The following is a 54,344-nucleotide window of genomic DNA, read 5'->3' as shown; positions in this document are numbered from 1 at the left end:
CGGCTGTTGCATCTGCCAAAACCGGTACAACTGGAGGAGTGATGTCTTTTATAATTACATTTTGGTTTGCTGTTGAAATATTGCCGTTTCCGTCATCAAATGTCCATGTCACAACTGTTATTCCTTGTGTCGAAATTGGAAAAACTGTTGTGGTGGTCCCCGTAATTGTTCCCACGCATGCATCCATAGTTGTTGGTATTGGAAGTATCACTGAACATTCTCCTATAACATCTGCCAGAATAGGTACTACTGGAGGTGTTTCATCATTAATGATTACATTCTGATTTGACATAGAGATATTTCCATTTCCATCATCAAAAGCCCAAGTCACAATACTTGTTCCCGGAGTTGTAATTGGGAAAATAGTAGTTGTCGTTCCAGTAATTGGTCCTGCACAGTTATCAACAGTAGTTGGAGCAATTAATGTAACACTACAATCTCCCCTGACATCTGCCAAGACTGGTGCTGACGGTGCAATAGCATCATCAATAATAACATTTTGATTTGCAGTTGTTATATTTCCATTACCATCATCGAAAGTCCAAGTTATTACAGTTGTTCCTTGAGTTATTAGTGGGAATATTGTATTGGTTGTGCCGATAATAATCCCTGAACAATTATCTATTGCTGTCGGCGCCGAAAGAGTTATTTCACAATCTCCATATACATCTTCAAGAATTGGTGCTACAGGTGCTGACGTATCTTTTATTATAACATTTTGATTTGCTGTTACGACATTGTTAGTTCCGTTATCAAAAGTCCAAGTAACTACCGTTGTCCCTTGTGTTGTAATTGGAAAAACAGTATTTGTTGTTCCAATAATAGTTTTAGAACAATTATCCACCGTTGAAGGTGCGGTAAGTGTTACTTCGCATTCTCCATTTACATCATCCAATATTGGTATAATTGGCGGCGTAGTATCATTAATGATTACATTTTGATTAGTCGTTGATATATTACCGTTTCCATCATCAAAAGTCCATGTAACCACCGTTGTTCCCTGTTTTGTAATTGGAAAAATCGTTGTTGTGGTCCCGTAAATTGTTCCTGCGCAAGCATCAATTGCTGCAGGAATAGACGCTGTAGCAGAACATTGCTCTTGTATATCTGCTAAAACAGGTACAATAGGCGCTTCTGTATCTTTAATAATAACATTTTGATCCACAGTTACTATATTACCATTTCCGTCATCAAAACTCCAAGTAACTATTGTGGCTCCCTGAGCTGTGATTGGAAAAACTGTTGAAGTTGTCCCGGAAATGATTCCGGCACAATTGTCTATAGCTATTGGAATAGGTGGCGAAACAGAACATTCTGCTGTTATGTCGCTAAGTATCGGAACTGCCGGAGCAGTAACATCCTTAATAATGACATTTTGATTAGCTGTAGATATATTTCCGTTTCCGTCATCAAATGTCCATGTAACTATTGTTGTTCCCTGAGTCGTTATCGGAAAAACCGTGGTGGTGGTTCCTGTTATAATGTTGGAACAATTTACTGCAGTCGCTGGCGCAGTAAGCGTTGCTTCACATTCTGCAATTATATCGGGCAGGTCCGTCGGAACTTCTATTGTACTGTCTAAAATAACATTTTGATTGGCCGTTGATATGTTTCCATTTCCATCATCAAATATCCATGTAACTACTGTTGTTCCCTGAGTCGTTATCGGAAAAACTGTGGTAGTGGTTCCTAATACACTTCCTGCACAATTGTCTATAGCTGAAGGTGTCGCAGGCGAAGCGAAGCATTTCCCTAATATGTCTGCCAGAACTGGCGCTACAGGTGCTGTCGTGTCACTGATGGTTACATTTTGATTAGCCGTTACTATATTTCCGTTACCATCGTCAAAAGTCCAAGTTACAACTGTTGTTCCTTGTGCTGTTATTGGGAAAACCGTAGCTGTAGTCCCTACAATTGATCCAGCACAGTTATCTGTTGCGATTGGTGCTGTTAATGAAGCCGAACAGATTGCTGTAATATCTGGAAGAATTGGTAAAATTGGGTCAATATTATCCAAAATTATTACATTCTGATTTGCTGTAGCTATATTTCCATTACCGTCATCAAATGTCCAAGTCACTACAGTTGTTCCTTGCGCTGTTATTGGAAAAACAGTATTTGTGGTTCCTGTAATTGTTCCAGAGCAATTATCAGTAGCTGTTGGAGGTGTTAGAGAAACAGAACATTGCCCTTGTACATCAGCAAGGACAGGGACAGTTGGTAAAGTAATATCTTTAATGATAACATTCTGGCTTGCTGTTGCTATATTTCCATTACCATCATTAAAAGTCCAGGTCACCACCGTTGTTCCTTGTTTAGTTATTGGAAAAATTGTTGTTGTAGTTCCAGTAACTATTCCTGCACAATTATCCGTCGCAGTAGGTGCCTCCAATGACACGGAACATTCTTCATCAGTTACATCTGCAAGAACTGGTGCAACTGGAGCTATTGTATCATCAATAATAACATTTTGATTTGCTGTTTTTGTATAACCATTTCCGTAATCAAATGTCCAAGTAACTGCAGTGGTTCCCTGCGCAGTGATTGGGAAAGCTGTAGCAGTGGTTCCCGTGATAACGCCTGCGCACGGATCTGTAAGTGTCGGAGATGCAAGGGATACCGAACATTCGCTTTTGACATCTGCCAGAGCGGAAGGAAGCGTGGTCGGGTTTATTTTGATTATTGCAGTCGCAACATTTGAACAGGTTCCATTGCTGAATTCATAACTTACTGTATAAGTCCCGGGCACAGAAGCCGAAAGATCGATATCCCCTGTCAATTCGTCTATACTTAATCCTGGATCAGAACTGTACTTCCCGCTGGTAATCCCGGTTTCTACAGATGTGGCTGTTCCTCTGTTGCAGTAAGGCCCATTAGGATAACTTATTGCAGCTACAGGAAGCGGATTAATTGTTATCTCTGTGGTCACATTGTTCGAGCAATTGCCATCATTAAATGTATACGTAATAGTATGATCTCCTATCGTTGACGTTTCTAAATTTATTTCTCCAGTATTTACATCAACAACAAGATTAGCATCAGAACTATACGTTCCTCCTGCAGTACCTAATTGTTCGGGTAATACAGTTCCCGTCTGACAATATGGAGTATTTGTATAATTTATTGTAGCCTGCGGCAAATCGTTGACAATTACATCTACCGGAGTAATGGTGAAACACCCATTGCCATTGGTTCCTTTTATATAATAGGTATCTCTGACTGAAATTGCCGTAGGATCAGTAACAGGAATAGTAGCCTGCTCGTCTAAAAAATAGGTATATGTCAGTCCTGCCGAACTTCCAGCTGTAATTTCTGGTGCCGTAATATCAATTGTGTTTGGAAAACAAACTGCCGCTGGAGCCGTAGTTACAACTGTTGGCCTTGCATTTACATTAATTGTTAAAGCAGAAACAGTACTACTGTTACAAGGCGCCCCAAGTCTAACAGTGCAGGTGTAATTATTAGCACCAACAGTCAGATCTGAGTAATTAATCAAAGGATCTTTCTGTCCTTGATTGGATGCATTTATTCCGGGACCTGTCCACTGATAGGAAATTGCACCAAAAACATCAACATCTAAATGTACAGTCCCGGAAGTCTTATCACAGATTACTGCTGGGGTGTTCAATCCGTCAGCAGTGGCATCCGGAGCTGCTGCAACACCAATCTGAACTGATTGTGTAATAACATTCCCGCAGCCATCTTTTATCCTGAAATAATAAGTATTATCGGTAAGTCCGCTAAAGGTATTGTTGCTTTGGTAGGCTCCAAAAGTTGATCCGCCGTCTGTGCTTAACGCGTATTCCAAAACATTTCCCGGTGCGGGTGAATTGGAAGCAGCTGTAATAGTTAAAACTCCGTTTGTGGCTCCTGTTGCACAGACATAACCTCCTGTATTTGTTTTATCTACAATTATGGCGTTGTTTGCATCGTAAGTTATAGTTTGAGTTAAAACATTCACAGTTCCTCCTTTGATACGCAGTCCAAAAACATAGGTACCATAACTTAGCCCATTAAAAGGAAGTGACGCTGTAGTACTGGCCAAATCTCTAACCTGACCGACACTTGATGGCCCCGAAACAATTATAACCTGATAAGCTGTTGGATCATCGAAGTTACCATTCATAACATAATTAAACCCACCGCAGACAGGTGTTGTCGTATTACCAGATAAACTGGCTGTACGTCCCGGAACAATAACATTCAAAGAAGCTGCTCCACAATCTGTAGAAATTTGCAAAGTATAATTACCTTTAGGCCAATAGGGTTGAGGATCTGTTGGGTTAGGACTTGGCAACCTAGGAGTTCCACTTGATCCATTAGTAAAAGCACTTAATTGTGCACTGTATGCATACCCAACAGCTACTAATGGGTTGTTAGAGGCTGTTACTGTATAACTTAAAACATCAGTAGCTTGGTAAGGAGTTATCCCTACATATAATGACCCATAATCTAAATTATTTAAACTTGCTACACTTTGGGGGCTTTGTGAAACCGCAAATGCAGAGGTAGCACTAAAAGTCAATCGATTAGAAGCAGGTGTAAACAAACCTGTAGTATAACCTTCTCCATCTTTAAATGTGACATTATAAATCCCTCCTGGAGTTAGAGGTATGTTATAATTTTGTGCTGAAGCACTAGTGATAACAAAACTATGAGTATCTGCAGAATTAGATGCATTAGTCATAGTCACATCAACTGGTAAGCAATCTAAGCCTCCAACTATACTAGATCTTACAATTGCGTTTCCTGCACAATTTCTTACAGACAAACTAGAATAAACTGTATTATAATTTGTAACTATAAATTCTTTACTTTTACCACACATATCCATCAAAACTACTCGCATATTGGATATATCATTAGTTACATTATTTCTGTTTGCAATTATTGGCATAGTAGGATTTAAATTAGACAATAAAAATCCTTCTCCTCCAATATCAGCATAACCATCGCTATTCGTGTCTTGACCATACTCTTGTCCTTGAAACTTAATTTTCCATCTGAATAATGCTGCATCTGCAGCTGAAACAATTGTATTACTTGCTGTATAATAAAAACCTCTCTCTATATACAACCTAATTGCATCAGTACAAGAAAGCCCTGGCCTCATAGGATATGCAATAGTAGCAATTTTTATATCATCAATAGTTATTGTGGGATTTGCAATAGAAGTTGCTCCAGTAATAGTTTGTCCACAGCTATCAGTCACGCTTACAATATAATTATTTGCAGGCAGAGCTGTAAAAGTAAAAGTACGAGGAGTTATTGGTCCGCTATTTTGCAAAATTGTGGCAGGTGCTGACTGAGTTGCAATTTTGTATGTAAAAGGTGCCTTTCCGTTTGTAACTGTTGAAGTTAACACTCCTGTTCCTCCTACGCAATTTGCAACTTTTGTTGGAGTTGTAACTGTCATTGCAGTATAACCATCTGTGACAGTTATATTGGCACTTGAATAAACTGTTCCGCCAGATGTAGCTCTTGCATTTACAACATAAATACCAGAACTTAAACCTGTAAAAACAGGATTAGTAGAAAATTGTGTATTATCTCCCGGAACGGGAGAAACGACTACACCAGCCTTTAAAAGCTGATACTGTGGAGTTGCTCCTAATCCTGTGCTACTTGAAGTAATTATACCTTGGCTCTGACAGCCAGTATTACTTGGTGTACCAGTAACAGTCTGCGAAAAAACTTTGTTACTAATGAAAGGCAGGATGAGCAATGCAAGAATTAAAGTAATTTTTGTCCTCATATTTGTTTTTGTTAATTCGACAATAGCTCCTTAAAAAAATAATCTATTCTCCAGAAAAGATCAAATCACTTTTAAATAACAATTGTTCATTTATTTTCTAAAAAATAATACAGCGTAGGTTTTCTGTATTTCGGGGGGCAAAAGTATGGTAGACTTTTTTTTTAAATTTCCACTAAAAGCCTAAAAAATAACAGAATAGAGTATTTCTAATTATAAATACTCAATTTTAATCGATTTTAGTTAAACTTAATTATTCAAAAATTCCTCAAATTATAAAGGCTTGTAGAAGTAGCTTAATAAATATTTAAGATCAATTTATCAGCTAAAATTTTGATTTAGAAAAAAAGTATTTTTCTTGCGTATACGAGTTTATAACCATAAATATACTGAAATTCAACACATTAAAAACAAAAAAAGGCAAAAAAAAGCTTTAAAAATATAAAACGCCAGTAAAAAAATTTACTGGCGTTTTATATATAACAACACGTAAAGACTTACTGCCGTTTCTATTTACAAATCAATATTGCTATTTTTATTTCACTCGAATACTCCATTCAAAATCCATTTCAGAAACCTGAACACCTTCTTCGTTGGTTCCAATGGATTTCATCCAGAAAGTTTGTCCTTCACCAGTTTCTATAGTTCTTTGAATAGCTTCAGCAATCAAATGCCCGTCATTGCAGACAAATGTAATTCTTCCGGTTGCTTTTTTAGTGAAGTTTCCTTTGTTGTTGGCTACTAGCATTGATATTTTTCGTCCGCTTTCCTGGATCTGAGAAATAACCAAAGCTCCTGTTGTAAGCTCCGCCGCCATTGCCTGAACTGCAAAGTACATGGAATTAAACGGATTCTGATTGATCCATCTATGTTTTACCGTGACAATACAGCTGTCTTTGTCGATAGCTTTTACACGTACCCCGCAAAAGTATGCTGATGGTAATTTGAACAATACAAATTTGTTGAGTTTGGAAACTGAAACTGCCATGATATTTATTTTTTTATGTAAAAATACAAAAAAACTATGCACGCACAATAAATTATTAAACTATCAAAAGAATTTCAATAAACACGGCACTTCCGAATGATTTTCAGCAATTTAAACAAAATTTCCTATTCTAATATTTGTTAAATTTTTGTTAATAATTAGTACTATGCAAAACAAGATACTGTTTTTTAGACATATATTTGCATAAGAAATTACTATATACTTTTAATCATGGAAACAACAACACCACTCATCATGGAAAAAACATCAGAAAAGAATACAGCAACATTTACTCATCTGAGTACTTTGAGCCAATATATAATTCCGTTTGGGAACTATATTTTTCCGCTAATCATTTGGACAAATTATAAAGACAAGTCTGAATTTGCAGATCATCACGGAAAACAGGCTTTGAACTTTCAATTAAGCATTTTGCTTTATTCTTTGATTTTAGCGCTTATTGCAATACCGATTTTTATATCAGTAGTTTTACAAAATATTCCAATCGAAACATTTATGTACAACGAGAATCTTGTAATTAGAAATTTCAATTTCGAAGGACACATTGGAACCTTAAGTGTAGCCATAACAGCTGTTATACTTTTCGGATTATTAAAATTTGTTGAATTCTTTTTAGTAATCTATGCTTCTATAAAAGCTTCAAACGGAGAATTATACAAATATCCGATTACGATTCCTTTTATAAAGTGACATTAAAAATTAAAAGTTATAGTCGAAACATCAATCAAATCATATAAGTTTCGAAATCAATCATCAATCAAATCATCATCAATCAAAAAACGAATTGTTCAATCAAAAAAAAACAAAATGAAATTATGAACATTGAAAACACAAAAGCACAGATGCGCAAAGGTGTTCTTGAGTTTTGCATCTTATCGGTTCTAAAAGAAAAAGACGCATATACATCTGAGATATTAGACACTTTAAAAAACGCAAAATTACTAGTTGTAGAAGGAACCGTTTACCCGTTGTTAACTAGATTGAAAAATGACGGTTTACTAAATTATCGCTGGGAAGAATCGACCTCAGGGCCACCACGAAAATATTATGGATTAACCGAGATAGGACAAACATTTTTAAACGAACTTAGCGGTACTTGGACAGAATTATCCGACGCCGTAAATCTAATCACCAATCAAAATCAATAAGTCATGAACAAAACAGTAAATATTAACTTAGGCGGGATGTTTTTTCACATCGATGAAGATGCATACTTAAAATTGACACGCTACTTTGACGCTATAAAACGATCACTTAACAACTCATCTGGCCAAGATGAAATCATTAAAGACATCGAAATGCGTGTTTCTGAATTGTTGACAGAAAAACAAAAAAGCGAAAAACATGTTGTTGGACTGAAAGATGTTGACGAAGTGATTGCAGTGATGGGACAGCCGGAAGACTATCGAATTGAAGACGAAGAAAACGCAAGCCAATCTTTCAATAATTATACTACAAGAAAACACAAAAAATTATACCGTGATAAAGAAAATGGTATGATCGGAGGTGTGGCTACAGGTTTAGGACATTACTTCGGAATTGACGCTGTTTGGATTAAAATCGTATTCTTAATCTTTGTTTTCGCAGGTTTTGGAACAGGAATTTTAGCTTACTTCGTTCTTTGGATTGTAACTCCTGAAGCGGTAACAACTTCAGAAAAATTGGAAATGACTGGAGAACCTGTAACAATTTCGAACATTGAAAAAAAAGTTCGTGAAGAAATTGATTCACTTTCTGAGAAATTCAAAAATGCAGATTATGACAAAATGGGAAACCAAGTAAAGTCGGGAGCTGGGAGAATAAGTAGTTCATTTGGAGACTTTGTCATGACGGTTTTTAAAATCTTTGCTAAGTTCTTAGGAGTAATTCTAATTATATCAGGGATTTCTACCTTAATCATGTTATTGATTGGCGTATTTACTTTAGGGACTAATATTTTCATCGATTTCCCTTGGCAGAATTTTGTTGAAGCTGGAAACTTTACAGAATATCCTCTTTGGTCATTCGGATTGTTAATGTTCTTTGCTGTTGGAATTCCGTTTTTCTTCTTAACTCTTTTAGGATTTAAGCTGTTATCTCCAAACTTAAAATCAATCGGAAACATTACAAAATATACGCTTTTGGCTCTTTGGATTATTTCTATCGCAATTCTTACTAGTATCGGAATCAAACAGGCAACTGAAATTTCATATGATAATAAAGTAGTAGAGAAAAAAGTTCTGGCAATCAAACCTACTGATACTTTATACATTAAGTTCAAGTACAATGATTATTATACAAAAAGTTTGAACCACTATAGAGAGTTTGAATTCGTACAAGATTCTGCAAACAACGAATTGATTTATTCTAATGATGTACGTTTACACGTATTACATACAGACGAATCGGCTCCGTTTATGCAGATCGAAAAAAGTGCAAGAGGAAACTCTTTTACAAATGCTAAAAAAAGAGCAGAAAAAATTGCCTATAAGTTTCAAATTAGTGGAAATCATTTAATTTTGGATAATTATTTTCTGACAGATGTAAAAAACAAATTCAGAGGGCAAGAAGTTGACATTTACCTTTATTTACCAGAAGGACAATTAGTAAAACCAGATTCTTCTGTTAGGGATTACTATAACTCAGATGACAATTTCTTCGAATTAAATTACAATGGAGATTACAATTATAAAGTTATCGGGTCTAAAGTAAAATGTTTAAACTGCCCTGCTGACAAGGACAATGACAACAATAATGAAAATGATTATGAGAACGACTACGAAAATGACTATGAGAATAATACAGGTAGCACAAATGATACTATAAAAGAAGTTTCGGTTAAAATTAATGGAAAAGAAGTTTTAAACGGAAAAAAAGGAAAATTAACTATTGACAAAAACGGAGTTATAATCAAAACTAACTAAACCATGATAAAAATAATCATTCATATTACGAAATTTATAATTGCAACTGTTACAGCTTTATTGTTTGCCTCATGTAATTTTAACATGAATGCAATTGAAGGAAGCGGAAATGTTACCACAGAAAAAAGAACTGTTCAAGGAGAATTTAAAAATATCTCTGTAAGCAATGCCATCGATGTGGTTGTTGTACAGTCTGATGCTACAGAAATTACGGTTGAAGCTGATGACAATCTTCAAAAAGAAATTGTTACCAAAGTAGAAAATGGAACACTTATCATCGAATGCAAATACAACTCTTTCCGAAATATTACATCAAAAAAAGTAACTGTAAAAATGCCTGTTGTTCATAAGATAGAAGCTTCAAGCGCTTCAACTGTTGAAACTGACGGACTTGTTCAAGGTGAAGATATCACTTTAGAAGCTTCGAGCGCAGCATCAATGGATGTTAAAATCGAATCGGACAGAATCGCAGTAGATGCAGGAAGCGGAAGTTCTGTAGATATTGAAGGTAAAGCATTAAGTCTTACTACTTCGGTTTCTAGCGGAGGAAGTATTGATGCCGAAAAATTAATGGCAAATGATGTTCATGCAGATGCTTCTAGCGGTGGTACAGTTTCTGTTCGTCCAATCTTAAGTTTAAAAGCTGATGCTTCTAGCGGCGGAAATATTAATTACAGTGGTAATCCAAAAACGGTTGAAAAATCTTCAAGCTCTGGAGGAAACGTCAACAAAAGCTAAAAAAAGCAACTGTTAAATATAAACGAAATCATTCATCAAAAGTGGATGATTTTTTTATATTTGTCAAAATCAAATCTAGAATTAATGAAAAAAAGTACCGCCCTTCTCCTATTATTATTTGTTACGACTCTAACTTTTGCTCAAAAAAGAGAAAAAATTAAAGGTTCTAAAATTGTAACTACCTCAATAAAAGAAGTTGGAAGTTTTGACGCCCTTGAAGTCGATGATAATCTGGAAGTTTACCTAGAACAAGGAGAAAAAAACGAAATTAAAATTGAAGCCGATGACAACCTACACGATATTGTAGGGATGGATTTAAGAGAAAAAACACTTCGTTTATATACCAATAAAGAATCTACTATTTTTAAGAAACTATCTGTTAAGGTTACTTATACTAAATCATTGAATAAGGTAATCACTAAAAATGAAGCTATTGTTTATGCTATTCAAGAACTGCAATTGGATGACATTACAATGAATTGCGTTGATTTTTCCAAATTGTATTTGAATGTAAACTCAAAAAAATTCACTTTAATTGCAGATGATAAATCCAGAACAGAATTAAACTTAAAAGCTGAAGACGGAAATTTACAATTGAGTAAAAACTCTGGAGTTAAAACATTGGTTTCTGCAATAAAATTCAAATGCGATTTGTATCAAAAAGCAACAGCTGCAATTGAAGGAATTGCCGAAAAAGCTACTATCAGATTAGATAATAATTCTGTTTTTACAGGAACAAAATTTACTTTAAAAGATGCAAATGTTACAGCTGAAGGTTCGGCCGTTGCTACAATTTTAGCAGATACCACAATTGCAATAGCAGCGGGAGACAAATCTGAAATTTCATTATACGGCGATCCAAAAATAGAACTTACACGTTTTAGCGAAGAAGCAAAACTGATAAAAAAACCAGGCGCATCAAAACCAAAAGCAACGACATTGTAAACTTTGAAAACTTTTTAGGGTTTAAGATATAATGAAAAAGTCCCAATCATAAAGATTGGGACTTTTATTTTATAGTCTGTAAACTGTGACTGAGACTGTAGACTAAAAATTATTCTTTAGAAGCCAAATATCTTTCAGCATCCAATGCGGCCATACATCCTGTGCCTGCAGCAGTAATTGCCTGACGGTATACATGATCTGCAGCGTCTCCTGCTACGAACACACCTTCAACATTTGTTTTAGATGTACCTGGAGTATTTATAATATATCCAGTTTCGTCAAGAGTAATGTAATCTTTAAAAATATCTGTGTTTGGTTTGTGACCAATTGCCACGAAGAAACCAGTTGCAGGAATTTCGATTGTTTCGCCAGTTGTTTTGTTTAAAGCTTTAATGGCATGAACTACATTGTTATCTCCTAAAACTTCAACAGTATCGTGATTCATTAAAATCTCGATGTTTTCAGTTTTACGAACACGTTCTTCCATAATTTTAGAAGCTCTGAATTTATCGCTTCTCACTAACATCGTTACTTTTTTGCAAAGTTTAGATAAGTAATGCGCTTCTTCGCAAGCAGAATCTCCTGCTCCAACAATCACAACATCTTGGTTTCTGTAGAAGAATCCGTCGCAAACTGCACACGCAGAAACTCCACCACCCATATTTAAATAATGCTGTTCTGATGGCAATCCTAAATATTTAGCCGAAGCGCCTGTAGAAATAATTACAGTTTCACAGTGCAATTCGATTGTATCGTTAATCCAAACTTTATGAATATCTCCAGAAAAATCAACTTTTGTTGCCCAACCGTCACGAATATCAGCACCAAAACGTTTTGCTTGTTCCTGCAACTGAATCATCATTTCTGGTCCTGTAACTCCATCAACATAACCAGGAAAGTTTTCAACCTCGTTAGTTGTAGTCAATTGACCACCAGGCTGCATTCCTTGATATAACACTGGATTCATGTTAGCTCTGGCTGCATAAATTGCCGCAGTATAACCTGCAGGACCAGAACCTATAATAAGGCATTTAATTTTTTCGATTGTATTTGACATAGTAATAGTTTTTTTGAGTTGCAAATGTAAACTTTATTATAAAAAATAACCTCGAAAATAAATCTGAAATAGCTATCTTAAAATAAGTTTTATTTATTTTCCTTTTTTTCTTTTACAAATCAAATTTATTTATATCTTTGCATCCGCTTTCGGGCACTACAACAAAAATTACATCTTCGGGGTGTAGCGTAGCCCGGTTATCGCGCCTGCTTTGGGAGCAGGAGGCCGCAGGTTCGAATCCTGCCACCCCGACAAAAAAGTCTTTTCAATTTTGGAAAGACTTTTTTTTTGCAATAAACTGAAAATCTTTAACTCTGAACTTATATACACATATAGATATAAAATATCAATTTCCAGATTGTCTTTGAAGGCTTCATATTTTACAAATAAAAACTTAAATAAATTTGTAGGTTTTTTATTATTTTCACATCTTTAAACACTTAATGGCATAATTTAAAACCCTTATAGCAATTATGAATTTTGAAAAAATCTGGACTACAGAATTGAAAAATGGAATTTTTGGAGGATTAACACCAACACTAGACCCTTTTGATGAAACTACATTTTACATATCAGATGGTTGGGGTTCTTCATATCCATCAATGAAGTTAAGACAGCTGTGTTTTAAAGACGGAAAAGAATTAAATAGCTCACCAATAAAAAATTCTACCCGATGTTTACACTTCAACCCTGATAAAAAAAACATATTTGCTGTTTCTGACAATAAAATATTTCAAATTAATAGAACAGATTTATCAATAGTTAAAAAATTTGAAAAAGGTATCCAGAAATACAGTGATTATATCTCTTCAAATGATAAAGACTCTGTTTTATTAATGAATTTTAACGGTGAATACGTATTTATTTACAATTATATCGAAGAAAAGGGATTTAAAAAGAAACTAAAAACATGCCGAGGAATATTTAAAGAAAATAACGATATCTTTTTGATTTTTTGTCCAAAAATTGGAAGCGTCCAACAATTTGATTTAGCCTCAAACAAAACAAAAGAAATTCTAAAAACAGATTTATTTTATAATGCCTATAAAAGTAAATCAAATACATTTTATCTCCATTTAGGAAAACTAACCGAGGCTACACCAACTACCCACGAAAGAATTTCTCCAATAAATAAAATAAATATTTACTCAGACTTTAAGTTGCAAACAGAAATTGAATTAGATTTTAAATTCGAAAATTTCATTGTCTCTGAAAATGAAGAAAAGATATATTTTATAAACAACAATCAAATTTGGATTTATCTCCTGCCAAAAAAACAAATAATAGACCAGATTACATTAAACGAAAAAGTCAGAATAGCGCAAGTTTTTGATGAACAACAAGTATTTTTAAGTTACGAATATGACAAACCAAACATTCTTACTTGCTGGAGATTTACATAACATTTGCATAGAGCACAAAACCCTGAAAACCAATTAATTTTCAAGGTTTTTTCTTTAACCATATGCCTCTTGTTTATTTCTCCATTTTTATATAAACTGGATAAGATTCTTTACTTGGCAAAATAAATTCCTCATCAAAAGGTTGTATTCCTTCACTATTATTATATAATGCCACACGTTTTGCACCAGTTGCCGTGCTTCCTCCAATACTATTTACAACATTTTGAATATTCCCTGGACCAGCAAAACGAGTAATGCACATTTTCTCCAATTTTACATTTGGGTTATTAGGTATTTCAAAACCGTTTTTCTTATTCACATTTCCGTCAGTTCCTGTAAAAACAGCATAAGATCCCATTCCTATTGTATGATGTTCTTTTACAGTATTCGCAACTTTAAAGGCTGCATAGCCATCAACTTTTCCGCCTTGACTGCTCCAGCTTGCTTGATTTGGCGCATCATATGGAGGTTCGTTCTGAAAGAAAAATGTTCTGCCGCGTTCCCCAAGCCACAATACTTCATATTCCTGATAATGTTCAACAAATAATGCATAAAGCGTCACATCATTTCCAGCAACAATAAGTCCGTTTTTGCATCTGTCTCTTTTCCAACGCGCTTCGCCACCTTTTTGCGAACCGTGATCTGCACGCCATAACCAGAAATGATCTCCTACAACATTATTGCTATTAATCTGCATAGAAGCCTGAATCTGAATATTTTTTGACTGAACTCCGCCAACTCTACAAGTAATATCACTCAATAAAATAGGATCTGCACTGTGATCTGCATTTGCTCCTTCATTTCCAATTCTAACTTGATATGTGGTACTATTAAATGAATCCATTAAAAGTCCTGCAATAATAATTCCGTCTTTATCATCAGCATAAATACATCCCCAAGTGTTTTTTTCTGTAGGCTCTAGCGTTACAGAAGCAATACCAGCTCCCAAAAGTATAGCATCTTTTCTATTTACCTGAATCGGAGCATTCAAAGCATAGTGCCCTGGAGTAAAAAATATATTTTTACCAGCTTTCAACGCAGCATTAATCTCTGCATCGGTGTCTCCTTCTTTGGCAACGTACCAGCTCTCAATCAAATCTTGAACTTTACCTTCTCCCATATTTGCAGCTGACCAAGAAACTCCCACTCTATCTTTTTGCCATGCAGGAACAAACACTTTATATTCTCCATCATTATCAATAAAAAGAAAAGGTTTTTCTCTAATAATTGGCGTTGTCGAAATTGGAGAATTAGCTTCATTTGCCAGCGGAGGATTTACACATCCCTGCCAAACCATATTGTACGAACCTCCCATCGCTCCAGAACTCGATGGAAAAACTGTATTTCTAGTATACCATTGCTGCTGTCCTCCCCAATTTGGTCTCGAAGTTGTATAATGAGCATCGGCAATGAAACCGCCACTACCCCAAAAGTTGGTATCTCCAATATCAGAAATATATTTAGAAGTGCTTTCAATCAGCAATCTTCTTGCGCTTGTTGACTGAGAAACCGTCCACGAAAAATCGCGCATCACTTCTACATTTTCTACAGAGCGCCAAAATGTGCAAGTTGCATTTGCTCCACCCGAAAGGTGTGGTCTTGTAAAAATAGCTCCTAACTTAACATCCGACGGCACTTTACCCAAACCTCCAATATGAGAATAAAATCCTAACTCTATAGCATTTGCCTCTGCTGAAGATGCAGAACCCGATCCTCCAACATCATAAGTCTGCCCGTTCACATTTGGTTTAAAATAATAGGCCTGACGTTTTGTTGTCCACTCACCATTTGCACCGCCTAAACCAATTGCGCCAAAATGTGAATTAATCTCATTTCGCGCCATCTCAGCCCTTTCATGTTTTCTGTCGTAGAAATACATATTGTCTCCAAAAATCTGATTTTCGAGCGAAATAATAATCGTGATATCATTTCGAGTTACCTTATAATAGTTCTCATATTTATTAGCATTAGACTTATTATCGATAAATGTCAATTTAGAAGTTGATCCTACCGACACAAAATCAGATGCCAAACGACTTCCTCCTCTTTTAATTGTATAATTTCCAGAACTCCCAAAAGCCGACCATGATAATGTGATATTATGTTTCTTTTTGTTGTAAACAATTTTACGTTCGATTTTTTTATTTCCCTCTATTTTTCCGTTAGCCGAATAAGGCGAAACAAAACTGCATAAAAGCATCATAAACGTAAATACTGTTAATAATGAGATTACTTTTTTACTCATAAGAATGTTCATTTTGTGGTTTGATAGATTGTAATACTAGTAGTTTTAAGAAAGCCCAAAATAGCAATAATCTCGAACCTTTACGTCCGTTTCTGAGCTCAATTTTCTTATCAAAAACACTACAAAACCTCAAAATTTTGTCTTTTTCTAACACAAATAAAGCTTATCCAACTTATCTGTTTTTCTTTAATAGTCTTTTTTTGTCCGTAAATAGAAAGAGAACACAAAATGAAAAAGATCATACTATTTATTGCCTTATTTTTTTCTGCCATTGGAATCGCGCAACAAAAAAACATCACTCCTATTGATTCGTGCGCTCCAGTCAGAAAAATCGAATTGTACAAACAAAATGCCCACGCTTCTTATTATCATGATAAATTTAACGGAAGAAAAACAGCAAGCGGCAGAAGATTTAACAACAATGACTATACTGCTGCACACAAAAAATTTCCTTTTGGCACCATGTTAAAAGTAACAAATAAAGCAAATAATAAATTTGCTATTGTAGAAATTACAGATCGCGGACCTTTTGTAAAAGGACGAGAAATTGATCTCAGTAAAAGAGCTTTTATGGATATTGCTACCAACAAAAAAAGCGGTTTGGTTTATGTCACTATCGAAATTTTAAAATAAAACCTATTTGTAAAGAAAAAATTTTGGATTCTCGCCTTTTTACAGCAAAAAAATCGGCTAAATTGATTAAAATCTTGAAGATAATTTTATTCATAACTAAAATTATTTTGTGCCAAACACCCATGAATCCCCGATTAATCAAACTTTCACAAATGTTAACAAAATAGATTTTCAGAAACCATAAATAATTGTATTTTTACGGTTCAAAATTCAGAAAATAAATGGGCAAAATCATTGCTATTGCTAATCAAAAAGGAGGCGTTGGAAAGACTACTACATCAGTAAATCTTGCTGCCTCATTAGGTGTTTTAGAAAAAAAAGTATTGTTGATCGACGCTGATCCACAGGCCAATGCTACATCTGGCCTTGGAATTGACGTAGAAACAGTTGAAACTGGAACTTACCAAATACTTGAGCATACTGTAACACCAAAAGAAGCCGTTTTAAAATGTACAGCTCCAAACGTGGATGTGATACCTGCTCACATTGACCTTGTTGCTATCGAAATTGAATTGGTTGACAAAGAAAACCGTGAATACATGCTTAAAAAAGCATTAGAAGAAGCAAAAGAAGAATATGATTACATCATTATCGACTGCGCACCTTCTCTAGGTTTGTTAACCCTGAATGCTTTAACAGCTGCAGATTCTGTAGTTATTCCTATTCAGTGTGAATATTTTGCACTTGAAGGATTAGGAAAACTATTGAACACTATTAAGAGTATTCAAAAAATACACAACCCAGATCTTGACATTGAAGGATTATTGCTTACAATGTACGATTCAAGATTACGTTTATCTAATCAGGTTGTAGAAGAAGTTCAAAAACACTTTAACGATATGGTTTTTGATACTGTAATTCAGCGAAATGTAAAATTAAGTGAGGCTCCGAGTTTTGGAGAAAGCATCATCAACTATGATGCTACAAGTAAAGGTGCCGTAAACTATATTCATTTAGCACAAGAAATTATAAAGAAAAACAGTAAATAGTTTTTATGACAAAAGTAATTAAAAAACAAGCCTTAGGAAGAGGATTATCTGCCTTATTAAAAGATCCGGAAAACGACATTAAATCAGTAGAAGATAAAAATGCTGACAAAGTTGTTGGAAATATTATTGAGCTTGAAATAAGTGCGATTGAAATAAATCCGTTTCAGCCTAGAAGCAATTTTAATGAAGAATCATTACGCGAATTAGCCACTTCTATTAAAGAACTTGGCGTAATTCAACCTATTACTGTTCGTAAATTAGATTTTAATAAATACCAGTTAATCTCTGGAGAGCGTCGTCTTCGCGCATCTAAGTTAGTAGGATTGACTCATGTTCCTGCATATATTCGTATTGCAAACGACAACGAATCGCTGGTTATGGCTTTGGTTGAGAACATCCAGCGTCACGACTTAGACCCAATTGAGATTGCTTTATCATACCAGCGTTTAATTGACGAAATTCAATTAACTCAAGAACAAATGAGTGAAAGAGTCGGAAAAAAACGTTCTACAATTGCTAACTATTTACGTCTTTTAAAATTAGATCCGATTATCCAAACTGGTATTCGTGATGGTTTTATCAGCATGGGACATGGTAGAGCAATTATCAACATTGAAGATTTAGACGTTCAGACTGATATTTATCAAAAAATCGTTAGTCAAAATCTATCTGTTCGTGAAACAGAAGCTTTAGTTAAAAATTATCATGAAGGCCAACAGCCAAAAGCTGATTCAAAACCTAAAGCTGATGCTGGATTTGTAGTTAGAGAAACACAAAAGAACACTTTCAACGATTATTTTGGCTCAAAAGTTGACATAAAAGTCGCTGGTAACGGAAAAGGAAAAATTACAATTCCATTTAATTCTGAAGCTGACTTTAACAGAATTATAAAATTAATAAACGGATAGTGAATAAAATTGTCCCCATTGGTCTATTGTTCTTTCTAACAGGAACCGTTTCTCTTTTTGCCCAGGTAAAAAAAGACACGGTTTTGGTCGTAAAAGACACCACTGCATTACAAGAAATAGATCCGCTTACACCAGCAAAAGCAGCTTTTTACTCTGCTATTTTACCCGGTTTAGGCCAAGCATACAATAAAAAATATTGGAAAATTCCATTGGTCTACGGAGCAATCGGAACCAGTTTATATTTTTATATAGACAACAATAAAAAATACCATGATTATCGTGACGCCTACAAACGAAGATTAGAAGGCTACAACGATGATAAATATCAATTTTTGGATGACAGCCGTCTAGTTGATGGACAAAAATTCTATCAAAGAAATAGAGATCTCTCTGCTTTGTTTGTTGTCGGATTCTATGTTTTAAATATTATCGATGCCAATGTTGATGCCGCGTTGATACAGTTTAACGTAAACGAAAGGCTTTCAATGCGTCCAGAAATTTATCCCGACGATGTAACATTTAAACCAAATATCGGACTAACCTTTAATTATAAGTTTTAATAGAGCACATCTATTAAAAAAAATCAAAAACGAATCATAATGAAAATTGCACTTTTAGGATACGGAAAAATGGGTAAAGTAATTGAAAGAATTGCTTTAGAAAGAGGTCATGAAATAGTTTTAAAGAAAGACGAATTTAACACCTATGACGGACTTTCAACAGCCGATGTTGCCATCGATTTCAGCGTTCCATCAGCAGCGGTTAGCAATATCTCAGCATCTTTTAATGCTAATGTGCCTGTAGTATCAGGAACAACAGGATGGCTAGAACATTATGATGAAATGATTGCACTTTGCAACGAGAAAAAAGGAGGATTTATTTCTAGTTCAAATTTCAGTTTGGGAGTAAATATTTTCTTTGGACTAAACGAGTATTTAGCTAAAATTATGAATCAATTTGATTCTTATAAAGTTTCGATGGAAGAAATTCACCACATCCACAAACTTGATGCACCAAGCGGAACTGCTATTTCTTTAGCTCAAGGCGTTATTGAGAATAGCAATTATGCGGAATGGACTTTGGAAGAAGCTAAAAACAATCAAATTCATATCGAAGCAAAAAGAATTGGAGAAGTACCTGGAACACATACAGTAACGTACGATTCGCCAATTGACAGCATCGAAATCAAACATACCGCTCACAACCGTGAAGGTTTTGCCCTTGGCGCTGTTATTGCAGCAGAATGGCTAGCAGGAAAACAGGGTATTTACTCTATGAAAGATGTACTAAACTTACAATAAATTGACCAAAATTCAAGGCATCAAAAAACTTGAATTTGAAACTTAAAATACAATATTATGACATTTTACTCTTGGTTCGTATTTTTCCTAGGTGTTCAAATTATTCACTTTCTTGGAACATGGAAATTATATCAGGCGGCAGGAAGAAAAAGCTGGGAAGCTGCAATTCCGGTATACAATTCTATCGTTTTAATGAAGATTATCGGACGCCCAACATGGTGGACATTATTACTTTTCATCCCAATCATCAACTTGATTATGTTTCCAGTTGTGTGGGTAGAAACATTAAGAACATTTGGTAAAAAATCAACTTTAGATACTATTTTAGGCCTTGTTACTTTAGGTTTTTATATCTATGTAGTCAATTATACTCAAAAATTAGAGTATCATAAAGACCGTAAATTAACTCCAGAAAATAAAGCTGCAGACACTGTTAGTTCTTTATTATTTGCCATTATAGTAGCTACATTAGTACACACCTATATTGTACAGCCTTACACCATTCCGACATCATCTTTAGAAAAATCTTTATTGATTGGCGATTTCTTATTTGTAAGCAAATTAAACTATGGTCCTAGAGTTCCAATGACAACTGTTGCATTGCCAATGGTTCACGACTCTATTCCTATGACAAAAAGCAAATCATATTTAAGCTGGCCACAATTACCATATTTAAGACTACCAGCTATCCAGAAAATAAACCGATGCGATATTGTCGTCTTTAACTGGCCTGTCGATACGGTTCATTATTTCTTTGAACCAAAAGGAAGACCTGGCGTAATTAAGCCTATTGACAAAAAATCAAATTACGTAAAAAGATGTGTTGGTATTCCTGGAGACAGTTTATCAATAAAAGATGGCTATGTTTTTATTAATGGGAAAAAATTAGTTTTACCAGAAAGAGCTAAACCACAATACTCATACGCTGTAGCATTAGACGGGAAAACACCAATTGACTTTGAAACAATTTTCAAAGAATTAGACATTACAGATCCTGCAGGCTTTAGAACAGAAAAAAGAGATACACTTTATTTAGGAGCCTTAACAGAAGCTGGAGCAGAAAGATTTAAAAACACTCCTGGCGTTACTGCTGTTATCCGAAAAGTTGATCATGGAGACAACAACGATATTTTCCCTCATATAAACAAATGGAACCAAGACAATATGGGGCCAATTTATATTCCTGAGGCAGGAAAAACAGTTGCTTTAACCAACGAATCTCTTCCTTTCTATAAAGAGATTATCACTAATTATGAAGGCAACACATTAGAACTTCAAGGGTCAAAATTCTTAATTAACGGAAAACCTGCAACGACGTACACTTTCAAACAGAACTACTACTGGATGATGGGAGACAACCGTCATAACTCAGAAGATAGCCGTTATTGGGGATACGTTCCAGAAAATCATATCGTAGGAAAACCAGTATTCATTTGGATGAGCTGGGATACGAACGGAAAAGGCATCAATAAAATTCGTTGGAACAGAGTATTTACAACTGTAGACGGCGAAGGCCAGCCTCATTCTTACTTTAAATATTTCTTAATACTTCTTGCAATCTACTTCGTTGGAGATTTTATCTGGAAAAAAAGAAGAGAGAATAAAGCATAATTAAAAAATAAGTTATTTTTGTGTCAGGTTTCAAGTTTTGCGTTTTTAACGTCAGCTTGAAACCTGAAACGTTTAAACAAGAATTAAAACCATGAATTCCTTAATACTTCCAACTTATTTCCCATCTATCAGTCATTTTGCCGTAATAGCACAATCAGACAGCATTACTTTTGAAATGGAAGATAATTTTCAGAAACAGACCAATAGAAACAGGACATATATCTATAGCCCAAATGGAATTCAATTATTAAACATTCCTGTTAAGCACTCTAAAGCAACACATCAGAAGACAAAAGATATTTTGATCGAAAACGAATTTGATTGGCAGAAACAGCATTTTAAATCGCTTGAAGCCGCATATAGAAGCTCTCCTTTCTTCGAATATTTCGAAGATGATATCACACCTATTTTCGAGAAAAAACACCAATTTTTGATGGATTTAAACTTCGAAGTATTAGACGTTGTGACAAAATGCCTTCGAATGAAACTGGAATTCGGAAAAACTACAGAATACTTTCATGAAGTTGCTGATTTTGCCGATTTCAGATATCTAGCAAATGGTAAAAAGGATGCTAATTCTTTTGAAAAATACACTCAGGTGTTTGATGACAAACATGGTTTTATCAACAATTTAAGTGTTCTGGATTTGCTTTTTAACGAAGGTAAATTTGCAATGGATTATTTGAAAACCCAAAAGATCATATAAATTATGAATTATAAGTTATGAGTTATGAATTTTCATACCACCATAACTTTTGACTTTCGACTAAAAAAAATCATTCCACAGAAAGTCTTGTCATAATCGGATAATGGTCTGAATTTTCGAAGTCAGAGAAGCTTTCAAATTGTTTTACTTTCATTTTACTATCTGTAAAAATATAGTCAATTCTAGCAGGATAGTATTTGAATTTATAAGTAGCACCAAAACCTTCTCCAGCTTCTTCAAAAGCATCTTTAAGTTTTCCTTTTATATTTCGGTACACATAAGAAAACGGACTATTATTCATATCTCCGCAGATAATAATTGGATAGTTGCATTTTTTAATATGCTCTTTAAAAATTTCTGCCTGCTCTTGCTGTTGCGTAAATCCTTTGCTTATTCTGGCATAAATACGCTGTGATTTCTTCTGATTTACATTATCAATGTCATCTGAAATCTCACTTACATCTGGAGATATTTTAATTGATTGCAAATGCATATTGTATACGCGAATAATATCTTTTCCGCGCTTAATATCAGCATAAACTACATTATTATCTGACTTTGGAAAAATGATATTCCCTTCGTCAATAATTGGAAACTTAGAAAAAATAGCCTGCCCAGTCTTAATTTTTTTGCCATCAATAAAAATATAGCGGTGCGGATAAACCTTTAAATCCAAATGTGCTGAATTTGAATATTCCTGAATGCATAAAATATCAGGATCTTTTTCGTCAATAAAACCTTTAATATTTGACGGAATATCATCACGATCCAGCCATTTAAAAACATTAAAAAGACGCACATTATAACTCATTACAGAAAAATCCTTTTCATCTTTCACATACTCTTTTCCAGAAAACTTATAAAATTTACTGATGAATGTAATTCCGGTCAGCAAAACCAAACCAGACAAAATAAGCCGTTTTTTAAATTGAATTCCCCAATAGATAAAGAATAATCCATTGGCTACAAAAAAAGCAGGCATAAACAAGGTAAGCACCGATAAAAGCGGAAAACTTTTAGGTGCTAAAAAGGGTAAAACATAGATGCTAAATGTAAGTACAGTCAGCACTATGTTCAAAAAGAACATTATTTTATTAAACCAAGAAAGGTTTTTCATATTTTTCTCCTACAAGTTTATTTTCCAGCTTTAAATAAAAACTCTTTTTCTTCTTTTGTCAGACAATCATAACCTGACTGGCTAATTTTGTCTAAAATTTCATCAATCTGCTGTTGCGTCTTGTCTTTCGTAACAATTCTTGATGTAGTTTTTTCTGTAGGTTTTTTGTAATTTTTATGAACTTTTGTAAATGGGGTCGTAGGAGATTTTCTAAAAAGATTTACAAAGAAATCTAACGTTTTAGAAACAATAATACTCAAATCGGTACCGTTCTGAAGCAGTTTAATATAAGCAAATCCGAAGAAAGCACCAGCAAGATGCGAAATGTGTCCACCCATATTTCCTAAACGGAACTGCATTAAATCTAAAATTAGAATAACTGCTGTTATATGCCAGAGTTTCACGTTTCCAAATAGAAACAAACGAACATTCATTAAAGGAGAATAGGTTGTTGCCGCCACTAAAATAGCCATAATAGCCGCTGAAGCACCAACAATGGAACCGCTGATGTTAGAAAAATAAAAACTCAATGCAAAAGCTACTCCTGCAAAAAGAGCGCTTAAAAGATACAATCCTAAATATTGCTTTTGAGTAAAATAAGTCAAAAACAAAGTGCTCGCAAAATTAAGCACCATCATATTGAACAACAGATGGAAAAATCCATCATGAAAAAAAGCATACGTTAAAAAAGTCCAAGGTTTAAACATAAAAACCTGAGGATCTGACGACAAAGCCAACCAACTTGGAAAAGCAAACTGACCTATTGAAAATTGATAGAAGAAGATAAGTGATACAATAAAACATGCTATATTCCAATACATAACACGCATAGCAATACCACCCAATCTATATTGTAATTTTAAATCGTCTAGAATATTCATAAAACCCTTTTTGTTTTTAGAATTTGTACTTTAAAGTTAAAAATTAATTCCAACGGTTGTTATTAAACTGATTTTTTTTCCAGTATAACATCATTAAAAAACCAGCAATTGCTCCACCAATATGTGCAAAATGTGCAATTCCAGTTCCGCCACTTCCAAATAAAGAACTTCCTTTAAAACCTAAAAATAAGTCAATTGCTAAAATTCCAGGCACAAAATATTTTGCTTTGATTGGAACAGGAATAAAGATCAAGGCAAGCTGAGCATTCGGAAACATAAATGCAAAAGCTGTCAACAAACCATAAATTGCTCCAGAAGCACCTAAAACTGGCGATTGAACTATACCGCTAGCTTGCGCTAAAGCATTAAATTGTTCTTGCGTGCAATGTGCTTTATTTAAAATTGTAGCGATTTCTCCTTGCACCATTCGGCCACTGGCATCGAACAAAGAAGAATAATTTGCATTTAAAATCAAGTGTAATTCTGATTTCGATAAATTCAATTCAGAAACCGAACTTAAAAGAGATTGTAGCTGAAGGTAGTTTACTCCAGTATGAAGCAATGCCGCACCTAATCCGCAAGAAATGTAGAAAAACAAAAACTTTTTTCCACCCCAAAAATGTTCCAATGCAGATCCGAAGCTGTATAAGGCAAACATATTAAATAAAATATGCGCAAAATTTGGCCAAGGCGCATGCATAAACATATGAGTAATGATTTGCCAAGCTCTGAAACTTTCACTTTCTGGATAGAACAATGACAAATACTCGTAAGAAACTGGCACTAATTGAGCACCTATAAAGAATATTATATTAATAATTAGCAGTTGTTTAACTACTGGCGTGATATTCATCATAAAGCAAACTTTTTATCTATATCTTCAACACGCATGGTGATGAAGGTAGGTTTTTGAAAAGGTGAAATATTTGGATCTTTACAAGCAAACAAACCGTTTACCAAATTATCTTGTTCTTTTTCGGTTAAATAAGATCCTGTTTTAACCGCTAAACTTTTAGCCATTGACTTGGCAATTGTATCATTCTGACTGTAACTGTTTGCCGGAATTCCGTCCTGCAAATCACTTAATAATTGTTCAATTACCTGCGAAACTTCACTTTCTGTAATATTTACAGGAATTCCAGAAATTACAACGTGGTCTGTTTTACTTTCGTCAAAAACAAATCCAGTGGTTTCTAAAGAAGGTTTCAATTCTTCGATCAACTTCATTTCTGAAGCCGAATAAAACAAATCTAAAGGAAAAAGCAATTGTTGGCTCGCCGCTTGATTGACAGTCATGTTCAGCAAAAACTGCTCATACAAAATTCGCTGATGCGCACGCTGTTGGTCAACAATAATCATTCCTGATTTTATTGGAGATACAATATATTTTTTATGAATTTGATACGTTTTCTGCGTTGCCTGTTCCACTTCTTCATCATCAAACAAAGAAGAGGTTACTTCTTCATTTTCGAATGTAAAAGGCGAACTTTCTATACTTTCAGGATTTTCGACATCCAAACCAACATACAAACTTTCCCAGCTTGCCGTTGGCTCAACTCTTTTAGAATAACCTGAATACGATGACCCAGAATATGACGATCCTGACGATGATGATGATGAACCTGAACTATATCCAGAAGATCCTGAAGTAGCTTTACTATAATGCTGATTGGTTTTATCATCAGTAAAAGGATTAAAAGTGCCGTCAACCTGAATTGTCGGAATTTCTGCTTCTACATCTTTATAATGATATGGTGTATCTAAATTGGCATCTCGATCAAAATCTAAAACTGGAGCGACATTAAACTGTCCTAAACTGTGTTTGATGGACGCTCTTAAAATAGCATATAATGCTTGCTCGTCATCAAACTTAATTTCTGTTTTAGTCGGATGAATATTGATATCAATTGTGTTTGGCGGAACCTGTAGATACAAGAAATAACTTGGTTGAGAACCATCTTTCAGCAATCCGTCGTATGCAGACATAACTGCATGATGCAAGAAACTGCTTTTTATAAATCGATCGTTTACAAAAAAGAACTGTTCTCCTCTATTTTTCTTAGCAAATTCAGGTTTGCATACAAAACCCTGAACATTTATAATTTCTGTGTCTTCGTTTACCGGAACTAATTTTTCATTTGTTTTTCCAGACATGATACCCACAATTCTCTGGCGATATCCCGCTGCTGGAAGATTGTACATTTCACTTCCGTTATGATAAAAGCTAAAATGAATATTTGGATGCGCTAATGCCACACGCTGAAACTCATCCATAACGTGACGAAATTCAACTGTATCTGACTTTAAGAAATTACGGCGAGCAGGAATATTAAAAAATAAGTTTTTAACCGCAAATGAAGTTCCTTTTGGCAAAACGGCTACTTCTTGCGAGATAAATTTACTTCCTTCAATTACGATATGCGTTCCAAGCTCGTCCTGATCTTGTTTCGTTTTCATTTCCATGTGAGCAATCGCCGCAATAGAAGCCAACGCTTCTCCACGGAAACCTTTTGTTCCTAGCGAAAACAAATCTTCTGCCTGACGGATTTTGGATGTTGCATGACGGGCAAAACACAAGCGTGCATCAGTAACGGTCATTCCGACTCCATTATCAATAACTTGCACAAGCGATTTACCGGCATCTTTTATAATTAATTTAATATCGGTTGCTTTGGCATCAACAGCATTTTCTAACAATTCTTTTACGACTGAAGCTGGTCTTTGAACCACCTCTCCAGCAGCAATTTGGTTAGCAACGTGATCAGGAAGCAATTGAATAATACTCGACATTAAGCAAAAATAGGTTTAAAAGTTAGATTAGGTTTTTGCAAACCAAGAAGTACAAATTTAATGAATTTTGGTTGGCTTTTAGAATAAGAATAATCATAAAAAAAAACAAAAACTACAACAGCCTATAAAACAGAAAGATTGCAGTTTAGACACAAAAAAACTAGTCCATTTTCTGGATTTCATCTAAGGTATAAACCTTATATTCCATCCCCATTTCTTTTGCATTTTCTTCAACTGTGGTTGTAAAACCCGCTTTCTTTCTACGATCATTAACTGTAGCAGGATTTTGAATTGGAGAAACATAATTAAAAAACTCTTTCTTCCCTGTCTGCTTATTTGTTATTTGTTTCATCTGACCCTGCGTTCCATAAATCTGTTCTTTTCCTTGCTGGGTCAGATAACGATCTTGCATTTTAGCAAAGTAAGTAAAGGGTATCTCCTTCTTTTTCGCTTCTTGCTCAATCACTGGCAAATATTCTCCAATTTTCGAACTGTGCTGAATAACGTACCATGCCGCAATATTGGTTGGTTCGCCAACTAAACTTTTTCCTGGATAGCCATACTGCTTAATGATTTCTTCAATCTTAATCAAGTTAAGAGAATCTCTTTTTCGCATTTCTAGCCAAATGCCTTTTCTAAAATTCGGATCATTTTCGCGCCCGAGTTCTTTTACTATTTCTTTTTTTCGACTTTCAGAAGTATCAAAATTGATATATTCTCTAAGAATCTGATCGGATTTCATAATTGAATCGAGCTCCTTTTTCAAATTTTCATTGATTTTTTTCTGAGCATAACTTTGACTGAAACATAAAACAAAAGCGTAAAGTAGATATTTTTTCATAGAAACTTAATTAAAGACCAACTCAAATGTAATATAATTCCGGACTTGACAGAACTTAATAGAATCACAAAAAAAGCACAAAAAAAAACCTACACTTTTAACAGTATAGGTTTTAATATTTTTAAAACAAATGCGCTTTATTCGTTTTCTATTTTTTTCGGAGAATCTTCTATTTGAAGCGCTCCAGAAGTCAATAATGGCTGATTGAAAACATGTGCGATTGAAGCTTGCTGACGGATATAAGCCATTTTTATTGCCGCAATTGCAGCTTCGGTTCCTTTGTTTCCGTGAGCTCCTCCACTTCTATCGATAGATTGCTGCATATTATTATCTGTCAAAACACAGAAAATAACTGGAATATCAGTCTGAACATTCAAGTCTTTAATTCCTTGCGTAACACCTTCACAAACAAAATCAAAGTGTTTCGTTTCTCCTTGAATTACACAACCAATTACGATAACCGCATCAACATTTTGAGTCTGAAGCATTTTTTTTGCTCCGTAAATCAGCTCAAAACTTCCTGGAACATTCCAACGGATAATTTGCTGAGCAGGAACATCGCAATCAACCAAAGCGTCAAAAGCACCATTATAAAGTCCTTCTGTTATAGTATCATTCCATTCAGAAACAACAATCCCAAACCGAAAGTCTTTCGCGTTTGGGATTGCGTTTTTATCGTATTCTGATAGATTTTTATTTTGAGTAGCCATCTTATATATTTTAGATTTTTTATTTTAGAATTTAGATTCTTAATTACAAATCTACAATCTAAAATCTAAAGTCTAAAATTTTTATTGCGCTAATCCGATCAAAGCATCAACAGATGCTGCTTCTGGAGTACTGTCGTAATTATCTTTAATGTCATTGAAATATTTCAATGCATCCTCTTTTTGTCCTAAAGCTAAAGCCGTTTTACCAGCTTTCAACAAGAAACGAGGCGTTGTAAAATCATTTTTGTTAGACTCAGCAGCTTTTACATAAAAATCTAAAGCTTCTTTTTGCTGATTTTTTTGAGAATAAGCATCACCTGTAGCACCTTTTGCCAAAGCACTTAAGATTGCATCTTCCGATTTGAATTCACCTAAATATTTAATTGCCTCATCAAATTTACCAGTGTTTAGGTAAGCGATACCTGCATAGTAGTTTGCTAAGTTTCCAGCATCTGTTCCAGAATATTCGTCAGCGATTTTAATAAATCCGAATTTACCTTCTGAACCGTTTAATGATAATTTGAATAATGAATCGCTAGAAACTCCATTTACCGCTTTTTCAAAGTTTTGCTGAGCAACAAACATTTCACTTGCAGCTTCTTCTTGCTTAGGAGTTGCAATAAATTTTTGATAAGCCAAATATCCAATTGTAGCAACTGCAATACCAGCAACTAAACCAATAATGATTTTTTGATTTTTAGCCACCCAATCCTCAGTTTTTGAAGCAGTTTCATCTAATTTTGAGAAAACTCCAGCTGTAGTACTGTCTTTTTCGTCAATAATTACTTGTTGCTCTTCAGTAACCACCTCTTTTACTTCCTTTTCTTTTGGTGTCTTATATCCTCTTTTATTGTAAGTTGCCATTTAAAATTTATTTAGTGAACGGCAAAAATAAAATTTTTCTTGAAACTGAGGTAAAAAATTTCAATTTTATCACTATTTTAAAAAAAATATTTTCCTAATTCGCTCATCCTTTCGCGGAAGCGGTAAAATAAATAAGCTCAAGAAAGCCCTAAAGCCAATTATATCGATAATTTTCGGTAATTTGCACGCTCAATTCAAATCGACTTTCTCAAAACTAAAAATTTTATTTTTAGCCACAGATTTCACAGATTTTAGCAGATTAAAAGTTTTATAAAAATCCTTTTTAATCATTCTAATCTGTGGCAGAAGAAAAAAAACAAAGAATTGACGCAAAATTTCAAAACTTTATCTTTTATAAGGTCTTTCTAAAATGCATCTAAACAAAATATCTTTATTCAATTATAAAAACTTTTCAGAAGCAAGTTTTGATTTTGACATCAAAATCAACTGTTTCGTTGGAAAAAATGGCATTGGAAAAACCAATGTGCTCGATGCTATTTATCATTTGGCTTACGGAAAAAGTTATTTTAATCCGTTGGCGGTTCAAAATATCAAACACGGCGAAGAATTTTTTGTTATTGATGCCGAACTGGAAAAGAACGAAAGAACAGAACAGATTGTCTGCAGTTTAAAAAAAGGACAGAAAAAGGTTTTAAAACGAAATGGAAAACCTTACGATAAATTTTCAGATCATATCGGGTTTATTCCGCTAGTAATTATTTCGCCAGCAGATCGTGATTTAATTATTGAAGGAAGTGAAACGCGCCGTAAATTTATGGATAGTGTTATTTCACAATTAGATTCAACTTATCTGCACGAATTAATACAATATCAAAAGGTAATCACTCAGCGAAATGCACTTTTAAAATATTTCGCTTTGAATCATGTTTTTGATAATGACACCTTATCTATATATAATGAACAGCTTCAAGGTTACGGAAAATCGATCTTTGAAAAACGAAAAGATTTCTTAGAACAGTTTATACCTATATTTAATATACATCATCAAGCGATAACAGGATCAGAAGAAAGTGTACAACTGGTTTATGAAAGCCATTTATTTGAAAAAGACCTTTTGATGCTTTTGCAAGAAAATATAAATAAAGACCGTGCGCTCCAATATACAAGTGTCGGAATTCATAAAGACGATTTGTCTTTTGAAATCGACTCGCATCCAATAAAAAAATTCGGATCTCAAGGACAGCAGAAATCTTTTCTGATTGCACTGAAATTGGCTCAATTTGAATTTCTAAAAAAACAAAGCGGTGTAAAACCTATCCTTTTATTTGATGATATTTTTGACAAACTAGATGAAACGCGCGTTGCCAAAATCGTTGAAATGGTAAACAGCGAAACATTTGGACAGCTTTTTATTTCGGACACACATCCCGAAAGAACAGAAGCGATTGTCAAATCGACGCATCAAACTTATAAAATATTTAATTTGTGATTTTTTCTGATTCTGCAAAATTGATACAATTTATATCAGATTTTAGAATCAATCCCAAAATAGAAATCAGTAAATTAGCCTGAGCAAAAAACTTAAAAACAACTGCAATAAATATATAAGGAATATGTTAGCGAAAGAATCATTGCAATTTTTGGACGATTTAAAAAAGAACAATAACAGAGAATGGTTTCAGGAAAATAAAAAGCGATATGAAGTTTTTAAGAAAGACTACCATCTGTTGGTGAGTGATTTTCTGGATGTAATGAAACCTCTTGATCCGTCGTTGGAACTTCTTGAAATAAAAGACTGCACTTTTAGGATCAATCGCGACATACGATTTTCTAAAGACAAATCTCCTTACAAATCTCATTTGGGCGTTTGGATGTCAGCTGGAGTAAAAGGCGCAAATCGTTCGGGCTATTACGTTCATATTGAAAAAGGAGGAAGTTTTATTGCTGGCGGGTTTTATTCTCCTGATGCAGAAGAGCTAAAGAAAGTCCGTAAAGAAATCGCTTTTTTCTATGATGATTTACAGGAAATCTTAAATGATAAAAACTTTAAAAAGGAATTTGGAAGTTTGGACGTAAACGAAAACAATTCATTAAAAAGCATGCCTCGCGGTTACGAAAAAGACCATCCTGCTATTGAATTTTTAAAATTAAAAAGTTTTACAGCAAGCCAAACCTACGATATTTCTGAAGTTACAAAAAAGGATTTTGTAAAAAAAATGAGCCAAAAACTTATTGCCCTAAAACCACTCAACGAATTTATAAATCGCGCTTTAGATACTGAAGAATTTTAGCTTTATTTGCCACAGATTTCACAGATTCTCACAGATTAATTCTTCGCAATTGTAAAATCCTTTTAATCTTTTTAATCTGTGGCAAAAAAACAAATAATTGAATGAATAGGAAAATACTTTTTCTTGGAGAATCTTATCGCGCTGATGCCATCACTTGGATGAAAGGCCTTAAAAAATTTGGCGATTTTGAAATCATCACTTGGGAGCTTCAAACATCAAACAATCGCAGATCTAAACGTATTTTAGAATATTTCTTCGCTCCTATTTCTATTAGAAAAATAATTAAAAAGGAAAAACCAGACATGGTAATTGCGGAAAGAACTACCAGTTATGGTTTTCTTGCAGCATTATCTGGATCCAAAACCATTGCGATCGCACAACAAGGCCGAACTGATTTATGGCCAGAAAAGTCTAAATTATATCCTTTTAAAAAATTTATTCAGAAATATGCTTTCAAAAAAGCACATTTAATTCACGCTTGGGGGCCTGTCATGGCAATTCATATGAAAGCAACTGGAGTTGACATGAACAAAGTTTTGGTTCTCCCAAAAGGAATTGACCTATCACTTTTTACACCTTCAACCAATAATTCAAATAAAATTGAAGCGATTGTTACACGTTCGCTACAGCCAGAATACCGACATGATTCCATTTTAAAAGCTTTCGGAATTTTAAACCAAAAAGGAATTGATTTTTCTTTGACCATTGTTGGCGACGGAAACAGATTGCAATTTTTAAAAGATCTTGCAAAAGAACTCCAAATAGAAAACAAAGTAATTTTTATAGGAAGAATTCCGAATACAGAACTTCCAAAATTACTCCAGCAATCCAATGTTTACATTAGTATGCCAACCACCGAAGGTGTTTCTGCCTCTTTATTTGAAGCAATGGCTTGCAATTGTTATCCGATAGTTTCAGATATTCCCGGAAACCAAAGCTGGATCACGCATCGTCAAAACGGGCAATTGATTGAAGTTGATAATATCGAAATGCTGGCCAATGAGTTAATTTGGTCTTTTGAAAATGCTGAGTCTCGAAATCAGTCCATTATTCGAAATAGAAAATTTGTAGAAGAAAATGCAAATTATGATATTAATATGAAGGTTATAGCGCAGAAATACCATGAGTTGTTGAACAAATAAAATTGCTTTTTCCTGTAAAAACAAAATAAAATGAGTGGATATTTCAACTATTATAAAATCGATACGAATAGAACATCAATAAACTTATTACAAAAACTGACCGACGTAAAATTACCGCCAAAAAAACATTTCTATTTTCCAGACAAGCTGATTTCTAATTTTAAAGATTACATAACTGAGATTAACAAAAACTCGATTTTTACACCACTTTCATTTGAAGAAATAATCTTTAAAACAAAAACTGATTTTTGTAAAATAAATCATTTCGAATTTGAAGCAATAATCAATTGGATTGATGACTATTACAATGATGAAATCGAAGATATTGAAGCATTTCATATTGATTTAGGATTCAAAGAAATCTTAACACTTCATTCTAGATTTGAAAACGGAATTTTATCTATAGGAGAAGATGGCTTAAACATCTATTATCAAAAGATAGCAGAAAAAGAAAAACTTTCTAAAAAAGTATCTATTTCTGTGCCTTCAAATGCTAGAGAAATTGAGTTAGTAATAGATTTTTTAATCATTTTATCAATCAAATTAATAACTTATAATATAGAAGCTTACTCAACCGAAAGAGAAGAACTAATTGACAAACTAAAAAGTATAGAAGAGAACAAATTATTAACCGAAGCTTCAAATCATTTTTTTGATATATTAAAAGATGAGAAAAATGATTATACCAAGTTATACCAAGATACAATTGATTATTTCATTGAAAGTGCGGAATCATTTTTATACGCAATGCAAGATTTCAAAGCAGAAATAACGAATTATGATGGCTTCATTTTTAGAGAAGACCGTTTCTAAATTACAAAACCTAAAAGAAGTCACACTATTAATACTAAGCTTTGCAAACTTTGCACCTTCATCGTTAAACCAAAACTTATAATCCTTACTTTTGAACTCAGATTAAAAAGCCTTTTATTTATGGAAATCCAATCCAATTTTTCTTTAAAAAAACACAATACTTTCGGCATTGAAGCCAGTGCAAAACAATTTGTTGCAGTACATTCTGTTGACGAATTAAAAACCATTTTAAAAGAAAACCAAAACGAGAAAAAATTCATTTTAGGAGGCGGAAGCAATATGCTTTTAACCAAAGACATTGATGCATTGGTTATTCATATTGATTTAAAAGGAAAAAAAATAATTAAGGAAGACGACGATTTTGTCTGGGTTGAAAGTCAGGCGGGAGAAACTTGGCACGATTTCGTTCTTTGGACGATCGATAACAATTTTGGCGGATTAGAAAACATGTCTCTTATTCCTGGAAATGTTGGTACAACTCCAGTTCAAAATATCGGTGCTTATGGAACCGAAATTAAAGACACTTTTGTTTCTTGCGAAGCGATGAATATTGCTACCCAAGAAATGAAGACTTTCCACAATGCTGAATGTAATTTTGGCTACCGCGAAAGTATTTTCAAAAATGAGGTAAAAGACCAATTTATTATTACTTCGGTTATTTTTAAACTGACTAAACGCAATCATAAAATCAATACTTCTTACGGAGATATTTTGGCAGAATTGGCCAAAAACAATATTACTGAACCTACTTTAAAAGATGTAAGTAATGCTGTAATTGCCATAAGACAAAGTAAATTGCCAGATCCGAAAGAACTAGGAAATAGCGGCAGTTTCTTTAAAAATCCGATTTTATTGAAATCTGATTTTGAGAAAATCCACCAAAAATTCCCAGAAATGAAATTCTACGAAGTTTCAGAAACTGAAGTAAAAGTTCCAGCGGGATGGCTGATTGAACAAGCTGGTTTTAAAGGAAAACGTTTTGGAGATGCGGGAGTTCACAAAAATCAAGCTTTGGTTTTGGTAAATTACGGAAACGCAACAGGACAAGAAATTTTAGCTGTTTCAAAAGAAGTGCAAAAAACCGTTTTTGAAAAATTCGGCATTCAGATTGAAGCGGAAGTGAATGTGATTTAGAAATTTCTAATTCTATTTCAAATAAATTTACAGCAAAATGGAAAAAATAAAAATAAAAGTTATTCTAATTCAATTGTCTGGATTAGTGTTTTTCATTTATGGTATTTATCAATTCAAAATCTTTTCGGTCTTCGAAAAATTTAACTGTGCTTTCCAATCCCTTTCCTATCAAAGTTCTATACCAACATGTTGGACTAAAAATTATGGCGATACAGAAGAAATTTTTAATTTCATATCAAGTGTAATGCTTTGGAAGTTTTACGGACTAATAATCGGAATAGTTTTAATCGGTCTAATTAATTGGAAAAACAAAATCTCCATTTTAAACACAATTTTAGGAGCAATATTTACTTATATAGTTTTTTACTTTTTATTCGAACCTTTTCTTTCAATAAGATTCAATGACTTTGGTCTGCTTTTTTCAAATAATTTTAAAACAAGGTATTTAATCGGCGGAATTACTTTTACTTTTATAGGAATTACAATTTTATTCCTAAGTGTAAATATAAATTTGTTTACAAATAAGCAGAAAGTTTTAAACTAAAGAAAAAATGTACACACCGGATTTATACAAAAACGAAAATCAGGAAGAAATAAAAGCTTTTTTGAAAGAGAATAGTTTTGGAATTCTGATTAATCAAACTAACGGAAAGTTATGTGCAACGCATATTCCGATAGAATTGGAATTGAATGCTGATGGAAAAGAGATTCTTCAAGGTCACATTTCAAAACTAAATCCGCAAGCTGAAGGTTTTAGAGAAAATGACCAAGTTTTGGCTGTATTTACTGGACCTCATAGTTACATTTCTTCTTCTTGGTACGATCACGAAAATGTTCCGACTTGGAATTATATAGCCGTACATGTTTATGGAAGAATCAAGATTGTAGATTACGAAACTTCGGTAGGCCAGTTGAAAAAGCTGGTAGATAAATATGAAGTGAATTCTAAAAATCCTGTTCGTGTTGAAAATTTATCTGAAAAAACCATGCGCGAAGCAAAAGGAATCTTTGGTTTTGAAATCGAAATTGAAGAAATTCAAGCTACAAAAAAAATCTCTCAAAATCGTGACGATCACAATTATAAAAACATAATTTCGGAATTAGAAAAAACCGAAAACCCTCAGTCTATTGCTGTTGCAAAAGAAATGTCAAAATGCCGAAAGTAAATCGGTTTTGGTTATTGAATTTAGCGAATTGATAAGTACATTTGCAGTCGCAGAACGTGAAATTAATAGAACCTAATAAATCAGATGCTTATATACATATTTTACTTTTTTATTGCTATTGTCGTAGTTCAATTATTTTATTATTTAGGAGTTTTTGGCAAATTTGCTTTTGCCAAACCACAGCATGTGAAACCTAAAAATCTTCCGGTTTCTGTAATTGTGTGCGCTAAAAACGAAGAAGAGAATGTAAAAAAATACGTTCCGCTTTTGGCACAGCAAGATTATCCAGATTTTGAAATTGTCTTAATCGACGACGCATCTAGCGATGAAACTCTTGAAGTTTTTGAAGAATTTGAAAAAGAATTCTCTAATATCCGTCTAGTAAAAGTTGAAAACAACGAAGCTTTTTGGGGAAATAAAAAATACGCTTTAACGCTGGGAATAAAAGCAGCAAGGAAAGAGTATTTACTTTTTACAGATGCAGACTGTTTCCCAAACTCTAAAGATTGGATTACTTCTATGACTTCTCAGTTTACCATGGATAAAACAATAGTTTTAGGTTACGGAGGTTATGAAAAAGTAGAGCGTTCATTTTTAAACAAAATTATCCGTTTTGAAACAGTTTTAACTGCAATTCAATATTTTTCGTGGGCAAAAATGGGACTTCCTTATATGGGAGTTGGAAGAAATCTTGCCTACAAAAAAGAAGAGTTTTTTAATGTAAATGGCTTTATTGATCATATTCAGATTCGTTCTGGCGATGACGATTTATTCATTAATCAGGCAGCAAATAAAGCGAATACGACTATTTCTTATGCACCTGAAAGTTTTACGTATTCAGAACCTAAGAAAACCTATAAAGAATGGTTCACTCAGAAAAGAAGACATATTTCTACCGCAGAACATTACAAGTTTTTTGATAAAATGCAGTTAGGATTATTCTTTCTCTCACAATTATTCTTCTTTATTTTAGTTATTATACTGTTAGCATTTCAATTCCAATGGATCGCCGTATTAGCAATTTTAGCTACACGCTATACTATTGTGTGGACAGTAGTTGGATGTTCAGCAGGAAAATTAAAAGAAAAAGATATTAAAATTTGGTTTCCGGTTGTTGAGATAGCGCTTATATTAACGCAAATTAATATCTTTATAACTAATATCTTTTCAAAACCAGTATATTGGAAATAAATTCTAAAATAGAAAAAGCAAAAAAAGGCGATCAGATCGCCTTTACTTTTTTATTAGATCATTATTGGAATGAGGTGTATTCGTTTATGCTCAAACGTACCGAAAATGAAACCACCGCAGAAGATATTACGATAGAAACTTTCTCTAAAGCTTTTGACAAAATTGCTTCTTACAATCCAGAATTTCAGTTTAATACCTGGCTTATTGCAATTGCAAAAAACGTCTATATTGATTTGTTGCGAAAAAAGAAAACCAATCTTTTTATAGAAATCACAGACAACGAAGACCAACAGGCATACAATATTGCCGACCCTACTCCATCTGCAGAAGACGCATTAATTAAAGAACAGAATCTTTCCCGTCTGCTCTTATGCATCAAAGAACTCAAACCGCACTACCAAGAAGTAATTCAGCTTCGTTATTTTCAGGAAATGTCTTATCAGGAAATTGCCACTAAGATTGACGAACCATTAAGCAGTGTTAAGGTAAAACTTTTACGCGCTAAAAAATTATTGGCTGAAATTATCGAACGTAATAGATAATTTATTATCTTTAATCAAAGAATAAATTATTCTCATATTTATTCTTAAAATAAAAACATTTCTACAACATTAAAACTACAACTTTTAGTTGCTAGCTCAAACCTAAACCTTTTCTGCGTATGATTTAAAGTTACTTAACCTTAAAACCCAAAAATTATGTCTAAATTAAGCATTTATGAAAACAAGTGGACCGATCTTGTTTTCGAGAACAAAAACAAGGAATACGGCGCGTACCAATTACGCCAAGAAAATTCTAAAAATTCTGTTACAGCTCTCTTTATGGGTTTATTGTTATTAACGGCTTTAGGGAGTGCATCTGCACTTATTAGCAAATTTAATTCCTCAGTAGTTCCAGTCGAGCCAGAACCAATGATTTACGACCCGATAACGCCCGTAAACATTGATCCTACTGTTGTGCCACCGCCACCAGCACCACCTGCAACGGTTGTAGAACAAACTGCAGCAAGCCAAACAGAGGCAGTTCAATTAACCAATCCTGTTGTTACAAGAACTCAAGACGCTGTACAGGAAATCGCATCTAATACAGAAAACGCACCAGTTGTTGAAAACGCTACCGGAACAGGAACTTCGGTAAATGTATTACCTACAACGGGAGGCGGAGGAGGTAATGGTGACGCCACTTCAGTTGCACCACCAAGCAATGAACCTGTTTCTACAGCTATATTGGATAAACTTCCTGAATTTCCAGGCGGAATTGCTCAGTTCTACAAGTATGTTGGAAACAATTTCCGCAGACCAGAACTTGACGCAGAAAAGACACTAAGAGTGTATGTTTCTTTTGTGGTTGAAAAAGATGGATCACTTACAGACATTATTGTAAAGAATGATCCTGGTTACGGAATGGGCAAAGAAGCCATTAGAGTTTTAAAATCATTAAAAACAAAATGGGCGCCAGGAATTCTAGACGGAAAACCAGTAAGAACGGCATATAATCTTCCTATCACAATAAAAACAGAAGTCGAATAATATAAATATTTTGAAAAGTGAGAAAAGCAGAACTTCGGTTCTGCTTTTTTTTGTTTCCATTAATTCTAAAATCCACTACATTTACTCCTTCAAAAACGGAAATCATTTTAACTAATTAAAACAAATAATGGGAATATTTTCAGCTATTCTTGGTAACGCGGGTTCAGTAAGCCAAGAAGATTTAATTAAGAAATACGGTCAGCTTTTAACAGCAAATGAAGAAATCGAAATGGGTTTCAAACTTATTCGCGACACTTTCATTTTCACCAACAAAAGGCTAATCTTAGTAGATGTGCAAGGAATTACAGGAAGCAAAACAGAATACAAATCTATTGGCTACAAAAGCATCACAAGATTCAGTGTAGAAACTGCAGGAACTTTTGATCTTGATGCCGAATTAAAAATCTGGATTTCTAGCGAACAGCACCCAAGTATTGTAAAACAATTCAATAAATCAGTTAATGTTTATGAAGTGCAAAAAGTATTGGCACATCACGTTTTAGGATAAAAAAAATAAACCCGGCAAGTAGAAATTTGCCGGGTTTTATAATATAATTTAAGTAACAACTCTTATTTCTTTTTTGCAGTAGTTGTTTTCTTCGTAGTTGTAGTTGTTTTTTTAGTCGTTGTTGCAGGAGCTGTATTTACAATTTTCTGTTGCACATACGGTTTATACAAACCATCTTTCTCTGCTCTTTTCTTAGCATCATCAGCTCTTTTCTGAGAATCTGGATGCGAGCTCATCATTTGATCAATAAATGAAGCTTGAGCACCTTCACTCATTTTTGCTAAAATTCTAAACGCAGATTCTTCAGCATTTACATTGTAACCATTTTTCTTCATGAAATTGTAAGCAAATAAATCTGCTTCCGATTCTTGTTTACGGCTGTACTTGCTGTCAATAATTGCACTTCCAATTTTTCCAAGTTGGCTGTCTGTAACTGTTGCCACAGTTGCCGATTGAGAAGCCGCACCATCCATTAATGCTTCTTTCTGATAAGCCGCACGAATTGCATCTCTAGAATCGTTGTTTGCTACGTGTCCAATCTCGTGCCCGATTACAGCGATTAATTCATTATCATCCATGATATCCATTAATCCTGAATACACACGAACGCTTCCGTCTGCGGTTGCAAAAGCATTTACTTCTTTTAATTTATATACTTTATAATTTAAAGTAAATCCGTCTCCCGATGCATGTTTTCCAAAAACACGATTTAATCGTATCGCATAACCATCAGTTGGCCCAGCAATTTCATGCTCTGCATCTAATTTAGCTACCGCTTCTTTAGATAATTTTGCTGCATCGGCATTACTAAAAGTAAAACCAGTGACCCCTTTTTGAACTGCCCCAATTGCTTTATCTCCAAAATTAATCTGTGCAGTCATTTTAGTTAAACCAAATGCTGTAAATAAAAGTCCTACTATTATAAATTTCTTTTTCATATTTTTTATAATTACAATTTAACAACAAATGTAGCATAACAAAATGCTATTTTAAATTCACACAAAACTTGTTTTTCAACAAATAAAGATAAAACATTTTTACGAGCTGATAATCAACACACAACCGATTTCGATCTATACTAAAAAAGAAAAAACCGGCAAACTTTTTAGATTTACCGGTTTTGTATCATGTATCGCTTATTTCTTTTTTGCTGTACTTGTTTTCTTTGTTGTTGTAGTTGCTTTTTTTACTACAACTACAGGAGCTGTATTTACAATTTTCTGCTGTTCGTAAGCATGATACAAGCCGTCTTTTGTTGCTCTTTTTTTGGCCGTATCAGCTCTTTTTCCAGAGTCAGGATGCGAACTCATCATTTTAGTCATAAAAGATGCCTCAGCTCCTTCGCTTAAATTTTGAAGAATTCTAAAAGCCGACTCTACAGCATTCACATCGTAACCATTTCTTTTCATGAAATCATAAGAAAAATTATCTGCCTCAGATTCCTGTTTTCTACTATGTTTGCTATCAATCATAGCGCTTCCTATTTGCCCTAATTGAGATTGGGTAAGAGCTTCAACTTTTCCTGACTGAGAAGATGCAACATCCATTAAAGCTTCTTTTTTATAAGCCGCTTTTATCGCGTCTCTTGTATCATGATTCACAACATGCCCGATTTCATGACCAATAACAGCAAGCAATTGGTTATCATCCATAATATCCATTAAACCTGCAAATACGCGTACACTTCCGTCAGCACATGCAAAAGCATTAATATCTTTTACTAAATACACTTTATAATTTAAAGTAACTCCTTCGCTAGTGGTATGTTTTCCAAATAAGCGATCTAAACGAATTGAATATCCATTTTTTGGATCTGCAACTGGATTGTTTGCATCCAATTCTGCAATAGATTGTTTAGCTAAAGCCGCAGCGTCTGCATCACTAAAGGTAAATCCTGAAACACCCTTGCCTAAAGCCCCCATAGTTTTATCTGAAAGTATTTGCGCATTTGCTTTGGTAAGGCTTAAAATTGCAAATAAAGCTCCTAATACAATAATTCTCTTTTTCATGGTTTTAAAACTGTTAAATTAACAGCAAAATTAGTATTGCATGAATTTTGCAAGCTCCCAAGAAGCCAAATTTGTAACAGATTAAGACCGAACTTTTATATTTCAGAAAAGCCAAATGGAATATCAAATCATTAAATAGAGACTAAAAAAATCACTTCAAAATATATTTAAAACCAATTTATTAACATTTGATCCAACTTATCCTCAATCTCTTCGACAAATATAATATGTAAAGGAAAAGCAAATAAACGTCTCAAAATAAACTACATTCCGTATCTTTGTACTTTGAACATTGATATATGGAAACAGTCGCTGAAAATACACAAACCACAAAACCTAAGTGGTTAAAAGTAAAATTACCTATCGGACAAAAATATACTGAACTTAGAGGTTTAGTTGATAAATATAGTTTAAATACCATTTGTACTTCTGGAAGCTGCCCAAACATGGGAGAATGCTGGGGTGAAGGAACAGCGACTTTTATGATTTTAGGAAATGTCTGCACGCGTTCTTGCGGATTCTGCGGTGTAAAAACCGGTAGACCTGAAACAGTAGATTGGGACGAACCTGAAAAAGTAGCGCGTTCTATTAAGATTATGAATATTAAACATGCTGTTATTACTAGTGTTGACAGAGATGATTTGAAAGATGGAGGTTCTATCATTTGGATGGAAACTGTTAGAGCAATCCGCAGAATGAATCCTCAAACTACGCTTGAAACTTTAATCCCAGATTTTCAAGGAATTGAAAGAAATATAGATCGCATTGTAGAAGCAAATCCTGAAGTGGTTTCTCATAACATGGAAACAGTACGACGTTTGACTCGCGAAGTTCGTATTCAGGCAAAATATGACCGAAGTTTAGAAGTGCTTCGTTATCTGAAAGAAAAAGGAATCAACAGAACAAAATCTGGAATTATGCTTGGTCTTGGAGAAACTGAAGAAGAAGTCTTCCAGACGATGAGAGATTTAAAAAATGTAAATGTTGATGTGGTAACCATTGGACAGTATTTACAGCCAAGTAAAAAACATCTTCCTGTAAAAGAATTTATTACGCCTGAACAATTTGCCAGATATGAACAATTTGGTCTTGAATTAGGTTTCAGACATGTCGAAAGCGGACCTCTTGTTCGTTCTTCATACAAAGCACAAAAACATATTTTATAAATTTTTAGGTTAATCGTTTAATCGTAGAGACGTTTAACGGTTTAAAAACAATTAAACGATTAACCAATTAAACGAATAAACCAAATAATTGAAAACAAGAATTGCTATTAATGGATTTGGAAGAATTGGCAGAAACTTATTCCGATTGCTTTTAAATCACCCTGAAATTGAAGTCGTTGCTATAAATGACATTGCTGACAACAAAACCATGTCGCATTTAATTAAATATGACAGTATTCATGGAGTTTTGCCGTATGAAGTAAGTCATGACGAAAATAGCATTATTGTAGACGGAAGGCATTTTTTCTTTTTTCACGAAAAAAGTATTTCAAATATAGATTGGAAATCACATTCGATTGATATTGTAATCGAATCGACGGGCAAGTATAAAACGCATGAAGAGTTAAATGCGCATCTTGAAGCTGGAGCAAAAAAAGTAATTCTTTCAGCTCCTTCAGAAGTAGATACTATAAAAACAGTAGTTCTTGGAGTAAACGAACATATTTTGGACGGAACCGAAAATATAGTTTCAAATGCAAGCTGTACAACAAACAATGCTGCACCAATGATTAAAATTATTGAAGAATTGTGCGGAATTGAACAAGCATACATTACAACTATACATTCTTTCACGACAGACCAAAGCCTTCACGACCAGCCACATAAGGATTTACGCCGTGCGAGAGGCGCTAGCCAGTCGATTGTTCCAACAACAACAGGTGCAGCTAAGGCATTAACAAAAATTTTTCCTAAATTGCATAATAAAATGGGTGGCTGTGGTATTAGAGTCCCAGTTCCAGACGGTTCATTAACAGACATAACCTTCAATGTAAAACGTGCTGTTAGCATTGAAGAAATAAACAAAGCATTTAAACAAGCCTCAAAAACAAATTTAAAAGGAATATTAGATTATACCGAAGATCCGATTGTCTCGGTTGATGTAATTGGCAACACACATTCTTGTTTATTTGATGCTCAGCTAACTTCGGTTATCGACAAAATGGTAAAAGTTGTAGGCTGGTATGATAATGAGATTGGCTATTCATCAAGATTGATTGATTTAATTTTACTGGTAAGAAAATAATAAGATTCATTGTAAAAGCATTGCCATACATGAAATACTGTCTTTTTATTGTTGTTTGTTTTTTTAACTCGTTTTTGTATTCTCAAGCCAAAAAGAATACGGATAGCGTGACCTATTATAACAAGCTAGCAAACAGCAACCTAAATAATAAAAAGTACAGTCAAGCTATTTTTTATACTGAAAAATCTATTAATTTTTGCGAAGAAAATGGCAAAAAAGAGAATTTGGCCAATCAGACTTTCAAGCTTGGCAAGATTTATTATAATCAAAAAAAGTTTGAGGACGCTTTAAAAAACTTTCATAAAACAGTTTCTTTATTTGACACTCTAAAGCCGAGCTGCACAAAAGTTTTGGCCCTGCATTATATTGGTGTAACCAATACCGCAAAGGGCGATTATAAAACAGCTGCTGCTTATTATACAAAAGCCCAAGATTTATTAAAACAGTTAGATCTTAAAGACAATGCAGAAGCATTAAGTTATCAAAAAGCTTTGGCATTTAAAACCAATAATGATCTTAAATCTGCTTTAAAAACTTTTAAAATAATTACCGCAAAGCCAGATAACAACGCAAATTTAAAAACAAAAGTAGACGCTTATTATCAGCTTGGTTTAATTGAAGGAAAGCTTAAAAGAAATGATTCGGCTATTGTCTATTTTGACAAAGCACTAGATTATAACAACAAAATCAATGATCTTCCAAAAAAATCGAAAATTGTTTTAGCGATAAGCCAGTACTACAAACAGAATAAAAATTATGATCTGGCGTATTCTTATCTAGACGAACATTATCAGATTGAAAATTATCTTTTAAAACTAAAAAATGCCAAAATTGATTTGGACGAATATGAAAAATTCAAAAAAAATCAATCTTTAAACAATACGATAAAAAGAGAAAGCGAAGAGAAATTCCAACTTAAAACTTATCGCTATTCTAAATTAGTCAGCATTTTGGCAATTGCCTTAATTTCGATTTTATCACTTTTGAGTCTGGCTTTGTACAAAAACAATATTATACGAAATCAGAATAATTTACTGCTTCGCGAAAAAAATAAAGAATTAATTTTAGCCAAAAACAAAGCAGAAAAAGCTTCGAAAGCCCGATCTGAATTTTTGTCTACAGTAAGCCATGAACTCCGGACGCCATTGAATGCCATTAACGGAATTACTCATATTTTGCTTGAAGACAAGCCAAAGAAAAAACAATTGAAGTACTTAGAATCTTTAAAATTCTCTGGGAATTATTTGACTACTTTTATCAATGAAATCCTTGAGATCAATAAAATTGATTCTACTAAAGTAGAAATTGAAAATATCAGTTTCAATTTAAAAGAATTGCTTTTCAATATTCAAAGTTCACTAAAAGAGCTGGCTACAGCCAACAAAAACTACTTTAATTTAGAGATAGACAAAGCAATTCCAGACAATTTAATTGGAGATCCCACAAAACTATCTCAGATCATACTTAATTTAATAAACAATGCCTTAAAATTTACCCAGAACGGACATGTAAATGTTATCGCAAAACTATATTCACAAGAAGAAGATGAGGCAACTATTTACTTTGAAATTGTGGATACTGGAATTGGAATTCCGGAGGATAAGCTACAATCTGTTTTTGAAAGTTTTTCTCAAGGTTCCATCGAAGTAAATAGAAAATATGGCGGAACAGGACTTGGCCTTACTATCGTAAAAAAATTAATAGAACTTCTAGGAGGCGAAATAAAATTAAAAAGTGAAGTAGGTAAAGGATCTACATTTACCTTCAAGTTGAATTTTAAAATCAACAACGAACCATTGGAAGTAATTGAAGAAGTAAAACCATATAACGATAAACAATTGAAAAACAAATCTATTTTATTGATTGAGGACAACAAAATCAATCAAATGATCACTCGTAAAATGCTGGAAAATAAAAACATTACTTGCGAGATTGTTGACAATGGGGAAGATGCTGTAGAACTTTTAAAAATCAAACGCTTTGATATGATTTTAATGGATGTACATCTTCCTGGCATTAACGGAACTACAGCAACAAAAATGATTCGTGAATTTGATAAAGCCACTCCTATTATAGCATTGACAGCAATTTCTCTTGACGAAAATCGAGACATGCTTCTTTCTTACGGAATGGATGATGTAATCACAAAACCTTTTGTTCCAGACGAATTCTATAGCACTATTGCTAAGTTTTTTGATTAATTAAGATTCCTAAGTTTCTGAGATACTGAGATTCTAAGTTTTCTTTATATACTCTAAAATTGTGGCATCAAAATCTTGCTGATGATTGATGAAAGAGCTTTTTATTGGCAGATAATATAACTGATCAACCAGATCCGAATCTTTTAAGCGCACATAATCTTTTTCGGTAGTAATAATTTTTCTTCCGTTTGCCTTGCGTAGAATCGAATCTAAATCGGCATCAGAAAAATGATGATGATCTGGAAAAGTAAGACATTCATCGATTTCATTTTTTAAATAATCAAAAAATGGTTTCGGCTTTGCAATTCCAGCGAGTAACAATTTTGATTCTGACTTAATTTCTCTAACTGCAATTTTTTCGCTTTTACCATAAATGACTATATCATAATCTATGAAAGTAAAAAAGACTTGCTGAGTAGCATTTAACTTCAATTTCAATCTAATTTTTGCCTGCTCTTCTTCTGCTAAAATTTTAGGGCATTTTGTTACTACAACAATATTGGCTCTTTCTGCTCCGCTCCTGCTTTCTCTCAAATTTCCTGTTGGTAGCATAAAATCGTCTGCATACAAATCTCCATAAGAAGTGAGTAAAATATAAAAACCAGCTTTTACTTTTCTGTGTTGATATGCATCATCAAGCAAAATAATTTCAGGCTTTTCATTTTGTGAAAGTAATTGCATAATTCCGTTTGTGCGATTGGCATCAACCGCAACCATTACATTTGGAAATTTTTGATAAAACTGAAAAGGTTCATCTCCCAAAATTTCAGCATTTGAATTGTCGTCAGCCAAAACAAAACCTTCTGACTTTCTTTTATAACCACGGCTCAAAGTAGCCACTTTATATTTATCAGATAATAAACGAATCAAATATTCGATTTGAGGCGTTTTCCCAGTTCCGCCCACACTTAGATTTCCAACCGCAATAACTGGAAGATCAAATGAAGTCGATTTTAAAATTCCATTATCAAAAAGAAAATTACGGATTGAGGTTATGAATCCGTATAAAATAGCGAATGGGAAAAGTATTTTTCGAAGTATGTTCATAGAATTATTTATCTGAATAATGTCCCATTGCTGAAACTATAATAACGGTTACGATATCTTCTTCTACACGATAAATCATCCTATCTTTTTGATTAATTCTTCTAGACCAATATCCACTAAGGCTATATTTCAACTCTTCTGGTTGTCCTTCTCCAAAAAAAGGGGTTTCAGTTAATTCTAGAAGTATTTTTTCAATCTTTTTTATGGTAGCTTTATTTCCTGATTTATAGTGATTTTTCAAATCTTTACGAGCTATATCGTCAAATTCTACAAAATACTTCCCCATATATCATCTGGATTTAATCTTGTCGTTTTTCCTTGCTTAATATTTTCTTCTGCTTTTTTTACTTTCTCAACAAATTCCGCGCTATAAATATTTGGCTCTTCATTAACCTGTCCATAACTATCAGTTTCGACAATTTCGATACCATCAAGACCCTTAAAAAAAGCTTCGAACATTTCCATAAATGCTTTTCCTGTCTTCGTACGTTCATTAATTTTTATAGTTGTCATAACTTATAAATTTTATATTACAAATGTACTAAATTTGTGCTAGTATAAACTTTTTTACATTTAATGCAAACAATTTGTACTCATAAAAATTTGAAAAACACAAAATGAAAATCAAAAATATTATATCGGTTCTTGAAGAAATGGCTCCTTTAGCTTATGCCGAAGATTTTGACAATGTTGGGCTTTTAGTTGGAGATTCCGAAACTGAATGTTCTGGTGTTTTAGTCTGCCATGATGCGCTAGAAAATGTAATTGATGAAGCAGTTGCTAAAAACTGCAATTTGGTAGTTTGTTTTCACCCGATATTATTTTCTGGAATTAAAAAAATTACAGGCAAAAATTATGTTGAACGCACTATTTTAAAAGCAATTAAAAATGACATTGCTATTTATGCAGTTCATACAGCGCTTGATAATCATTCGCAAGGCGTGAATAAAATTTTCTGTGATGCTTTAGGATTGACAAATACCAAAGTTTTGATTCCGAAACAAAATTTCATTCAAAAATTAGTCACTTTTACCGTTCCAGATAATGCCGATAAAGTTCGAAATGCCTTATTTGAAGCAGGCGCAGGAAAAATTGGCAACTATGACAATTGCAGTTTTAACACTCAAGGCTTTTTTACTTTTCAAGGAAACGAAGACAGCAATCCAGTACTTGGAGAAAAAGGAAAACTGCACACAGGTGAAGAAATCAAAATTGAAGTAGTTTTTGAAAAACATCTTCAATCCCGCATTTTAAAAGCACTTTTTGCAAATCATATCTACGAAGAAGTCGCTTATGAAATTTACAATCTCGAAAATTCTCATCAAAATATTGGTTTAGGAATGGTTGGCGAATTTGAAACCGAAATGGATGAAAAAGATTTTCTTTATTTCGTAAAAGAAAAAATGATTGCCGACGGAATTCGTCATTCTGCTTTTTTAGGAAAAAAAATAAAAAAAGTAGCAGTATTAGGAGGCTCTGGAAGTTTTGCAATCAAAAATGCGATAAGTGCTGGAGCCGATGCTTTTTTGACTGCAGATTTGAAGTATCATCAGTTTTATGAAGCTGAAAACAAGTTACTTTTGGCAGATATTGGTCATTTTGAGAGCGAACGCTATACAAAAAATTATATTGTTGATTATCTTCGAAAAAAAATTCTTAATTTTGCAATCATTTTATCGGAAGAAAATACAAATCCAGTTAAGTACTTATAAAATATGACGAATACGAAAGAATTAAGTGTTGAGGACAAGTTAAGAGCAATATACGATTTACAGCTTATTGACTCTAGAATTGACGAAATCAGAAACGTTAGAGGAGAACTTCCTTTAGAGGTTGAAGATTTAGAAGATGAAGTTGCAGGTTTGAGCACTCGTTCAGAGAAACTGAAAGGTGAACTTGAAGTGATTGAGGAGCAAATCAAAGCAAAGAAAATTGCTATTGAGGAGCATAAAGAGGTTATTAAAAAGTACACTAAACAACAAGAATCAGTACGTAACAACAGAGAATTTAATTCTTTGACAAAAGAAGTTGAATTTCAAGAATTAGAAATTCAATTGGCTGAAAAGCAAATCAAAGAAATGAAAGCTTCTATCGAGCACAAAAAAGAAGTTATTTCTAACTTAAAAGAAAAACTTGATGCTAAAAGCTCTCATTTAAAACATAAAAAATCTGAATTGGACGCTATTATGGCTGAGACTCAGAAAGAAGAAACTTTCTTAACTGAGAAATCTGCTGAATATGCTGCACAAATCGAAGATAGATTATTAGCAGCTTACAACAGAATCAGAAGCAGTGTTCGTAACGGATTGGCTGTAGTTTCTATCGAAAGAGGAGCTTCTGCTGGATCTTTCTTTACAATTCCACCTCAAACTCAGGTAGAAATTGCTTCAAGAAAGAAAATCATCACTGATGAGCACTCTGGAAGAATCTTAGTTGACACTCAACTAGCTGAAGAAGAAAAAGAAAAAATGGAACAATTGTTCGCAAAATTCTAAATATCAAGTCCCGATTAAATCGGGACTTTTTTTTTGCATTTATTTTAGCCACGAATTACACAAATTTTCACTAATTATTTTTTTGCCTATAATAATGTGAATAAAAAATTCGTGCTAATTTGTGTAATTCGTGGCAGACTTTTTTTTTACCTTTAGAAAAAAAATTAAGTTTTGGGAATTAAAAAAGGCATTCGTTTTATTACTTTAAAATCAGTTGGATCTTATATTAATTTTTTGAGTTACGTTCGTCCTCAGAAAGCTACAGAACTTTCGTATGCACTTTTCAGCCAACCACGAATTGGCCGATTAAAAAAAGAAGAACTTCCAAAAGTTTTGCGACATACAGAAACAGAAATATTTCATCATAACGAACATCATTTCCAAACCTACGTCTGGAAAGGAAATGAAACCAAAATTCTACTAGTTCACGGCTGGGAAAGCAATGCTGCTCGCTGGAAAAAAACTTTACCACATCTTCAAAAATCTGGAAGTACCATTATAGCTATTGATGCACCCGCACACGGGCAAAGCAGCGGAAAAGAATTTAATGTTCCGCTTTATGCTGAATTCATAAATAAAGCGGTAGAAAAATATCAGCCCGAAATTATCATTGGACATTCTATTGGTGGTGCTGCATGCATTTACCATCAATATTTGTTTCCGAATACGAGCATCAACAAAATGGTTATTCTTGGCGCTCCTTCAGATTTAAAAACTTTGATTGACAATTATATTTCGATGCTTAGTTTGAATAGAAGAATGTTGCCTCTTTTGGAAAGTAAATTCATAAACCGTTTCAACTTTAAGCTAGAAGACTTTTCAGGTCAAAAATTTGCATCAGAAATTACAATTCCCGGTTTCATTGCTCATGATACGGCAGACAAAATTGTTGCTTTTGCAGAAGGAAAAAAAATAGCTCAAGGCTGGAAAAATAGTCAATTTATTGAAACCAGCGGTTTAGGTCACGGAATGCATGATGATGAATTGTACAATAAAGTGATTGAGTTTTTGTTTGAAGGCTCAAAGTGACAAAGGCTCAAAAGTGCAAAGGTTTTCTGCTTCAACTCATAATTCATAACTTATAATTCATAATTCTAGAAAAGATGATTGCTGTAATTTTTGAAGTGATTCCTAATGAAGAAAAAAAAGAAGAATATCTGGATATCGCCGCGAGTCTGCGTCCGGAATTAGATAATATTGAAGGATTTATTTCGATAGAACGATTTCAAAGTTTTTCCGATCCTTCAAAAGTTTTGTCTTTGTCTTTTTGGCGAGATGAAGAAAGTATTCAGCAATGGCGAAATATTGAAATGCATCGCGCCGCACAAGCCAAAGGCCGAAATGAAGTTTTTAAAGATTATCATTTACGAATTGCATCTGTAGTTCGTGATTATGGAATGTTCGATAGAAAAGAAACTCCAGAAGACAGTTCCATTTTTCATGATTCGTAAAAAAGATGTTGAGATTCTAAGTTGCTATCCCGATAGCTATCGGGACTAAGTTTTTTTTCTAAAACCTAAAATTCTAAGATGTCTAAACTTTTGCCTACTTTTGCAGTATGGAAGAAAATCTTAAACGTCTTAATAAATTTATTGCCGAAACGGGCTTTTGTTCTCGTCGTGAAGCTGATAAATTAATTGAAGAAGGACGCGTAACAATAAATGGTGCTGTGCCGGAAATGGGAACGAAAGTTTCGCCAGAGGATGAAGTGCGCGTTGACGGAAAATTAATCGTTGAGAAAAACGAAAAAATGATCTATTTGGCATTCAATAAACCTGTCGGAATTGAATGCACGACCAATCTTGAAGTAAAAAATAATATTGTTGATTATATTAATTATCCTAAACGAATTTTCCCGATTGGACGACTGGATAAAGCCAGTGAAGGCTTGATTTTTATGACCAATGATGGTGATATTGTAAACAAGATTCTTCGTGCCAGAAATAACCACGAAAAAGAATATACGGTTACAGTAAACAAACCTATTACTGAACGTTTTATTCAGCGAATGGGAAATGGCGTTCCGATTTTAGATACGGTTACTAAAAAATGTAAAGTAGAGCAAATTAGCAAATACACTTTTAAAATCATTTTAACGCAGGGATTAAACCGTCAGATTAGAAGAATGTCTGAATACTTGGGTTACGAAGTTACGGCCTTAAAACGTATTCGAATTATCAATATTTCGTTGGATGTTCCAGTTGGAAGATACAGAGATTTAACAGATGCTGAAATTAAAGAATTAAATCAGTTAATTGAACCTTCGAGTAAAACGGAAGAAGCAAGTTTTCCTAAAGTTGAAAGCTCAAGTTCCAATTCAGCTTCAGCTCCAACCAGAAGAAAAACATTTGTTTCAAAACATGATCCTCGATTTAAAAAAAGAGGAGATAATAAATAAAGAAAATCCCATTCTGAACGAATGGGATTTTTCATTTTATTTCCTTTTATCCAAAAACTCATAATATAAAGCTTTAGACAAAAAGCTTGAGTTTTGATAATTCGAAATCAATTCTTCTCTTACTGCTTCTGCATATTTTCCATCCAGATTATTCTTTTGCAAATATTCGCGACGGACATCATCATTGAAATTCAAACCGCTTAAAAAAACTGGCTCTACTCCTTTGTTTACTGAAATATTATAATTGGTAACAAGACTTCCCCAATTTATGTAACTGCACAAAAGAATCGTTCCGTAGAAATACCAAACCATCTGATTGAAAAGATAAGCATTAGTTTTTTGTTTTCTGATTTTCTGAAATGAAACTACCAATCCGATAATAGCTAAGATTAAAAAAGCATAAACTCCAAGACGTTTATAGGTTAAACCATAAAAAGAAACATATTCTGTATTCTTAATCATGGCACTTACAATTAAAATGACGTTTAGTACAAGCCAAACTTTTGCTAAGTTCTTTAAAGATTTGGCTTTTTCATCAAAATTAAATCCGCCTTTAAAATAAAACAAGATTACTCCAACAGCCATAAGGATAGAAAAAATTACAGCATTTACGCGTTCGTGGGTATCTGCGCTTAAGTTTGTTTTTTCTACAACTTCGAAGAATTGCTCATAATTGTAAGTTCCTATAAAAACTAAAAGCATAATATTCAAGAGAAACAATGTGATTTCTCCACTTTTTCTTTCGAAGTCTAAATCAAGAAAAGAAAAAGTGCTTTGGTCTTTGACTTCAGAAATAGCACTGAAATCATTATTCAGCTTTGGATTGAATTCGTAACAAGTATCTGGAACCCAATAATTCCAAAAACTGAATGAAATATAAAAGCCTAAAATGCACATCGCAATTAATTGAGGCAGATTAATATCCAATTCATAGTCTGTAAATAGTGAAGAGAAATGATCGCTTCCGAAAGAGTAAACGATAAAAAATAATCCAAGAAAAATGATTGGAATAACAACAAACGCTACTAATTTTTTAGCAAAATCGTTATGAATTTTTCTTTCTGGAAGCCATTGGCTGAAAAGAAAAATACGTCCTACTGATGTAAATCCGTTTAAAATTATTAATGGAAAAATTTGAATCGTTTTGAGTTCGCCATCTTGTGTTTTAAATTGTAAAAACAAAATTGATAAGGCCAAGGCAAAAAACGATGCCGCATCTCCATACCACGCAAAGGCAAAACATGACAAAATAGAAGTCATTACTAAAATAAGATGTGATCTGTCGACTAACTTTTCTTGAAAGAAATAACTAATTAATAGCGTTAGCAAAACGCCAAAAATAGAAATATTGATTCCAACAGATTCGTTGTAAAAAAGCAGTATGAAAACCGCTGTACATGCGAAGATAATTTGATGTTTTTTCATGATTTTAGTTTTTAAAAGTACTTTGTAATTCAAAGTTTTTAGGTAAAAAATTTTAGTTTCTAAGATTTCATTAATTTTTCGAGGTAAGAAAGGTGCTCTTTAAACGCCGCGCGGCCAAGCGGTGTTACCTGATAAGATGTTTTTGGCTTTTTGCCCACAAATTCTTTCTTAATCTCGATATATTCAGATTTCTCCAATGCTGAAGAATGACTCGCTAAATTACCATCGGTGATATTCAAAAGCGTTTTCATCTCGGTAAAATCTACCCAGTCGTTAACCATCAGAACGGACATAATACCCAGTCTGACACGGCTTTCGAAATCTTTATTTAGTTTGTCAATAATTCCCATTCAATTATTTGTATTTTTTGAACATTACTAATCCGTATAAGATATGCAGGATTCCGAATCCGAGAATCCAGAAAATCAATCCATACCCAATAAAGAAAAGAGCAATTAATCCCAAACAAAGTTCGCAGAAACCTAAATATTTTACATCAGAAAAAGTATATTTTTCTGCATTAATAAGCGCTAAACCATAAAAAAGCAAAGTCGATGGCGCAACCAATCCGAAGTAACCGTGATACATCATCGCTAGACAGAATACACCTCCTACAAACAAAGGAACTGTTAAGTTGAATAGCATTTTTTTTGTAGCAGATGTCCAAATTGGCAGATTGTATTTTCGGCTTTTTCTAATAGTGAAAAAGATTCCAAATGCAAATGCGCAAACTAAAATTCCGATTCCTATCCAGAATAATTCTGAAACTAAATTAGCAGAATATAATCTATGCTCGTCGGTCAAATAATCCATTCCATTTGCCTTGAACAATTGGTATACATAAATTCCACCAATTAAAGCCGAAAGACCCGCGAAAACTCCTGAAAGTCCGCTTAACGATATAAATCTTGAAGAGCGCTCCATCATGGAACGAATATGTGCTAAATCTTCTTGGTGCTTTTGATTCATAATTAAAGTACTTTGCATTACAAAGTTATTATTTATTTTGAATTGGCAAGTAAAAAAAGAAAAATATTTTCGATAACAATATAGATTCCTGCAAGGTTTTGAAAACCTTGCAGGTTTGAAGCTGAGCTTGAATCAAAAAACTAAAGTCGTCTTTGTTTTAACTTTCTAAATATACCTACAAGGTTTTGAAAACCTTTCAGGAGAGAAACTTTCTTGCGAAACGAGACTGCGTGAGGGATAGGAGCATGCTACCGAAGTAGCGCGGATAGCCCGACCCCGACCCATCGAGAGGGCGCATAAGCGTAAAGTATATTTGCCCTCTCGATGGGTCGGGGTCACGCCCAAATTATAAAACCGAAAAAGCCTATTCTTAATGAACATGCCCCAAAAAGTTAGACACTATTTGGGGCAT

General features: G+C 33.7%; 51 protein-coding genes and 1 tRNA gene. 33 read left to right on the top strand and 19 right to left on the bottom strand.

Annotation, left to right across the window (positions count from 1 at the left end; all coding sequences use genetic code 11):
• The coding region (locus tag NU08_RS20555) for a beta strand repeat-containing protein (RefSeq protein WP_129748920.1) at positions 1-5,755 on the bottom strand (5,755 nt) is incomplete at its 3' end.
• Positions 5,756-6,287: 532 nt separating this feature from the next.
• On the bottom strand, positions 6,288-6,740 hold the full coding sequence (locus tag NU08_RS20550; protein ID WP_129748919.1) for a DUF4442 domain-containing protein: 453 nt from the start codon (positions 6,738-6,740) through the stop codon (positions 6,288-6,290).
• A gap of 231 nt (positions 6,741-6,971) precedes the next feature.
• On the opposite strand from NU08_RS20550, the gene NU08_RS20545 reads away from it, so the two are divergent.
• The 5 genes from NU08_RS20545 (at position 6,972) to NU08_RS20525 (ending at position 11,347) form a co-directional block, all read left to right on the top strand.
• The gene (locus tag NU08_RS20545) at positions 6,972-7,451 is read left to right on the top strand and encodes a DUF4870 domain-containing protein (protein WP_242502616.1); all 480 of its coding nucleotides are present in this window, start codon (positions 6,972-6,974) and stop codon (positions 7,449-7,451) included.
• A 125-nt stretch (positions 7,452-7,576) separates the two neighbouring features.
• A complete protein-coding gene (locus NU08_RS20540; protein ID WP_008464689.1) occupies positions 7,577-7,909 on the top strand; it encodes a PadR family transcriptional regulator in 333 nt (110 codons plus the stop codon).
• Positions 7,910-7,912: 3 nt separating this feature from the next.
• A complete protein-coding gene (locus NU08_RS20535) occupies positions 7,913-9,664 on the top strand; it encodes a PspC domain-containing protein (RefSeq protein ID WP_129748918.1) in 1,752 nt (583 codons plus the stop codon).
• Positions 9,665-9,667: 3 nt separating this feature from the next.
• Entirely contained in the window at positions 9,668-10,402 is a 735-nt protein-coding gene (locus NU08_RS20530; protein WP_129748917.1) for a head GIN domain-containing protein, read from the top strand.
• A gap of 84 nt (positions 10,403-10,486) precedes the next feature.
• Positions 10,487-11,347, top strand: a complete 861-nt coding sequence (locus tag NU08_RS20525; RefSeq protein WP_242502615.1) for a GIN domain-containing protein — start codon at positions 10,487-10,489, stop codon at positions 11,345-11,347.
• A gap of 109 nt (positions 11,348-11,456) precedes the next feature.
• On the opposite strand, the gene trxB is transcribed toward NU08_RS20525, so the two are convergent.
• Positions 11,457-12,404 (bottom strand): thioredoxin-disulfide reductase, encoded by a 948-nt coding sequence (trxB, locus tag NU08_RS20520; protein WP_129748915.1) that lies wholly within the window; start codon positions 12,402-12,404, stop codon positions 11,457-11,459.
• A gap of 177 nt (positions 12,405-12,581) precedes the next feature.
• Here trxB and NU08_RS20515 point away from each other — a divergent pair.
• Positions 12,582-12,656 (top strand) — tRNA-Pro (locus tag NU08_RS20515).
• 221 nt (positions 12,657-12,877) lie between these two features.
• A complete protein-coding gene (locus tag NU08_RS20510; RefSeq protein ID WP_129748914.1) occupies positions 12,878-13,807 on the top strand; it encodes a hypothetical protein in 930 nt (309 codons plus the stop codon).
• A gap of 73 nt (positions 13,808-13,880) precedes the next feature.
• Here the strand turns inward: NU08_RS20510 and NU08_RS20505 are convergent, their stop codons facing one another.
• Positions 13,881-16,052, bottom strand: coding sequence for a hypothetical protein (locus tag NU08_RS20505; RefSeq protein ID WP_129748913.1), 2,172 nt, complete (start codon positions 16,050-16,052; stop codon positions 13,881-13,883).
• Between the two features lie 228 nt (positions 16,053-16,280).
• Here NU08_RS20505 and NU08_RS20500 point away from each other — a divergent pair, with 228 nt between their 5' ends.
• The 7 genes from NU08_RS20500 (at position 16,281) to NU08_RS20470 (ending at position 22,200) form a co-directional block, all read left to right on the top strand.
• Positions 16,281-16,685, top strand: a complete 405-nt coding sequence (locus NU08_RS20500; RefSeq protein ID WP_129748912.1) for a septal ring lytic transglycosylase RlpA family protein — start codon at positions 16,281-16,283, stop codon at positions 16,683-16,685.
• 221 nt (positions 16,686-16,906) lie between these two features.
• The gene (locus tag NU08_RS20495) at positions 16,907-17,674 is read left to right on the top strand and encodes a ParA family protein (protein WP_008464569.1); all 768 of its coding nucleotides are present in this window, start codon (positions 16,907-16,909) and stop codon (positions 17,672-17,674) included.
• Between the two features lie 5 nt (positions 17,675-17,679).
• Positions 17,680-18,582: a ParB/RepB/Spo0J family partition protein gene (locus NU08_RS20490; protein WP_129748911.1), complete on the top strand. Its 903-nt coding sequence runs from the start codon at positions 17,680-17,682 to the stop codon at positions 18,580-18,582.
• Positions 18,582-19,142 (top strand): DUF5683 domain-containing protein, encoded by a 561-nt coding sequence (locus tag NU08_RS20485; RefSeq protein WP_129748910.1) that lies wholly within the window; start codon positions 18,582-18,584, stop codon positions 19,140-19,142. Before NU08_RS20490 ends, NU08_RS20485 begins: the two co-directional genes overlap by 1 nt.
• A gap of 39 nt (positions 19,143-19,181) precedes the next feature.
• Positions 19,182-19,883 carry a 4-hydroxy-tetrahydrodipicolinate reductase gene (gene dapB / locus NU08_RS20480; RefSeq protein WP_129748909.1) on the top strand — a complete coding sequence of 234 codons (702 nt, stop codon included), beginning with the start codon at positions 19,182-19,184 and terminating at the stop codon, positions 19,881-19,883.
• Positions 19,884-19,940: 57 nt separating this feature from the next.
• Complete coding sequence (lepB, locus tag NU08_RS20475; protein WP_129748908.1) at positions 19,941-21,494, top strand: signal peptidase I; 1,554 nt, start codon at positions 19,941-19,943, stop codon at positions 21,492-21,494.
• A 91-nt stretch (positions 21,495-21,585) separates the two neighbouring features.
• Entirely contained in the window at positions 21,586-22,200 is a 615-nt protein-coding gene (locus NU08_RS20470; protein ID WP_129748907.1) for a WbqC family protein, read from the top strand.
• Between the two features lie 70 nt (positions 22,201-22,270).
• Here NU08_RS20470 and NU08_RS20465 read toward each other — a convergent pair whose 3' ends face one another.
• The 7 genes from NU08_RS20465 to NU08_RS20435 form a co-directional block, all read right to left on the bottom strand.
• Positions 22,271-23,317: an endonuclease/exonuclease/phosphatase family protein gene (locus NU08_RS20465; RefSeq protein WP_165352495.1), complete on the bottom strand. Its 1,047-nt coding sequence runs from the start codon at positions 23,315-23,317 to the stop codon at positions 22,271-22,273.
• A gap of 17 nt (positions 23,318-23,334) precedes the next feature.
• Positions 23,335-24,198, bottom strand: a complete 864-nt coding sequence (locus tag NU08_RS20460) for a rhomboid family intramembrane serine protease (RefSeq protein WP_129748906.1) — start codon at positions 24,196-24,198, stop codon at positions 23,335-23,337.
• A 43-nt stretch (positions 24,199-24,241) separates the two neighbouring features.
• Complete coding sequence (locus NU08_RS20455) at positions 24,242-25,054, bottom strand: rhomboid family intramembrane serine protease (RefSeq protein WP_165352494.1); 813 nt, start codon at positions 25,052-25,054, stop codon at positions 24,242-24,244.
• Complete coding sequence (gene mutL / locus NU08_RS20450; protein WP_129748905.1) at positions 25,051-26,988, bottom strand: DNA mismatch repair endonuclease MutL; 1,938 nt, start codon at positions 26,986-26,988, stop codon at positions 25,051-25,053. The genes NU08_RS20455 and mutL overlap by 4 nt, the downstream gene beginning before the upstream one ends.
• 160 nt (positions 26,989-27,148) lie before the next feature.
• A complete protein-coding gene (locus tag NU08_RS20445; protein ID WP_129748904.1) occupies positions 27,149-27,829 on the bottom strand; it encodes a DUF6624 domain-containing protein in 681 nt (226 codons plus the stop codon).
• Positions 27,830-27,966: 137 nt separating this feature from the next.
• Positions 27,967-28,539, bottom strand: coding sequence for a 6,7-dimethyl-8-ribityllumazine synthase (gene ribH / locus NU08_RS20440; protein ID WP_129748903.1), 573 nt, complete (start codon positions 28,537-28,539; stop codon positions 27,967-27,969).
• Between the two features lie 81 nt (positions 28,540-28,620).
• Positions 28,621-29,403, bottom strand: coding sequence for a tetratricopeptide repeat protein (locus tag NU08_RS20435; protein ID WP_129748902.1), 783 nt, complete (start codon positions 29,401-29,403; stop codon positions 28,621-28,623).
• Between the two features lie 370 nt (positions 29,404-29,773).
• On the opposite strand from NU08_RS20435, the gene recF reads away from it, so the two are divergent.
• The 11 genes from recF to NU08_RS20380 all read left to right on the top strand — a co-directional run bounded on the left by recF (position 29,774) and on the right by NU08_RS20380 (position 39,138).
• Entirely contained in the window at positions 29,774-30,853 is a 1,080-nt protein-coding gene (gene recF, locus NU08_RS20430) for a DNA replication/repair protein RecF (protein ID WP_129748901.1), read from the top strand.
• A gap of 124 nt (positions 30,854-30,977) precedes the next feature.
• A complete protein-coding gene (locus NU08_RS20425) occupies positions 30,978-31,655 on the top strand; it encodes a DUF2461 domain-containing protein (protein WP_129748900.1) in 678 nt (225 codons plus the stop codon).
• A gap of 101 nt (positions 31,656-31,756) precedes the next feature.
• Positions 31,757-32,797 carry a glycosyltransferase gene (locus NU08_RS20420; protein ID WP_129748899.1) on the top strand — a complete coding sequence of 347 codons (1,041 nt, stop codon included), beginning with the start codon at positions 31,757-31,759 and terminating at the stop codon, positions 32,795-32,797.
• A gap of 30 nt (positions 32,798-32,827) precedes the next feature.
• Complete coding sequence (locus NU08_RS20415; RefSeq protein ID WP_129748898.1) at positions 32,828-33,610, top strand: hypothetical protein; 783 nt, start codon at positions 32,828-32,830, stop codon at positions 33,608-33,610.
• A 120-nt stretch (positions 33,611-33,730) separates the two neighbouring features.
• On the top strand, positions 33,731-34,744 hold the full coding sequence (murB, locus tag NU08_RS20410) for a UDP-N-acetylmuramate dehydrogenase (RefSeq protein WP_129748897.1): 1,014 nt from the start codon (positions 33,731-33,733) through the stop codon (positions 34,742-34,744).
• A 37-nt stretch (positions 34,745-34,781) separates the two neighbouring features.
• A complete protein-coding gene (locus NU08_RS20405) occupies positions 34,782-35,288 on the top strand; it encodes a hypothetical protein (protein ID WP_129748896.1) in 507 nt (168 codons plus the stop codon).
• A gap of 7 nt (positions 35,289-35,295) precedes the next feature.
• Positions 35,296-35,910: an FMN-binding negative transcriptional regulator gene (locus NU08_RS20400; RefSeq protein WP_129748895.1), complete on the top strand. Its 615-nt coding sequence runs from the start codon at positions 35,296-35,298 to the stop codon at positions 35,908-35,910.
• An 84-nt stretch (positions 35,911-35,994) separates the two neighbouring features.
• On the top strand, positions 35,995-37,101 hold the full coding sequence (locus NU08_RS20395) for a glycosyltransferase (RefSeq protein WP_129748894.1): 1,107 nt from the start codon (positions 35,995-35,997) through the stop codon (positions 37,099-37,101).
• A complete protein-coding gene (locus NU08_RS20390; protein ID WP_091134697.1) occupies positions 37,092-37,643 on the top strand; it encodes an RNA polymerase sigma factor in 552 nt (183 codons plus the stop codon). Before NU08_RS20395 ends, NU08_RS20390 begins: the two co-directional genes overlap by 10 nt.
• A 156-nt stretch (positions 37,644-37,799) precedes the next feature.
• Complete coding sequence (locus NU08_RS20385; RefSeq protein ID WP_129748893.1) at positions 37,800-38,630, top strand: energy transducer TonB; 831 nt, start codon at positions 37,800-37,802, stop codon at positions 38,628-38,630.
• Between the two features lie 127 nt (positions 38,631-38,757).
• Positions 38,758-39,138 carry a PH domain-containing protein gene (locus tag NU08_RS20380; RefSeq protein WP_119792913.1) on the top strand — a complete coding sequence of 127 codons (381 nt, stop codon included), beginning with the start codon at positions 38,758-38,760 and terminating at the stop codon, positions 39,136-39,138.
• Between the two features lie 62 nt (positions 39,139-39,200).
• Here the strand turns inward: NU08_RS20380 and NU08_RS20375 are convergent, their stop codons facing one another.
• Positions 39,201-40,076 (bottom strand): M48 family metalloprotease, encoded by an 876-nt coding sequence (locus NU08_RS20375; RefSeq protein WP_129748892.1) that lies wholly within the window; start codon positions 40,074-40,076, stop codon positions 39,201-39,203.
• A gap of 198 nt (positions 40,077-40,274) precedes the next feature.
• The gene (locus NU08_RS20370) at positions 40,275-41,147 is read right to left on the bottom strand and encodes a M48 family metalloprotease (protein ID WP_129748891.1); all 873 of its coding nucleotides are present in this window, start codon (positions 41,145-41,147) and stop codon (positions 40,275-40,277) included.
• 299 nt (positions 41,148-41,446) lie between these two features.
• Here NU08_RS20370 and lipA point away from each other — a divergent pair, with 299 nt between their 5' ends.
• From lipA to NU08_RS20355, 3 genes are all read left to right on the top strand, one after another.
• Complete coding sequence (lipA, locus tag NU08_RS20365) at positions 41,447-42,313, top strand: lipoyl synthase (RefSeq protein WP_129748890.1); 867 nt, start codon at positions 41,447-41,449, stop codon at positions 42,311-42,313.
• A gap of 88 nt (positions 42,314-42,401) precedes the next feature.
• A complete protein-coding gene (gap, locus tag NU08_RS20360) occupies positions 42,402-43,397 on the top strand; it encodes a type I glyceraldehyde-3-phosphate dehydrogenase (protein ID WP_129748889.1) in 996 nt (331 codons plus the stop codon).
• Between the two features lie 29 nt (positions 43,398-43,426).
• Positions 43,427-45,598, top strand: coding sequence for an ATP-binding protein (locus NU08_RS20355; protein WP_129748888.1), 2,172 nt, complete (start codon positions 43,427-43,429; stop codon positions 45,596-45,598).
• A 33-nt stretch (positions 45,599-45,631) separates the two neighbouring features.
• On the opposite strand, the gene lpxK is transcribed toward NU08_RS20355, so the two are convergent.
• Genes lpxK through NU08_RS20340 form a run of 3 tightly spaced genes read right to left on the bottom strand, consistent with a single transcriptional unit; the run spans position 45,632 to position 47,158 of the window.
• The gene (gene lpxK, locus NU08_RS20350) at positions 45,632-46,645 is read right to left on the bottom strand and encodes a tetraacyldisaccharide 4'-kinase (RefSeq protein WP_129748887.1); all 1,014 of its coding nucleotides are present in this window, start codon (positions 46,643-46,645) and stop codon (positions 45,632-45,634) included.
• A gap of 4 nt (positions 46,646-46,649) precedes the next feature.
• Positions 46,650-46,931, bottom strand: coding sequence for a Txe/YoeB family addiction module toxin (locus NU08_RS20345; RefSeq protein WP_129748886.1), 282 nt, complete (start codon positions 46,929-46,931; stop codon positions 46,650-46,652).
• Positions 46,913-47,158 carry a DUF2683 family protein gene (locus NU08_RS20340; RefSeq protein WP_129748885.1) on the bottom strand — a complete coding sequence of 82 codons (246 nt, stop codon included), beginning with the start codon at positions 47,156-47,158 and terminating at the stop codon, positions 46,913-46,915. The genes NU08_RS20345 and NU08_RS20340 overlap by 19 nt, the downstream gene beginning before the upstream one ends.
• Positions 47,159-47,262: 104 nt before the next feature.
• Here NU08_RS20340 and NU08_RS20335 point away from each other — a divergent pair, with 104 nt between their 5' ends.
• From NU08_RS20335 to rluF, 5 genes are all read left to right on the top strand, one after another.
• Entirely contained in the window at positions 47,263-48,357 is a 1,095-nt protein-coding gene (locus NU08_RS20335; RefSeq protein ID WP_129748884.1) for a Nif3-like dinuclear metal center hexameric protein, read from the top strand.
• 3 nt (positions 48,358-48,360) lie between these two features.
• Positions 48,361-49,140 (top strand): zinc ribbon domain-containing protein, encoded by a 780-nt coding sequence (locus NU08_RS20330; RefSeq protein WP_091496387.1) that lies wholly within the window; start codon positions 48,361-48,363, stop codon positions 49,138-49,140.
• Between the two features lie 171 nt (positions 49,141-49,311).
• Positions 49,312-50,169 (top strand): alpha/beta fold hydrolase, encoded by an 858-nt coding sequence (locus NU08_RS20325; protein ID WP_129748883.1) that lies wholly within the window; start codon positions 49,312-49,314, stop codon positions 50,167-50,169.
• 74 nt (positions 50,170-50,243) lie between these two features.
• Positions 50,244-50,591: an antibiotic biosynthesis monooxygenase family protein gene (locus NU08_RS20320; RefSeq protein ID WP_129748882.1), complete on the top strand. Its 348-nt coding sequence runs from the start codon at positions 50,244-50,246 to the stop codon at positions 50,589-50,591.
• Between the two features lie 107 nt (positions 50,592-50,698).
• The gene (gene rluF / locus NU08_RS20315; protein ID WP_129748881.1) at positions 50,699-51,538 is read left to right on the top strand and encodes a 23S rRNA pseudouridine(2604) synthase RluF; all 840 of its coding nucleotides are present in this window, start codon (positions 50,699-50,701) and stop codon (positions 51,536-51,538) included.
• A 36-nt stretch (positions 51,539-51,574) separates the two neighbouring features.
• Here the strand turns inward: rluF and NU08_RS20310 are convergent, their stop codons facing one another.
• The 3 genes from NU08_RS20310 to NU08_RS20300 are packed head-to-tail and all read right to left on the bottom strand — an operon-like array spanning position 51,575 to position 53,932.
• Complete coding sequence (locus NU08_RS20310; protein WP_129748880.1) at positions 51,575-52,963, bottom strand: DUF4173 domain-containing protein; 1,389 nt, start codon at positions 52,961-52,963, stop codon at positions 51,575-51,577.
• Between the two features lie 59 nt (positions 52,964-53,022).
• The gene (locus NU08_RS20305; protein WP_008464519.1) at positions 53,023-53,313 is read right to left on the bottom strand and encodes a winged helix-turn-helix domain-containing protein; all 291 of its coding nucleotides are present in this window, start codon (positions 53,311-53,313) and stop codon (positions 53,023-53,025) included.
• A 4-nt stretch (positions 53,314-53,317) separates the two neighbouring features.
• The gene (locus tag NU08_RS20300) at positions 53,318-53,932 is read right to left on the bottom strand and encodes a hypothetical protein (RefSeq protein WP_129748879.1); all 615 of its coding nucleotides are present in this window, start codon (positions 53,930-53,932) and stop codon (positions 53,318-53,320) included.
• Between the last annotated feature and the right edge of the window lie 412 nt (positions 53,933-54,344).

Source organism: Flavobacterium anhuiense (assembly GCF_004151235.1).
Classification (GTDB): domain Bacteria; phylum Bacteroidota; class Bacteroidia; order Flavobacteriales; family Flavobacteriaceae; genus Flavobacterium; species Flavobacterium anhuiense_A.
The sequence above is the reverse complement of the archived record's forward strand: the minus strand, read 5'-3'. Positions and strand labels throughout refer to the sequence as shown.

What these genes read in the sequence shown, in the direction of transcription:
- NU08_RS20310 (WP_129748880.1), bottom strand. Translation starts at nt 52,963, where the DNA reads ATGAAAAAACATCAAATTATCTTCGCATGTACAGCGGTTTTCATACTG.
- NU08_RS20355 (WP_129748888.1), top strand. Translation starts at nt 43,427, where the DNA reads ATGAAATACTGTCTTTTTATTGTTGTTTGTTTTTTTAACTCGTTTTTG.
- trxB (WP_129748915.1), bottom strand. Translation starts at nt 12,404, where the DNA reads ATGTCAAATACAATCGAAAAAATTAAATGCCTTATTATAGGTTCTGGT.
- ribH (WP_129748903.1), bottom strand. Translation starts at nt 28,539, where the DNA reads ATGGCTACTCAAAATAAAAATCTATCAGAATACGATAAAAACGCAATC.
- NU08_RS20415 (WP_129748898.1), top strand. Translation starts at nt 32,828, where the DNA reads ATGAGTGGATATTTCAACTATTATAAAATCGATACGAATAGAACATCA.
- NU08_RS20345 (WP_129748886.1), bottom strand. Translation starts at nt 46,931, where the DNA reads ATGGGGAAGTATTTTGTAGAATTTGACGATATAGCTCGTAAAGATTTG.
- NU08_RS20370 (WP_129748891.1), bottom strand. Translation starts at nt 41,147, where the DNA reads ATGAAAAAGAGAATTATTGTATTAGGAGCTTTATTTGCAATTTTAAGC.
- NU08_RS20535 (WP_129748918.1), top strand. Translation starts at nt 7,913, where the DNA reads ATGAACAAAACAGTAAATATTAACTTAGGCGGGATGTTTTTTCACATC.
- NU08_RS20405 (WP_129748896.1), top strand. Translation starts at nt 34,782, where the DNA reads ATGGAAAAAATAAAAATAAAAGTTATTCTAATTCAATTGTCTGGATTA.
- NU08_RS20505 (WP_129748913.1), bottom strand. Translation starts at nt 16,052, where the DNA reads ATGAGTAAAAAAGTAATCTCATTATTAACAGTATTTACGTTTATGATG.
- NU08_RS20320 (WP_129748882.1), top strand. Translation starts at nt 50,244, where the DNA reads ATGATTGCTGTAATTTTTGAAGTGATTCCTAATGAAGAAAAAAAAGAA.
- NU08_RS20465 (WP_165352495.1), bottom strand. Translation starts at nt 23,317, where the DNA reads ATGAAAAACCTTTCTTGGTTTAATAAAATAATGTTCTTTTTGAACATA.
- NU08_RS20470 (WP_129748907.1), top strand. Translation starts at nt 21,586, where the DNA reads ATGAATTCCTTAATACTTCCAACTTATTTCCCATCTATCAGTCATTTT.
- NU08_RS20425 (WP_129748900.1), top strand. Translation starts at nt 30,978, where the DNA reads ATGTTAGCGAAAGAATCATTGCAATTTTTGGACGATTTAAAAAAGAAC.
- NU08_RS20375 (WP_129748892.1), bottom strand. Translation starts at nt 40,076, where the DNA reads ATGAAAAAGAAATTTATAATAGTAGGACTTTTATTTACAGCATTTGGT.
- NU08_RS20330 (WP_091496387.1), top strand. Translation starts at nt 48,361, where the DNA reads ATGACGAATACGAAAGAATTAAGTGTTGAGGACAAGTTAAGAGCAATA.
- NU08_RS20550 (WP_129748919.1), bottom strand. Translation starts at nt 6,740, where the DNA reads ATGGCAGTTTCAGTTTCCAAACTCAACAAATTTGTATTGTTCAAATTA.
- lepB (WP_129748908.1), top strand. Translation starts at nt 19,941, where the DNA reads ATGACATTTTACTCTTGGTTCGTATTTTTCCTAGGTGTTCAAATTATT.
- NU08_RS20385 (WP_129748893.1), top strand. Translation starts at nt 37,800, where the DNA reads ATGTCTAAATTAAGCATTTATGAAAACAAGTGGACCGATCTTGTTTTC.
- NU08_RS20540 (WP_008464689.1), top strand. Translation starts at nt 7,577, where the DNA reads ATGAACATTGAAAACACAAAAGCACAGATGCGCAAAGGTGTTCTTGAG.
- NU08_RS20445 (WP_129748904.1), bottom strand. Translation starts at nt 27,829, where the DNA reads ATGAAAAAATATCTACTTTACGCTTTTGTTTTATGTTTCAGTCAAAGT.
- NU08_RS20400 (WP_129748895.1), top strand. Translation starts at nt 35,296, where the DNA reads ATGTACACACCGGATTTATACAAAAACGAAAATCAGGAAGAAATAAAA.
- recF (WP_129748901.1), top strand. Translation starts at nt 29,774, where the DNA reads ATGCATCTAAACAAAATATCTTTATTCAATTATAAAAACTTTTCAGAA.
- murB (WP_129748897.1), top strand. Translation starts at nt 33,731, where the DNA reads ATGGAAATCCAATCCAATTTTTCTTTAAAAAAACACAATACTTTCGGC.
- NU08_RS20435 (WP_129748902.1), bottom strand. Translation starts at nt 29,403, where the DNA reads ATGGCAACTTACAATAAAAGAGGATATAAGACACCAAAAGAAAAGGAA.
- lipA (WP_129748890.1), top strand. Translation starts at nt 41,447, where the DNA reads ATGGAAACAGTCGCTGAAAATACACAAACCACAAAACCTAAGTGGTTA.
- lpxK (WP_129748887.1), bottom strand. Translation starts at nt 46,645, where the DNA reads ATGAACATACTTCGAAAAATACTTTTCCCATTCGCTATTTTATACGGA.
- dapB (WP_129748909.1), top strand. Translation starts at nt 19,182, where the DNA reads ATGAAAATTGCACTTTTAGGATACGGAAAAATGGGTAAAGTAATTGAA.
- NU08_RS20545 (WP_242502616.1), top strand. Translation starts at nt 6,972, where the DNA reads ATGGAAACAACAACACCACTCATCATGGAAAAAACATCAGAAAAGAAT.
- NU08_RS20460 (WP_129748906.1), bottom strand. Translation starts at nt 24,198, where the DNA reads ATGAATATTCTAGACGATTTAAAATTACAATATAGATTGGGTGGTATT.
- NU08_RS20420 (WP_129748899.1), top strand. Translation starts at nt 31,757, where the DNA reads ATGAATAGGAAAATACTTTTTCTTGGAGAATCTTATCGCGCTGATGCC.
- mutL (WP_129748905.1), bottom strand. Translation starts at nt 26,988, where the DNA reads ATGTCGAGTATTATTCAATTGCTTCCTGATCACGTTGCTAACCAAATT.
- NU08_RS20525 (WP_242502615.1), top strand. Translation starts at nt 10,487, where the DNA reads ATGAAAAAAAGTACCGCCCTTCTCCTATTATTATTTGTTACGACTCTA.
- NU08_RS20395 (WP_129748894.1), top strand. Translation starts at nt 35,995, where the DNA reads ATGCTTATATACATATTTTACTTTTTTATTGCTATTGTCGTAGTTCAA.
- NU08_RS20455 (WP_165352494.1), bottom strand. Translation starts at nt 25,054, where the DNA reads ATGATGAATATCACGCCAGTAGTTAAACAACTGCTAATTATTAATATA.
- NU08_RS20490 (WP_129748911.1), top strand. Translation starts at nt 17,680, where the DNA reads ATGACAAAAGTAATTAAAAAACAAGCCTTAGGAAGAGGATTATCTGCC.
- NU08_RS20335 (WP_129748884.1), top strand. Translation starts at nt 47,263, where the DNA reads ATGAAAATCAAAAATATTATATCGGTTCTTGAAGAAATGGCTCCTTTA.
- NU08_RS20380 (WP_119792913.1), top strand. Translation starts at nt 38,758, where the DNA reads ATGGGAATATTTTCAGCTATTCTTGGTAACGCGGGTTCAGTAAGCCAA.
- NU08_RS20340 (WP_129748885.1), bottom strand. Translation starts at nt 47,158, where the DNA reads ATGACAACTATAAAAATTAATGAACGTACGAAGACAGGAAAAGCATTT.
- NU08_RS20305 (WP_008464519.1), bottom strand. Translation starts at nt 53,313, where the DNA reads ATGGGAATTATTGACAAACTAAATAAAGATTTCGAAAGCCGTGTCAGA.
- NU08_RS20510 (WP_129748914.1), top strand. Translation starts at nt 12,878, where the DNA reads ATGAATTTTGAAAAAATCTGGACTACAGAATTGAAAAATGGAATTTTT.
- NU08_RS20530 (WP_129748917.1), top strand. Translation starts at nt 9,668, where the DNA reads ATGATAAAAATAATCATTCATATTACGAAATTTATAATTGCAACTGTT.
- NU08_RS20300 (WP_129748879.1), bottom strand. Translation starts at nt 53,932, where the DNA reads ATGAATCAAAAGCACCAAGAAGATTTAGCACATATTCGTTCCATGATG.
- NU08_RS20495 (WP_008464569.1), top strand. Translation starts at nt 16,907, where the DNA reads ATGGGCAAAATCATTGCTATTGCTAATCAAAAAGGAGGCGTTGGAAAG.
- NU08_RS20500 (WP_129748912.1), top strand. Translation starts at nt 16,281, where the DNA reads ATGAAAAAGATCATACTATTTATTGCCTTATTTTTTTCTGCCATTGGA.
- rluF (WP_129748881.1), top strand. Translation starts at nt 50,699, where the DNA reads ATGGAAGAAAATCTTAAACGTCTTAATAAATTTATTGCCGAAACGGGC.